Raw genomic sequence first — 55,030 nt, forward strand, 5'->3', positions numbered from 1 at the left:
TTTGTCGAGCACAAAAAGTTTGATCGATGATGGCTCGTATTCGGAGGGCGTTCGGGTTATCAAACCGTACCTGCTGGAGTCCAAATGGAACTTGTAACAGGCGAAAAAGCCACTGTCGTACTCCAGCTGTTGTACAAATTCGCTTGGAAATAGCCTGATGTCATCGCGGTCCAGAAGCCTGCCTCTGAACGGATAGGATTCTGATCCCAGATCGTCGCCTGAGTACACTTTCAGCGTATCGAAGGTGGCATCCTCATACTTTTTCAGCAAGTGAGCGTATTTGTCGGTTTTGAGAGGTTTCGCCAAGCGCTTGCCGGCAGGCTCGTTACACGCAGTGAAAAACAACAGGATGGAACAGTAAAGAAGCTTGTACATAGACACGGTAAGTCTGGTGATAATGGCCAGGGCTTTGAGCTGCGGCCGGGGATTAAATTACTGGCGGAAACGATCGATCGCGGGGCATATCTCCACCGCCTTACGGTGCGCAGCCAAAAAAGCCGGTCGCCGCTCTAAAATCGACGATGCGAAGGGAAGTCTTGTCGCGGAGGTCCGCCTTTTCGAAATACGATCATCAGAAAGCCTGAGATCGCTACTATGATCAAAGAATACCGGAGCCAGCCCGGAATTTCGGTTCCGTTACTGCCGGCTGAGGCCGCCTTCGCGGATGCCGGACGATTCCGTTGCTTCTTTTGGCTCATGGGAATTGTCGTAATGGATAAGTCGAATGGCGCGCTGCGGAGCTATTGCGGGAGTTGCTGACCAGGTGCTTCGGCGCGACGGGTAAAACCGACCTTCGAACGATCGGGCAGGTAAATATTGGGATACAGATCATCTGCCGTTCCGAGTACTTTGTCCACTCCTTTAGAACACAAGTGATAGCCGTCGCCCACTCTTTTGTAATAGAAAGTTTGCATGGGCTCATCGATATTGGCCTGGGTTGGATCGTGTATGGGAGCGAGCTGGTCTTTGGGCACTTCCTGCAAGCTGTCGGGATACTGGCCGTACTGCAGTTTATAGAACTCCACATCCTTTACCAGGCTGTTTAGATGCATTTGCGACAAGCTGGCAAAGAGGCTTCTCGACTTACTCATAGTCGTTCCAATCGCAAACAGTGTAGTGTACACGCCAACGGTGAACAGGATTCCGAAGGCGCCGATCAGTACCAGCCATTTGTCCTTATAGCGAAATATGCCGTAAAGAATAAGTCCGAGGCCAACGAAGGCGCCCACCAAAGGTATTAATCCAAGCAGGCCAAGCAAGTACGGCGGCCTGGAGTTGTCTGATGATCTGGTTACTTGCATGGATGTTTCTTCGAAAAAGTGAGGTAGGTCCGTTTCACGGTGGCACTTGAGTAGGGGCCAACGGCCGTGGCTTTGCGCGTTGGCCGGGGATGAAGTTAAGTATAACTACAGCTCGTAAGCCAGGGTGCCACACCCTGGTTGGCGGCAGGCAGGCCAATCTAGGAAGTCACTTCACCTGAAAGAACGCTCAAAGTCGATCGTAAATCGGTTGGGGTTTTTCGGATCATACACCACGATCACCGGAACCGGCGGACTGAGTTTGTAGAGCGTAACAAAACCGACGATTGGCTTACCGGTTATTTCTCTTCCGTCGTTGGTGATAAAGGTGACGGTGGGCTCATTTAAATTTCCTGCCATCCGGTACCGGTCGTTGCCCGCACTGGTGCTCACATAATTCGCTACGATCGTTCCCGGTACCGAAACACCTCTCCGCTTCAGGCGATCCGGCTTCGACCGCTCAAAAAGCGCATAGCCGATCAATACTCCGATAAGTGAAAAAATGACGATGAATTCGATCATTGAAATCTCCGGGTTTAGGAAAGCAGGCGTGTCGCCAACCACCTGGGCGATGCACGGTGTCCGCGAATGAATTTACGCACGTTCCCTGTGCCCGGAGGCCATGGTGCAACCGCCCGGGTCAACGGCAATTATTTTTTCTTCTCTTTTTTGGCTTTAGGCTCTGGAAGCTCCTCCACGGTCAGCCTGACCAACTCACTGAGCCATTGTCTGTCTTCAATGCGGTCTTCAATCAGGAAACTCGGTTTCGCTCCTTCGTATGGCGGTGCTTCAACTACCTCACCGATAAATGCCCGTCCTGCGCTTGTCGGCTTTATGAATAGCTTGTTGTCGCAAACGAGACCAAATAGTTTCCCGTTTGCATACACCCCGTACTCGCCGAACATTTTCTTGGCACTTACGTCCCCAACCAATTTGAGTTGGCTTAAAATAAAATCTACAAACGTCTGATCAGTCGCCATGTGGTTTTTAGTGCTAAAGTAGGAGAGTTGGCGATGACTCCGATACCGTTTCGAGACGGTCTTGAACAAAGACTACTCAACCACTCTCTTAAATCTGGAAACAAGTCCTGAATCACCATAAAGTACCAGGCTATTTCCTGAATCCAGGTGAAAGCGCAGTTTTGTCGGGGCAACGATGTCGGCGTCTATCAGGAGCGTATCGTATAAAACAGTGTACGATCCAGGCAGCTTGTAGGCACGCCCCTCTGCTACCCATGAATGGACATATGCGCCACTTTTTTCAAACACTGTGGTAGCAGATTTAATGCCACCGGCAGTGGTCGAAATGAGTTGCCAATTCCCTACCAGGTCGGTCCGTTGAGTGTTTCGGACATAGCTTCTTGGTTTGGATGATCTGGGTTGGTCATCGCCTTCAGCGGGATCGAGTATGTTGCAGGAAGTGGTTGCAAGCGCAAGTATGATAAGCAATATTCTCATTCCAGTATAAAGTCTCATAATAATACTCCGCACAATTTTCAGTGACGACATCTACTAAGGCTTCATTTTCGCCTTTCGGAAAAGGTATACATTTGAAGTCGCCTGGTTCCCGCGTTTATTTCTCATTTCAAGACGGAGACTGCCATTTCTTAGAATTCGCCCGCGAACAACGAACGCCGCTTCGGTTGACTTTGCGGTAAAGAAGATAGAATCCTTTTTGATCGTGTAGCGTCCCCAGAAGGTGTAATGTTGTCCGTATTCCTCGCCAGCATCTGCACCACCCCGCTTTAGCCAATATTGAATATCAGGGACAACACCTGCGCTAAAGCCTTGGGTAATGGAGTGATCGCTGAAAAATCTAAGGTAGGTCCAGCACGTGTCATTTGTTTCCGTTAAGATCTCCGGAGTCGCGCTTTGATAGTACCCGTCGAAGCGAACATTCCGCTCCTGCCCATGAGCCGAAAGCCCGGGCAAGACAAGTGTTACAGAGAAAATTAGCGCGATACGCATCGGATGTTTTGGATAGCGGCTAACGGCCAGGGGGCGCCTGTGCCGGCGTGCTTTAGTGAAGATACGGTATAGAAGACCCTGGCTGGCTCACCTGCCTGGTGGCCGCCGTACGGTGAAGCAGGTGTAACGATCATCAGTACAGGAAGCCCATTTACAAAAGCAGTACTTCTAAACCCGTCTGGCAAAAAGGTTTCATCTACCTTCAGCAATGTTTACAAAAAGACTGCTGCTTCTTTTCACCGCATATGCCGCTCTTATCCTTTGTAGCGCTTGTAAAAGTTCAAGATCCGCTGCCGCTCTGGTAAACGATACCAGCCAGGCTCTCTTTTTTAATCAAATGAAATCTTATTGCGGTCAGTCATTCAAAGGGACCGTGGTGGAAGCACCGGACACGGATACTACGTTCCGAGGTAAAGAGTTAACTATCCATATACGTAGTTGCGAGGAAAACAGGTTAAGAATCCCTTTTATAGTGGGTGCGAACAGGTCCAGGACATTCATTCTAAGCCGTTTCCCGGATAAGCTGGAATGGAAGCATGATCACCGGCATGCAGACGGGAAACCCGATGAGGTAACCATGTACGGGGGCAGCACCAGTAATACCGGATCTCCCAACATGCAGGTTTTTCCTGCCGATCAGCAATCGGTACAAATGCGCGCCGGCATGATCGGGAATGTGTGGTGGGTAGAGATCGAACCCGGCAAATCATTGACCTACAATTTTAGAAGAGTCGGCACAAAGGCAGCTCTAACCGTAAGGTTTGACCTTACCAGGCCGGTCGAAACGCCACTCGCGCCGTGGGGTTGGACTGATTGACATCAGGGCATCGATGTACATGCCGCTTACAAGGCCTTTTTGGTCTCGGGGATACGTTTCAGGGAATATGTGCACGTTTGTCTGAAGGGCCGCAATACGTTTTCGTGGTGCGTATGACATCGAGTTCGGTACTATGGTATAGCGCCTAACGAATGCAGGTTTATAGTGTGGCCGGGAATGAAATTCAGAATTTTAACGACTGCCGGCAGGCCATAGCCCTATAGGCCATGTGTACAGAAATTTAAGAGGCGCCGGCCAAATCAGTCAATATTTCCTCGATTCTCAGGTTCATCTTCCCAAGAATCATAGGTATTCATTTCATTGTTGTCACATGGATCAATTAATGAAGTTTCTTTAAACCAATCTTCGTAATCATCCTCCAAGTCTACTCGTGGTATTTTGTCATTCTTTAGCTCTGCTTCATTTTCAGCCTGTAAACTAGGGCTAGGAATATCAATGCTTCCCCTCTGTGGCTTGAGATCGACACGCGCAGTACTTGCGTCAATATCATGGTGATTTTTATCGTTCTGAGCGTCAACACCTTGTAGCTGGTTCCAACCACTTTTGGGATCAAGTTTTAAAAAATCGTAAACATCCATTCCTTCTGTCCAGCCAATTTGTCGGACATGTTCGATATTCTTATTATAATCTCCAAACTTGATTGTAGCCCCCTTCGCCGAGGTTGACCAAATATATTTCAAACCATAATCGCGAAGAATGTATGCCATCAAGTAGACGTCTGAGAAGCAGCAGTCCTCACTGTAGATTAGGTCCATTCGATATTCGTCAGCCTCAGGTTTAAAGGGCTCGAAGTCTAGACCGTAGTTTTTCAATAGCAACTTCAAATCCGAAAAATCTGGTATAAGCCTATTAATCGACAAATGGAATCTTGAGCTGTCTAAAAACTTAAATGCAAGATTGATCATCGTCTACCTTTTACGAATGAGGGTGCTCGATTACGCAAAACGACTACGGCTTTGCGATGTGAATGACCCTAAGGTACAGATTATAGGAAAAGCTAGCAGGCCATTGTGCACGCGCTCATGTCGGGCGCTGCCGGGCGGTCTTTTCGTGGAGGGGGAACGAGGGCGGGGCAACTTCTAGTCCTCGCCCATGGCATACCTTATGCGCTGCTCCGCCTGTGCTTTAGAAATACCATTGAAATAGTCATGAAGAAAAGGATGCTCGCCTTGGCCGTGATGTGGAACAACTTCGGGACGGCTTCCGCCCGCTGAGAGGACGACTTTAGTTTTAATTGAATTGGTGTCGTCATATTCCGGGATCAGCGTACAGAGATATCCGAAATAGGTCGCCTCGTAATTCTGATCATCGAAGTGGTCATAGTAATCATCGAAGCTTTTTTCGCTCAACGACACCCACACACCGTATTCCAGATCGTCGCAGTGATCGTTGACCGTCTGACGCAATACAGCCCGAGCAAATCGGTCGGTTTGCTCTTCATGTCTTATGACACAGAAGTCGCTGCTTAACTCAGCGATGTTCTTTTGGTCCATCTCGGACAAGCAGGTATATGGATACGGCGCATTGAAGGAAATGGCTGGCCATTCCTCATGTTCTTTTCCGCAGGTCAAACAAGTGTATCGCATTTCTTTAGGAATGTAGGTAACGCAACCGCCCAAGTTCGGCGCTGCTCATCGCGCGGCGTGTAGCACATGAAGCATCTTCTGCAGCTTCATTTCTCGATTGGGGCCATGCTCACCCCAAAGTTCAATAAGCTCTTTGTATGATTGACGGTTGATCACGGTTTCAGCAAAGGCACTGAGGTCCTCATCGATCTTTCCTTCCAGGTAGAGCTGTCCGAAAGCCGTCGCGATTATGGCCTGATCAATGCCCATCAAAAGCCGGAGCCCGATTTCACTGCTTCTGACGAATGCTTTTGCGTCTTCAATGTCGGTAGTCAAATAGTTGAAAGCCGGATAGTCCCATTCCGACAACTTGGAATCAATGAACTCCTTCTTGCTTGTTCCCTCATTATCTGGTAACCATTCTTTCAGCGAGTAGAGCACATCCCAGCCGTCGTCGTTACCGAAAGGCGCGCTGTCATCGACTACACTGTAGAAAAACTCGTCCTTCATCAGCTTTTGGGCTGTAGGGTGTGCGTTTGCTAAGGCAATTTCATCGATGTCGTCATCTTCGAACATAGTTAGTTGAGGTTTAGGTATGAGAAATGTTGCGCGTAGTGACCAACGGTGAGGCCTTTCGCTGTGGCCGGGAATGAATTTACGAACGATAATGACTGCTCCTAGACGATACTTGATCAGGTGGCACACTTTTCCCTCAGCTGATTGCCCTCAGCTTATATACTAAAAGATTGTCACCATCATTACGATTCTGCTTGAAATTGAATTTCTCCAAAATCCTCAGGGAGCCCAGGTTTTCGCAGTGGGTATATGCTTCGATCGATTTCAGGCCGATCGATGCTAATCCGAATTCAATTACCGTGGCAACAGCTTCCTGCATGATTCCATTCCCATGGTAGTGGGGTAATAACTCAAATCCTATTTCCGCCGTCGAACAATCGCCGGAAAAGCCGTATAGACAGATGGTCCCGATCAATTTGTCAGCTCCGGTAAGCGTAATTGCCCAATAGATTGACTCTTTCTTTTCAATGCTGTTACCTATTACTCCGATAAAGTCCCTGGCATCATCGATCGACTTGCAAGGTTTCCTGTCCAGGTACTTATTGACGATCGCGTCCGAACGCAGGGCGAATATTTCCTTGTCATCACTATGTAGCAGCTGTCGCAACGTCAGCCTTTCTGTCCGCAGAACCGGAAACGGGGTAAAGCTATCTCTAATCGTTGTTGGATACACTTGGTGGATATTATAGGAGGTGACGATGGCGGCCAGCGACCAGGGTCTTGTGCTGTGGCCGAGGATGAATGTACGAACTATAATGAGGTTGAGAGGCCATAGCGCCATAGCCCATCTGATACGCAGTGGTCAAGGGTGCCCAAGGCCTTGGTGCCAAAGGCTTTTGGTTTGCTCATAGGTAATCTTATAGAAGGGTACATCTGCCTCATTGAACAAGTTGATTATACTTCGGTAGGTACAACTCGATTCTTTCTCTCTGGCTAACAATTTATCAGCAAAAACATTGATAAAGTCTCCTCTACGAATTGGCCCAGACAGGCATGCTGTGACCAAATAAACATATGCATGGGGATAGCCTTTGACGGTGGTCGAGAGTCTGACTTTAACAACGACGCCGCTACAGGAATAGCCGCAGCCGCGATTCAGAAGAACTGTGTCAACCAACTCGCCTATGATATGCAGCTTCGCAGGCAAAGTAGAGGTATCGGTATGGCGGATTACTTTATAGGGTATGATCGTGATGGTATCTAGGTAAGATGCTTTCCTCTGCAAAACAACAATCAGCGTGTCGGTTTTCTGAGCGTTGGACAGAAAAGAAGAAAGCGAGAAAAAAAGACTCCATATGATTACTCTGAATGCCTCCATTGAGTTGCGTATAACGGACAGGGCGTTGCGCTGTGGCCGAGAATGAAGATACAAAGTTTCTGAGTGCGCGCAGGCCAGAGCGCAACAGCCTCTGTTGGCCGCTGTGCTTTGAGTTGTTTCGTTGTCACCAAAGCTCTTTGTTGAACCAATAGTTCATTCCGATTATGTTCTGAGCAAAGCCTGCAAATCCAGACTTCCCGAACTTGAAATTGTATCCATAATAGAGCCTGAACGATCCGCCCCCAAATCCAACATCGGGCCTTACTACGAATCTGCCGTTGGAAAAGTCGGTGTAATAAAGTGCTGCAGCACCGAATCCCATACCGCCAGCCCCGCCCAAGATGAAAACACCGACCTTCGGAGCGATAAATATCCGTTTGCCGAAATAGACTTCACTAGCGAAGTAGCTGCCTTTCTGTAACGGATGAATCCCTGCTGTAGTGAACTTTACGTTTGCAACGCCAACTTCTGCAAACAACTTTCTACTCAGCCCTGCTCCCGCTTGGAAACTGGTGCCTCCTTTCCATCTCCTGGCGCTTGATGTGTCTGTCTGCCCGATAGCAGTCACTGATAGAATAAGGAAAGGAAGTGCTATAAGCTTGAGCATATAGAAAAGTTGCAACAAATAGCGGCTAACGATCAGTCTTTGCGCTGTGGTCGGGAATGAATGTACGAACAATAATGACTGCTCGGAGGCCATAGCGCAATAGGCCATGTTAGCCGCCGTTTAAGAAGTAAAGCGCTGACCTGGCACAGTATCCGAGCAGAATCAAGAAGCCCAAGATAAGAGGCCAAGAGTTCGCCGCTGCCGCCGTGGCTGGCCGCGAAGCGGAGCTGCAGGCCGAACTCGAAGCCCTGTTCACAGCATAGAACCAAAGCGCCGATCCCAATGCGATCGTCATTCCCGCAACCTTCCTGCGGGTGACGGTGTCGCGATGAACGGGTTTGTCGTTTTTTGTTTGTAGGGCAGCCGCCTGTTCATCCGACGGCTCGCCATATTAAGACCAGTCCGGGCGGGGGCGTGCGGCTCCGCGCCCGGGTTTCTGCAGGTGGAGGCCGCTGCGCCCGGAGCCCCGGCTATGGACTGACCTTCCTTCGTTGCCTTACGGCCGGATCATCTGGTTCATGCCGTTGCTGCCGCTGCTGGCCAGGAATTCCGTCGTCACGTTCTTAAAGGTGATGTTCTTCAATTGTTGCTCGCCCTCCAGGCGCAGCACTTTCAGCGCAGGGAATTGCGCTAGGTCAAGCTCGGTGATACCGGTCTGGCTGAGCGTCAGTTTTTCGACCAGAGGGAAGGTGCCGGCGGGCAGCTGCGCAATCGGGTTCGTGTTGATATCCAGGATGCGCAGGTGACGGAGGCTGAAAATAGTGTCCGGCAACTGTTCGAGACCGGAGCGCTGGAGCAGCAGCTTTTCGAGCCTCGGGAGCTTCGCGAGCTGTCCGATCGCCTGTCGCACATCGAGCTCCGTCTGCATCGAGAAGTTGACCACCGTCACGTGCTGCAGCTTCAGGAAGGAGTCGGGCAACTGCGTGAGCGAGCATGCATAGCAATCGAACACCTGCTCGATCTCGGCATCGTTGTGCATGCTGGAATACCGGTCGCCCCAGGCCTTCGGCTTTTTCTGGTAATAATTGTTGCGCGTCACCTGCCCCAGCACCAGGTATTCGCCGTAATCGATGGCGGGGTGACCGGCCATTCTCGTGTAATAGTATTGCTCCTTGAGGTACTTCGGCTCCCAGTGCTCCGCGATGTGTGCCAGCAGGCCGTCGGGAGCGATGTTGCCCAGCAGCTTTTTCGCTTCTTTTTTGACTTGTGTATCGCGGTGGAAATAAGCCACGTTGAGCAGGTACGACAGGGCCTTGCGGTCGGGAGCATGTTGCCGGATGATGTCGATGGCCTTCAGGGCATCCGCGTCGTCGGTGCTCATGAGCAGGTCGAGTACCTGGCCGGTGTCGGCGAGCGCCGGCAGCTGCGGACGCGCTGCCTCCTGCTTGGCTTCCGCAGGCTCTTCCCGGGCGGCGATCTGCGCGCTCAGCTCAAGATAAGCGGGATGGCTGCGCAGGTCGTCCGGGCCAGGCACGAAGCGGTGCAGGCGGGTGCCATCGCCAAGGCTCCAGAAAGAGGTACCACTCGTTTTTTCGATCAACTGCATCGAGAGGTCGAGCCCGTCCTTGAATTGGTAGCCGTCCGTAACGGATTGCTGCACCTGCCCGTCGAGCGCCGAATAGCTCAGCGCCGGTTGCCCGTCCTTGAACTGCTGCAGCGTGAACAGCATGCTGGTCTCGTCAACCGTGAAAGAGGCCACTGAGTGCCCGAACGAAGCGCGCTCCAGGTCGAGGTCTTCAACAAGCAGGGGCGAGGCGCAAAAAGCGATCGTGCCGGTGGCGCCGATGTAGAAGTCAATGTATTCCTCGTCGAAATTGAAGTCGAGCGCTTTGCGCATCGGAACGGTCTCCTTGAAGACGAGGGTCTTGCACCCGAAGCGCACAGAGAATGCCGTGAGGTCGCTGGGGTCGAAGGCCCTGTCGATAGCGATGCCGGAAAATCTGAATCCCATATATGGTTTTTAGCGGGCCCAAGGTACAGCGGTTCGGGCGGCCATCCGAAAGCATTCCGGCGGCGCGCCTGGGCACGGCATCGGGGTTTGGCGGCTTCATCGTAGTTTGCTTCTGCAAATCCTCAGTATGCACAAACCTTCCATTCTCTTCGCCTGCACCCTGCTTACCTCCATTGCCCTGGCGCAGGCACCGCAGCAACGTGATCCCGCCGGGAAGCCGGCACCGGCGCGGCCGGCCGCGCCGGTAGGACAGTCGGTCCCCTGCAGCTTCGGCGAAGTACTGCTGACGTCTTATGGTACCGATGTGTTCAAGATCACGGTGAAGGCCACCGGCGACCGCCTCGCCGACAAGCTCTCCGACGCCGTCGTCGCGAAGCCGGTCGCCACGAGGGCCTTTTCGATCCGCAGTACCGGTCAGGACTCGTTTACCGTGCAGGGGCTCCGGTACACCGACCGCGACCGCCGCAGCTTTTCGTTTTCCCTCGCTTTCGGCGGCGACCATAAAGGTTTCCGCGTGCCGCTCGCGAACGGCGAGCGGGTATACGGTGCCGGCGAGCGCGCCCTGCCGCTGAACCGCCGCGGCTACCGCCTTGCCCTCAACAACAACCCCTGGTACGGCTACCGCGAGGGCGCCGACAACCTCAATTACTCCGTTCCGTTCGTGACCTCCTCGGCCGGCTACGGGCTTTTCTTCGACAACCCCGCGCGCAGTTATCTCGACCTCGGCAAGACCGACTCCTCCGTGCTCGAGTGGGGCACGCCGGCAGGGGAGTGGAGCATGTACGTGATCCTGGGCAACCCGAAGGAAGTGCTCGCTTCCTACCACCAGCTTACCGGGACCCAGCCCCTGCCGCCGCGCTGGGCCTTCGGCAACCTCATGAGCCGCTTCGGCTATACCAGCGAGGCACAGACGCGCGATATCTTGGGTAAGATGAAGGCCGAGGGGATCCCGGTGGAGGCCGTCATCTTCGACCTCTTCTGGTTCGGCGATTCCATCAAGGGCACAATGGGGAACCTCGATTGGGTGAACAAGACGAAATGGCCCGCGCCGGCGAAGATGATCGCCGACTTCAAGAAAGAAGGCGTTCATACGATCCTGATCACTGAGCCCTTCGTGGTGGAGACGTCGAAGAACTACGCCGCGGCACGGCCCTTCTTTGCGGTGGACACGGCGCGCAAGCCTTATGTGCTGGAGAAATTCTACTTCGGCCGCGGCGGCCTCCTCGACCTCTTCCGCACCGACGCGCAGGCCTGGTTCTGGAGCCATTACCGCAAGCAGATGGCACTCGGCGTGGAAGGCTGGTGGGGCGACCTCGGCGAGCCCGAGCAGCATCCTTCGGACCTGTACCACAACCTGAAAGACCTCGGCTTCGCCGGCCGCCTCTACGGCGCCGACGAAGTGCACAACCTCTATGGCCACCAGTGGACGAAGATGCTGTATAACTACTATGCGAAGGAGCATCCCACAAAACGCCTGTTCTCCCTAAACCGCAGCGGCTTCGCCGGTACCCAGCGTTACGGCATCTTTCCGTGGACGGGCGACGTAAGCCGCAGCTGGAGCGGCTTCCGCGCGCAGCTGCCCACGCTGCTCGGCATGACGATGAGCGGCGTACCCTACGTGCATTCCGACGCCGGCGGCTTTGCCGGGGGCGAAGGCGACGCGGAGCTCTATGTGCGCTGGCTGCAGTTCGCCGCGTTCACGCCCATCTTCCGCCCGCACGGCACCGCCCTCTACGAGGTCGAGAAGAATGCGTTCTCCTTCCCCAGCGAGGCCGCCCTCATCGATACGCCGTACCGCCGGCATGCCAAGGCGGCCATCGACCTGCGCTACCGCCTGCTTCCGTATAACTACAGTCTTGCCTACAGGCATGCCGTTGACGGCAGCCCGCTGATGGCGCCGCTCTATTACCACTTCCCCGGCGATACGATTGCCGCGCGCCTGCACGACGAATACCTCTGGGGCGGGAACATCCTCGTGGCGCCGGTAATTGAAAAGGGTGCCACGTCGCGCACGCTCTACCTCCCCGAGGGCCGCTGGGTGGATCCTGCCGGCAAGCTGTACGAAGGCCGCCGCTGGATCACGATGCCGGTGACGCTGGGAACGATCCCTTTCTTCTTCCGTGCCGGCACCTTTACGCCAGGGCAGCACCCGACACCCGGCGCCAACACGAGCACCGAGAAGAAGGCAACGCCCTTTCTCGTATATGTGCCCTCGGATACGCCGGCCGCCTTCGACTGGTACCTCGACGACGGGGTGACGAAGGGTGCGGTCGCGAGTGGCAAGCACACCCTGCTGCGCTGCCGCGGCCGGCAGGAGGGGAGCACGGTGCGCCTGCAGCTGACCCCGACCAATACGCTTTTTGCCACCGACAAACTGTTGGTGCAGCTCCAGGGCCTCGACGAGCAACCGAAGCGCGTGGCCGTGAACGGTAAAACGTTTCCCGTCATCCATGAGAACGACACGTCCGCGCGCAACGCGCCGGTGCTCTGGGATTCCGGCCACGGTTCGCTGATGATCCTGCTGCCCAAAGGCATGAAAGAGGCGGTGACGATCGAGGTGCAGCGCTGACCGGCCCCCTTGGCCCCCAAGGGGGAACTTAGGTCCTGCTTTTCCTACGGTAGCTGCCCGTCTCAAAGAAGTACGTTGCTCCAATGCGTTTACGCCACCGTATTCTCCCATCACCCCATCACCCCATCACCCAATTAGCACATTAGCATATTAACCCATTCGCACATTATCTTTCTCCCTTCAAACCCGAACCGTATATGCGCATTGTCTTGCTCCTGAGTTTCCTTTGTTCCGTACTTGTGGCTGATGCCCAGAAGAAAAAGGGCGCGGCGCCGCCCGATACCGACTCGGCGCTCTTTTCCAAATTGAAGTACCGCCTCGTAGGGCCCTTCCGCGGCGGGCGCGTGGCGGCCGTGAGCGGCAGCATGCGGCAACGCAACACCTTCTACTTCGGCGCCACGGGCGGCGGCGTGTGGAAGACCACCGACGGTGGCTCCAACTGGAAGAACGTGTCCGACGGATCCTTCGGCGGCTCCATCGGCGCGGTGGCTGTGGCCCCTTCCGACGACAACATCGTATATGTGGGCGAGGGCGAGAACACGCTCCGTGGCAACGAAAGCGAAGGCCTTCGCGGCTTCTGGCGCTCCGACGACGCCGGCCGCACCTGGCGCAACCTCGGGCTCCAAGACGCGCGCCACGTGAGCCGCATCCTGGTGCACCCGCGCGATCCCAACACGGCCTGGGCGGCCGTCATCGGCCACTCCTTCGGGCCTAACGAAACGCGTGGCGTCTACAAAACCACCGACGGCGGCAAGACCTGGCAGCGCACCCTCTTCGTGAACAACCAGACCGGCGCCGCCGAGCTCGCCATGGAGCCAGGTAATCCTTCGGTACTTTATGCCGGCACCTGGCGCGTACTCCGCACGCCCTGGAGCATGGAGAGCGGCGGCCCCGGCAGCGGCCTTTGGAAAAGCACCGACGGCGGCGTCTCCTGGACCGACCTTTCCGCCCGCAAAGGATTGCCGAAGGGCGTCTGGGGCATCGTGGGCGTAGCGGTTGCGGCCACCAACCCCGACAAGGTGTACGCCATCATCGAGAACGCGGCCGGCGGACTCTTCGCCTCCGAAGACGGCGGGCAGACCTGGAGCCTCACCAGCAACGACAACAACATCCGCCAGCGCGCCTGGTATTACAGCAAGCTGTTCGTGGACCCGAAGAACGAGAACACCGTATACGCCCCCAACGTCGGCTTCATGCGCTCGCGCGACGGCGGCAAGACCTTCCAGTCGGTGCCGGTGCAGCACGGCGACAACCACGACATCTGGATCGACCCCGAAGATGGTAACCGTATGATCGTGGGCAACGACGGCGGCGCGCAGATCACCTTCGACGGCGGGCAGAACTGGAGCACGCAGCGCAATCAGCCCACGGCGCAGATCTACCGGCTTTCTACGGATAACGCTTTTCCTTACCGCATCCTCGGCGCCCAGCAGGATAACTCCACTTTCCGCATCCGCAGCCGCAGCGCCGGGCAAGCCATCACCGAGAGCGACTGGGAGCGCACCGCCGGCGCCGAGAGCGGCTACGTGGTAGCCGATCCGCTCAACCCCGACATCGTATACGGCGGCAACTACGGCGGCTACCTCTCGCGCCTCGACCACCGCACCGGCGAGAACCGCGCCGTATCGCCCTGGCCCGACAACCCGATGGGCGCCGGCGCCGACGTGCTCCGCTACCGCTTCCAGTGGAACTTCCCGATCTTCTTCTCGCCCCACAACCCGAAGCGCCTCTATGCCGCGGGCAACGTCCTGTTCGTGACCGAGAACGAAGGCGCGAGCTGGGAGCAGCTTTCTCCCGATCTCACCACCAACGACAAAAGCAAGCAGGGCCCCTCGGGCGGCCCCATCACCAAGGACAACACCTCGGTGGAATACTATTGCACCATCTTCACCGCCACCGAGTCGCCCCTTGAGAAGGACCTCTTCTGGACCGGCTCCGACGACGGCATCATTTCGGTGAGCCGCGACGGCGGCAAGAACTGGCAGAACGTGACGCCGGCCGGCGCGCCGAAGTGGATCATGTGGAACTCCGTGGAGGTGGATCCCTTCGAAAAGGGCACGGCCTATTTCGTGGGCACGCGCTACAAGAGCGACGACTTTGCTCCGTATATCTACAAGACGACGGATTACGGCAGGAGCTGGACGAAGATCACGGCCGGCATCGACGGGCAGCACTTCACCCGCGCCCTACGCGCCGACCCGAAGCGGCCGGGCCTGCTCTATGCCGGCACCGAGTACGGCATGTACGTGTCGTACGACGGCGGCGCACGCTGGAAGCCCTTCCAGCTCAACCTGCCCATCGTACCCATCACCGACCTTACCATCAAAGACAACGACCTCATTGTGGCCACGCAGGGCCGCTCGTTCTGGGTGCTCGACGACCTGACGCCGCTGCAGCAGTGGAACGCCGACGTAGCCGCGAAGCGCCTCCATGTGTTCACGCCCGCCCCGGCCTGGCGCCTGCCCGGCAGGGGTAACCCGACGCCCGGCGGCGCCCCGCGTAATGCCGGCACCAACCCGCCCGGCGGCTCGGGCTTCCACTTCTGGGCCTCCGGCCTAAGCGACTCGGTCAAGGGACGCGTGGTGATCCTCGACGCCCAGCGCAACCAGATCCGGAGCTTCAGCACGGGAGCGAAGGAAGCAAGGGACCGCTTCGAGCCGGTGAACGGGATGAACCGCTTTGCCTGGAACAACCTGTATGCGGAGTCGGAGCGCATCGACGGCATGATCCTTTGGAACGGCGTGCCCTCGGGGATCCTGGCGCCTCCCGGCAATTACTTCGCACGCTTCGTGGTCGGTACCGACTCGGCGGAGGTGCCCTTTACCATCAACCCCGACCCCAACTACAAGACCACCCCGGCCGAATATGCCGAGCAGTTCGCCTTCCTGAAGAGCGTGCAGGACAAGTTCAACGAGATGCAGGGCGCCATCAAGGACATCCGCGCACTGCGGAGCCGCATCGACGGCTTCATGGCCCTGCAGGGCAAGGACGTGCCGAAGGAGGTGAAAGTGCTGGCCGACAGCATGCAGCTGCGCCTGACGCGGATCGAGGAGACGCTCTACCAGACGAAAGCCCGCAGCGGGCAGGACGTGCTCAACTACCCGATCCGCCTCAACGACAAGATTTCCGGCGTGTTCGACGTAGCCAACAGCGGCAACTTTGCCCCGAGCCGGCAGGCACAGGCCGTGTACGCCGAACTGGCCCAACAGGCCGATGCCCAGCTCGCCGCCCTGCGCCGTCTGAAGGAGGTGGACGTGCCCGCGCTGAACGAGCTGATCCGGCAAAAAGCCCTGCCGGTAATTGGCGTGCGGTAACGGGAAATCGCTATCTTTCGGGCGATCGAACCAAGAGTAAAAACACATAAGCGCAACCCCGACCATGAAATGTTTAATCGTTGACGATAATAAGATGGCCCGCATGGCGATGAAGCAGCTCGTGGGCCAGGTGAAGGACCTGGAGCTCGTGCAGGAATGCGAGGACGCCATGGAGGCCTACAACGTGCTCAACAAGCAGTCCATCGACCTGCTGTTCCTCGATATCGAGATGCCCGGCATGACCGGCCTGGAACTGACCAAGAACCTCGGCCACCGCTCGCCGCTCATCATCTTCACCACCGCCAAGACCGACTATGCCGTGGAGGCCTTCGAGCTCAACGTGGTGGACTATCTCGTGAAGCCCATCTCGCCGGCGCGCTTCCTGCAGGCCGTGGAGCGGGCCCAGGAAACCGTGGCCGCCGACAAGGAAGAAGTGAAGGTGGAAGACCAGGAATTCGTGTTCGTGAAGGACAACGGCATCCTGAAGCGCATCAACGTGGACGAGATCCTTTACCTCGAGGCCATGGGCGACTACGTAAAGGTGCATACGCCTACGAAGTTCCATGTGCTTCACGCCACACTGAAGTCGATCGAGGAGAAGCTTTCCCCCACGAAATTCATCCGCGTGCACCGCAGCTACATCGTATCCATGAGCAAGATCGACTTTATCCAGGAAGGGGTGATCTCGATCGGAAAAGCCTCCGTGCCGGTGGCCGATACCTACCGCACCGCGCTTAACAAGCGGCTGAATCTGCTCTGACAGCGGGTTTCGGAAAATATCCCGTTCACCGACCAAATGAGGGCGGTGGTCTAAATCAGGGGGGCGCAAGGCCCCCCTGATGCTATTTTTGGGGCCTGCTGACGAAAATAGGTTCCCATCTTCTTCCGGGCTTTGCTGCTTCCGCAGCCGGTCCGTCGGCGGTTTCGGGGCACCGCCACCAAATTTATGACAACACGATTCCTCATCGGCTTTCTCTCCTGCATCGCGGGGCTCATCGGTTCGGAGTACTTTCTCCTGAACGAGCTCTTCAGCGGCAAACGCCCGCCTGTATTGGCTGTGGCGGCCGGCGCCCTGCTGGGAAGCGTCCTGTTTTTGGGGTATTGCTACCGGAAATTCCGTAAATCCGGCATCACCCTCGCCTAAAGGCCCGATTTTCGTATTTTAGACCCCTTGATGAAGGAAGGTCGAATGAAATACCTGGCCCTGTGGTTCTTTATTATCGGCGTGGTGCTGATCGTATTCATTCAATTCATTACGAGCCAGAATGTAAAGCGCCTCACGGAGGGCAACAAGCGCCTGCTCGCCGAAGTGGCGATCCAAAACCGCCTGCGCCTGCTCCAGAACGACGTGCTTACCGTGGAAAGCGATATCCGCGGCGTCGTCATTACCGATGACCGTACCCACCTCAGCAATGTCAACGACAAGATCGAAAGCATCCGCCGCGAGGTGAGCGCCCTGCGCACCGACCTCCGGGGCGAGCACGCCGAGACCTATATCACCGAGCTCGATACCCAGGTGGGGCGGAAGATCGTCTTCAGCCAGGCGATCCTGAACGCCTACGACAGCAAGGGCAAGGAGGCCGGCGAGGCCGTCATCAACACGGGCCGCGGCAAGGTGCTCCGCGACTCCATCGTACAAGCCGTGCACCAGCTCGACAGCATCCGTCAGTACCGCCTCAACGGCATCATCTCCAATATCGAGAACAACGGCGCGCGGGCCCGCTTCATGGGCGTCGGCCTCGCCATCATCGCCTGCCTCGCCTGTGTGCTCGCTTTTCTTTACGTGGTCAACAAGGGCCGCCAGCAGGAGCGGATGATCCAGATGCTCAACGAGTCGGAAAAGCGCATCAAGGAAGGGGCCTTTATCAAGGAGCAGTTCCTGGCCAATATGAGCCACGAGATCCGCACGCCGATGAATGCCATCCTCGGCTTCACGAACCTCCTGCGCCGCTCCTCGCTCACGCAGCAGCAGCAGCAGTACGTCGACTACATCTACTCCTCGAGCCAGAACCTGCTGACCCTCATCAACGACATCCTCGACCTCTCCAAGATCGAAGCCGGCATGATGCATATCGAGCAAACGCCCTTCAGCCTCAACGGCCTCGTCAGCTCGGTGCAGGTCATGTTCGCCGACAAGGCGCAGCAGAAAGGGCTTCAGCTCACCATCAACGTAGATCCCTCCACCCACGATACCCTCAGCGGCGACCCCGTGCGCCTCACCCAGGTGCTCATCAACCTCCTGAGCAATGCCATCAAGTTCACCGAGCGCGGCTTCGTGCATTTCGAGGTGCGCTGCCTCAGCCAGACTGATGACGAAGTGGTGCTCCAGTTCCGGATCAAGGACTCGGGCGTGGGCATCGCACCGGAAAAGCGGAAGGCCATCTTCGAGCGCTTCCAGCAGGCGGAGGCCGAAACGACGCGCAAGTTCGGCGGCACGGGCCTCGGCCTTGCCATCGTAAAGCAGCTGGTGGACCTGCAGGGGGGCACCATCCATGTGGAGAGCGAGGTCGGCAAGGGTTCCGAGTTCATCGTGCGCCTGCCCTTCCGCCCGATCCAAAACCACACGGAAGCCTTCGCCGCGCCTGCCGAAGCGGTGCTTAACCCGGTGAGAGGCATGCGCATCCTCGTAGCGGAAGACAACCAGATGAACCAGCAGCTGATCCGCCACCTGATGCGCCAGTGGCAGATGGACCACGTGATGGTGAGTACCGGCCGCGAGGCTGTTGAAGCGTTGCGCCGGGAGCCCTTCACGGCGGTGCTGATGGACATCCAGATGCCCGAGATGGACGGCTATGACGCCACGCAGGCCATCCGCGGCGAGCTCCGCTCCGACGTGCCCATCATCGCCATGACGGCTCATGCCATGACGGGGGAGAAGGAGCGCTGCCTGTCGTTCGGGATGAATGACTATATCTCCAAGCCGCTGAAGGAGGCCGAGCTCTATGCCATCCTGCAGGCCTACTTCCGTACGGCCGATGCGCAACCGGCGCCGGCGGTGGTGAACCTGCAATACCTGCGCGAGCTGTCGCTGGGCGATACCGAGTTCGAGAATGCCATCGTGCGCCAGTTCATCGTGCAGGTGCCGGAGGAGCTCGGGCTGCTGCAGGAAGCGGTGCAGGCGGGCAACAAAGGGCAGATCAAGAGCATCGCCCACGGCATGAAAAGCTCTGTGGCTTACCTGGGGCTCACGGAGCGGCTTTCACCCTTCCTGCACCGGATGGAGGTGGAGGCGGTGAGCGGAACTGACGAAAATCATTTCCAGGAAGACTACGAGGAGGTGCGCCGGGTATGCGAGCAGGCGGTAATAGAGGCCCGTGCGCTGCTCAGTACTTCAGCCTAAACGGCTTACATATATTACTAAAAAAGTATGTGGCTTCCGCCGCGCGGTTTGAGGGTAAACCACGGGCCCGGGGCTAAGGAAATAGGCCTATCGGCCTCGAAGTGCAATTGTTGAACTTGACCGTCAAAAAGGCCGGTTTGGACGATAGAAATTTGCTAGATGCGTATTTGCCTTGTACTTTTACATTGTAATCGGAACACAGAAACATTCTCTACTGAATATAAGATCTTGGTTTCGTATGGTTAAGGGTGAAGCCCTGTCATTCCTGGCGGGGCATTTTTTTTCTTCTACTTCTGAAATGCTCAACTAGCCATAACAAAGGGATACCTATCCTAATGAAAAGCCTCTCGTGTCTACGAAGGGCTTTTATAATGCCGGAAAAACACCGGTTGTCCGGTACCGATAGACCGCATCTCCACTTCTTTTCCTGATCAATACCTCCGGCGCCCGCGGCCACGGAACTTGTTGGCGATCCATAGGATAATGCCGACCACCAGTACGACCAGGATGATCCCGATCCACATGCCCGCTTTAAAGATGCTCCCGATGACGTCGCAGGAGGAAAGGGTGATCATCATTGCCAGTGCTGCCAGCAGGAGGGTGTTCGTCTGTTTCATGAGTTCCGTTTTGGGGAATGCTGCAAATGCCATACCTCTCCCCTGACCCCTTCCCGAAGGGAATGGGCGTTTGGTGTCCCGATGGCTGCCAGGAACCTACCAAACCGAAGCGCACTAAGGTTAGGGCAGCCCGCTTGCGGGCTTACACTTTGCGTCCTTGAAAAAAGCTTGTGACTGCCGGAGACGTCGCTACCTGCATTCGGAGGGCCTGTAAATACAAACGACCGAAAACACTGCCCTTTGCGTCTTAAAGGCTGTTTCAATTAAATGATCATCATGAAAAGGTGAAAAGGTCGGCCGCAAGCGGCCTCGATGCACGACGGCGCGACGGCGCGACGTAGGAAAACAATCTGTTCTTTCCACTTTTCGTCGTGCCTTTGCGCCGTCGTGCCGTCGTGACAGGGGCGTCAGCCCCGCTCCCCGCGCTTGCGCGGTCCGATGAGCAGTGATCAAATAAGTCAAACAGCGTCTTAGCGTTAAAAAGGAGATCCACCGGCTACAAAAATCCTGAAGTAAAGTACGGCTGCTTCGGTAGCACGAAGAATCGGACGTTTTCTGCCTATCGGGACGGTTCCCGCAGCTAACGTCTATTAACCTTATTTAACCGCAGCCCGTTTAAACTTGAGGAGCCTTGCCGCGTCTGAATAGGGACAACTCCATAAAAAAACACAGTAACGCATATGAAAAAGATCCTCTCCGCCGCTCTGGCCCTCCTGCTCTTCGCCGGTGCCGCCCAGGCCCAGTCTGCCGAAAAGAAAGATAAAGGCGCCCGCAAGGGACACCGCAACGGCAAGGCCGCCCTCAACCTGAGCGAGGCTCAGAAAACACAACTCAAAGACATCCACCAGCGCCAGAAGGCCGAAATGGAAGCCGTCAAGGCCAACAAGGCCCTCAGCAACGAGCAGCGTATGACGCAGCGCAAGGCCATCCATGAAAAATACAAGGCCGAGCGCAAGGCCCTCCTCACCCCCGAGCAACAGCAGCAGGCTGCCCAGTACCGCGACGGCATGCGGGGCGACCGCGACGGCGCCCGCCGCGACACCATCGGTCGCCGGGGTGGGCCGCGCGGCGAAAAGGGCCCCCGTGGTGAGCGGGGTGCCGACTTCGGCAGGATGCAGCAGGAGCTCAACCTGAGCGCCGAGCAGCAGCAGCGCGTCAAGACCATCAACACCGACTTTCGCTCCAAAATGGAAGCCCTCCGCAACGATCAGGGCATCAGCCAGGAGCAGCGTCGCAGCAAGCACCAGGAGCTCGCCCATGCCCACCGCGAGCAGCTGAAAGCCGTGCTTACGCCCGAGCAGCAGGAGAAGGCCAACTCGCTCCGTAAGGGTAAGGGCAAAGGCCGCAAAGGCGGTAATGTAAAGTAACCCGGACCACCGGAAAACGCCTTCCCGGCAGCCGCCGGAAACCGCATCGCAAGAAAAGACCGTGCAGGGGCACGGTCTTTTCTATTTTTGCGGGATGAAGAAGAAGTCGGGATTCGAGAAATTCCACAAATCCAGCGAGAAAAAAGGCGCCGCGCTGAAAGAGCAGCTACGCCAGGAAAAGAAGCAGCAGACGCGCGAGCGCAAGGCCTTCTTTGAACAGCAGCGCAAGGAAAAGGCAGAAGCCTGGAAGGCGGCCAACGAAACGCGCGTGCCCGGCGGCAAAGGCGACCGCATGCCTCCTGACGGCCGCTCCGGCGAGGTGAAGCCGAAGGGCATTGCACCCGGCAAGCCCCTCTCCAACGAAGCGAAGGAGGAGCAAATGCCCCTCAACAAGTTCCTCGCCCATGGCGGCGTCTGCTCGCGCCGCGAGGCGGCCGATGTGGTCAAGGGCGGCAAGGTGACGGTCAACGGCACCGTGGTGACCGAGCCCGGCTTCAAGGTGCAGCCCGGCTCCGACGTGCGCGTCGACGGCAAGCGCATCACCCGCAGCAAGAACCTCGTATACATCCTCATGAATAAGCCGAAGGGCTACCTCACCACCACCGACGATCCGCAGGAGCGCAAGACGGTGCTGGATCTTCTTCACCACGCCACCGAGGAACGGATCTACCCCGTAGGCCGCCTCGACCGGAATACTTCGGGCGTGCTGCTCCTCACCAACGACGGTGAACTCGCGCAGAAGCTCACCCACCCGAGCAACGAGGTGAAAAAGGTATACGCCGTTACCCTCGACAAGCCACTCACCAAGAATCACTTCGACGACATCCTGAAAGGCGTGCCCCTCGAGGACGGCCCCGCACATGTAGACGTGCTGGCCTTTACCGACAATGCCGACAAAACACAGATCGGAGTGGAGATCCACAGTGGCCGCAACCGCATCGTGCGCCGCATCTTCGAGCACTTCGGCTACGACGTCAAGAACCTCGACCGCGTCATGTTCGCCGGCCTTACGAAGAAGAACGTGCCCCGCGGCAAGTGGCGCTTCCTTGCCGAGAAAGAAGTGCGCGACCTCAAATTTTTCAAGAAAGGGAAGAAGTGAATAATGTGCTGATGGGGTAATGGGGTAATGTGCTAATAGCCCCTGGAGTCCGGCCTGCCTGACCGGTATCGCAAGATCCTATTATCGCAGTCTGGCCTATAAACAATAAAGCCTCATCGTATTACCCCATCACCCCATTCTCCCATTATCCTATTCGCAACTATGGCTATCCGGATCGAAGACCTGATCATTTATGAAGACGAGCAGTTTGTGGCGGTGAACAAGCCCTCGGGCCTGCTCACGATCCCCGACCGCGAGGGCGTGCCCGGCGTGCGCAACCTGCTGCAGGAGCGCTACGGCGCCATCTTCACCGTGCACCGTCTCGACCGCGATACCAGCGGACTCGTGGTGTTTGCCCGCAACGAGGAGGCGCACCGCCACCTGTCGATGCAGTTCGAGAGCCGCGCCACCAACAAGACCTACTACGGCCTCGTGCTCGGTACCCCCTACAATGCTGAGGGCATCATCAACGAGCCCATCGCGGAGCACCCTACGAAAAAGGGAACCATGACCGTATGGCGCAAGGGCAAGGAAAGCATCACCGAGTACGTGGTGGAAGAGCGCTTTCGCCTCTTCTCCTGGATGCGCTACCGTATTCTTACGGGCCGCACCCACCAGATCCGTGTGCACATGAAGCACATCGGCCACCCCATCGTATGCGACCCCCTGTACGGCGACGGCAAGCCGGTGTTCCTCTCGCAGTTCCGCGCCAGGTTCAAGATCGGTAAGTTCGAAGAGGAGCGTCCGCTCCTCAACCGCCTTGCCCTCCACGCCGGAGCCCTCACGTTCCAGGGCCTCGACGGAACGGACATCACCATCGAAGCGCCGATCTCCAAAGACATGAAAGCGACGCTGCAGCAATTACGAAAATAGCCCCCTGTCCCCCCAAGGGGGCACTTAGGTCGGACACGCTTTTCTTGATCGGGCCTGTTCTCAAAGCACCTTTATACTAAAGCCCCGATGCCGTTGGGGCTTTTTATTCAAATTGTTCGGCGCTCGATGCTCAATGCTAAGGGAGAACTGATTGAACATAGCGTATTAAGTATTTCCTGCTTTCAGATTAACAGTAACGTAAGAACAGCCTTGGCCTAAGTACCCCCTTGGGGGGACAGGGGGCTATTTTGTTCTCGTGGCCTTCCGGATCTTCCCGGGCAGGTCCTCCTGCCCGCTCTTGAGGTCGGCGATGGTCTTGTTTTCGAGGATCTGCAGGGTGGCGTCGCGCACCTGCTCCATGATGTTGTGAAGGCCGCAGTTCTGCTCGTCGCAGTTGGCGCAGCGCTGGTAGAAATACAGGCTTACGCAGGGCAGCATGGCGATGGGTCCGTCCACCGTGCGGATGATGGCCGCGATGGAGGTCTCGGAGGGATGCTGCCGGATGAAGTAGCCGCCGCCCTTGCCCTTTTTCGAGTCGAGGATCTGCGCCTTCTTGAGCTGCAACAGGATGCTCTCGAGGAACTTGATGGGGATGCGCTTTTTCTCGGCGATGTCGGCGATGAGCACCGGGCCCTCGTCGTAGTGGTCGGCGAGGTAGGTGAGGGCGCGGAAGGCATATTGGGCTTTCTGCGACAGCATCAGCCTTCGGGGTTTTGGAGGTGAAGCGTATAGCGGATCTCCGAGTTCTTCCGCAGCATGGCCGCCACGCCGCAGTATTTCTCCAGGGAGAGCTCGATGGCCTTGATGACCTTGTCGCGGTGCTCTTCGGCCGTAGCCAGGCGGTAGGTGATCTCGATACCGGTGAACACCCGCGGGTGCTCGGTGGTCTGATCGGCATCCACCTCGATCTCGAGCCCGGCAACCGGCACGCGCATCTTTTCCAGTATGTCTACGATGTCGACGCCGGAGCAACCGGCGAGGCCGCTGAGCAGGAGCGCCTTCGGGCTGAAGCCCGCCGTGGCATTGATATCGATGGTGGCACCGTTTGGCTGCCGGCTTTCGTAGGCCGATCCGCCTTTCCAGGTGGTGATGGTCTTCATGAGAGGAATCCGTTTGGCGTAAAGGTAAACGGGATTTCAGATGTGAGATTTCAGATTTCAGATTTGTGGGGCGACCCGAAAGCTTATGCTTTTCTCCAGCTCGGTATAACGCCGAACCTTTAAGAACCGACCAAACAGGAACAAATCTGAAATCACAAATCTGAAATCACAAATCCTCCGGACCGTGCTTTTTGTTCTGAAGGATGTTGTCGACCGTCCATTCGATCTCCTGCCGGAAAGGGTGCTGGCGCACGGGACAGGCTTTCTTGTCGCAGATGGGGCACTGGAAATAAAGGCAGCCGTCGGAGTGTACGAAGAGCTCCAGCGACTCCCCGAATTCGGCGCGGATACCGGCGCCGAGGTGCTCGATCTCGTCGTGGGCCTGGTGCACGTTGAAGTACCAGGGCACGGTAAGGTGGCAGTCGACGTGCAGCGTGTTGCCGTATTTGATGACGCGGAGGTTGTGCAGGTCTACCCAGCCGTCGCGGCGGTCGCGGTTCAGCACCTGCACCATCTGGCCAAGCAGCTGCATGTCGGCCTCGTCCATGATGCCGGCCAGCGACGCGCGCAGGATGTGGTAGCCGGTCCAGATGATGATGCCGCCCATGATAACGGCCACTACCGGGTCGAGCCAGTACCAGCCGGTGAAGCGCATCAGCAGCAGGGCCCCGATCACGCCGAGCGTGGAGAGGGTGTCGGTCTGCAGGTGCCGGCCGCTCGCGATGAGGGCGAGCGAGTTGTTGCGGTGGCCCTGGCGCAGGGAAATGGCACCTAGGATCCAGTTGATGCCGGCCGTGGCGCCGATGATGAGGAGCCCGGTGTCGAGTTGCAGGAGCCGCTCCGGTTGCAGGAAGCCCTTCACGGACTTGTAAATGATGATAGCCCCCGCGGTGAGCACCAACGTGCCCTCTACGGCCGCGGAGATGAATTCGGCCTTGCCGTGCCCGTAGGGGTGATCGGTGTCGCGGGGCTTCGCCGACACATAGAGGCTATAGAGACCGATGAAGGCCGCCGCCACGTTCACGATGCTCTCGAGGGCATCGGTGAGCACGGCCACGGAGCGGGTGAGCAGGAACGCCCCGAACTTGGCGCCCAGCAGCACACAAGACGCCACGGCGATCCAGAATTGCAGGCGCAGGTTGCTTTGCTGGGGTGTGTTTTGGGTAGACAGGCTGCTTGTTTTTGGAGCGTGTTTCTTGTAAGTCAAAATTCAAAAGTCAAAATTCAAAAAAAGGACTTCGCTGAGCGCAGGTCGCCTCCTGTAGGAAAGCTTGCAGTTCAGCTTTGACTTTTGAATTTTGACTTTTGAATTCCGGTGCAGTGTTCAGGCTGCAACATTAAGAAACTCCCGCGTATAACGTCTGCACATAATCCCAGTTCACCACCTTCCACCAGTTGGCGATATAGTCGGCGCGCTTATTCTGGTAGCGGAGGTAGTAGGCGTGCTCCCATACGTCGAGGGCAAGCAGAGGATAGCCTTTGATGTCGGAGACGTCCATCAGCGGGTTGTCCTGGTTGGGGGTGGAGCCGATGCGCAGCTTCTTGTCGCCGTCGAGGTAGAGCCAGGCCCAGCCCGATCCGAAGCGGCCGGTGCCCGCATCGCCGAATTGCTTTTTGAACGCCTCCATCGATCCGAACGAATTACTGATCGCGGTAGCGAGCGTGCCCGAAGGCTGGCCGCCATTGGGGCTCATCAGCTTCCAGAACAGCTCGTGGTTGAAGTGGCCGCCGGCGTTGTTGCGCATCTTGGCCGAATACTTCGAGATGCGGGCCAGGAGTTCTTCCACCGACTTCGTGGTGTCGGCGCCCTCGGCTTTGGCCGCGTCGTTGAGGTTCGTGGCATAGCCTGCGGCGTGCTTGCTGTAGTGGAGCTCCATCGTGCGGGCATCAATGGCGGTTTCGAGCGCGCCATAAGCGTAGGGGAGGGGCGCCTGCGCGAAGCCGGTGCGCAGCGGGCCGCTTACCGCCATCGCCTTGGTGCTGCTGCAGGAGGCCAGCCCGGAAGCGCCGAGCGCCAGCCCAAGCCCGGCCACCGAGGTATTGATGAGGAAGTCGCGTCGTGTTGGTGCCATGGTAAAGGGTTTTTGCGAAGGTAGGCACGAACAGAAGTTTTTAAGGTTCTTAAGGTTTTGGTGGTTTTGAAGGTTCCGGAGGGTAAGCACCAGACGAAATAGGCTTGACCCCAAGAACCATCAGCACCTTAAGAACCCTTTTTCTTCCGTAGTCTCCGGAACAGGCGGTGGTAATACTCGCGGTTGAAGAGGGTGGAATCGCGCACGGCCTTGTAGGTGAGGAAGAGCCCGATGGGCGTGAGCACGAAGGTGGCGAGCCACATACCGGCGAACACCGACCACTCGCCTTCCTTGGCGAACTTCTCGCCTGTGTTGGCGATGAAGTAAAAGAGCATGAAGAACGCGATGGAGGCAATGAGCGAGTTGCCGAGGCCGCCCTTGCGGATGATGGCGCCGAGAGGCGCGCCGATCATGAACAGCACGAGGCAGGCGAGCGACAGCGAGAGCTTGCGGTGCCATTCGATGGCATAGCGGCGCTGCTCCTTGCGGTCTTCCTCCACGTTCTTGATCAGCGCATCCATGCTGCTGCGCAGGGAGGTAAGGCGGTTTACGAGGCGCTGCTCGATCATCGGGCGGTCGGCGTCGGTGATGCGGCTGCGGAAGGCGGTGCTGTCGGGCGCACCGCCGTATTTGCTCCAGTTGGAGTCGAGGTACTGGGAGATATTGGCCGGCGCCAGCACCTCGGCGCGTACCCGCTTTCCGATCTGCTGGTCCTTCAGCTTCATGGTGTCGATGGCCTTTTGCAGCTGGCCCATGCTCATGACCCGGAAGTTGCCCTTGTTGGTACTGTCTTCGGTGCGCTTGAACTCGAAGGCCGACAGGTCGATGCTCTTGGTATATTGCTTGAAGCCGAGGCGGATGAACTCGGTGGCCGGGGCGCCCATCGAGCCGCGCTCTTCGTAGCGCCATCCGTTGCGCAGGTGAAACTCGAGGTACTTCTTGTCGGGCGAGGAGCGCATGATGCCGTCGGAAGCGACGATGAACCGGTCCTGCGTGTTGCCGCCCTGCTCGTAGATGATGATGTCGTAGATGAGGGAATCGCGCTCCTTACGGCCCACCTTCATGGCCACGCCCTGGATCTTGTCGTAGAACACGCCTTCCTTCAGGTCGAAGGCCGGCTTCGCCCACACGATGTCGGAGAGGAGCGTGCGGCTTTTGAGTACGGCCACGGGAATGACGGCGTTGGCAAAGTAGAAGGCGATGCCGCAGATGGCTGTTACCAGGAAAATGAGCGGGCGCATGAAGCGGAGCAGGGAGATGCCCGATGATTTCACCGCCACGAGCTCGTAGGTCTCGCCGAGGTTACCGAAGGTCATGAGCGAGGAGAGCAGCACCGCCAGCGGCAGGGCGAGGGGCACGAGCGCCGCGCCCTGGTACATGATGAATTCGAGGATGACGCCTACCGACAGGCCCTTGCCCACGAAGTCGTCGATCCAGAGCCAGAAGAACTGCAGCACCAGCACCACGAGCGTGATGAAGAAGGTGGCGGCGAAAGGGCCGAGAAAGGTCTTGATGACGAGCTTGTCTAATTTCTTGATCACGGGGGCTCTTTCGGTGCGTAATTTTGATCGTGGAAGAAGCAAAAATACAGTTTTCGCCCGCGGAGATCGAGCTCATGTGCGATGCCGGTGTGCTTTTAACAAAAAACAGGATCCTCTTCGGCATCCGCCGCCTGCTCGAAGTGCTCGAGGCCCGGCAGCAGCAGGAAGCCTACCTGGCCGACCCCGGCGACCTGGGTCCGGCGCTCCGCCCGATGCCCAAGATCTCAAAGGGCGAGAATTACCTGGGCTTGCCTTATCTCGTGCTCGACTTCCCGCGCCAGTTCGACAGCCGTAACATCTTTGCCGTGCGCACCATGTTCTGGTGGGGCAATGCCTTCAGCTCTACCCTCCACCTTGCCGGCGACTACAAAGACGACCATCTCGAGGCCATCGTCGCGGCCTACCCGCAGCTGAAGAAGCGCGGCTACTTCATCGGCATTTCCGAAGACCCGTGGCAGCATCACTTCGGGGAGGAGAACTACCGGCCCGTATTCGAGTTCACCGAAGATGAATTTGCGGAGCAGTGCACGATGTATGATCACCTCAAGATCGCCACCGAGTTCCCGCTCCGCGACGTGCACTTCGTCGGCGAGGACCTCATGGCGAGTTGGCGGTTCTTACTGGGCATTTGCGGGATGGAGTTCCGGGATCCGGAGGGGTTTTAAATATTTTGAGATCGACGTTTTGCTCCCTTTCTCCGGGTGGTGGTAGTCGCCGGAAGGAATCCGTTTTAACGCGAAGGCGCAAAGGGGGACATTTTGAGTCGCTTTTATCTACAGGCCCTCCGAACACAGGTAGCGACGGGCACTCCAGTTACAATCTTTTTTCAAGACGCAAAGGGGAAGCCCGCAGGCGGGCTGCACTCAATTTAGCTTACGTCAAAGATTGAGGTGCTGGTCTGTGGATAGTGGGGCTCCCCATTTTTTGTTAGGGTTCTTCGAGAATTGCTAATACGATATCGAAGTAAAAAGTCTGGCGGCAAAATGAGATGAATGCTGCACAGAGTCACCCCTTTCCTCAGGAAAGGGGCCGGGGGATAGGCCCAAAAAAGCCACCCGTGGGCAGCTTCATATCGTATCGCGGGCCTCCGCCCACTTCAAACGTTCAACGATAAACTTCGAACGCCTTAGTTACCCAGGCGGTGAAACAGGTCCTTCACCTGGTGGTTCCAGAGCTGGCTCTGGTCCTTGATCTCGTTCTTGGCGGCAAAGTCCTTGATCACGAGTACCGTCTGGTTGCTCACCTCCGACTTCTCGATGCGAAACTCGAAGTACTCGTCTTTGGGTGCATGGCTCCAGTGAAAGCGGATGAACTTGTCTTCTTCCTTCTCGAGCACTTCAGCCGTGTCTTCCGAGCCGTTCCAGCCAAAGGTGAACACATTGTCCTGGTCGTCGACCTTATCGGCGAACCACTCCTGCAGGCCCGAGGAAGTAGACAGGAACTCGTAAAGGATCGTAGGGGAACACCGAACCGGGAACTCAAGGGTATACAGCTGTTTTTTACTCATCGTCTCTTTTTAAAGCCTCGGGCAAGTGTGCAATTATAGAAAAATAATCGAACGGTCAAAATTTTTTTTAAGCATGCAGGAACAGCTACTGAAGAGCAAAATATTTTTTTGAGATTTATGATTTTCCTAACTTGGAAAGGAGTTATGCCGACTGCTGCTATGTGATCCGGACCCGTGAAGCGAATTTTCTGGACATAACCACCGCCACACACTGCCACCAACCAAATCCAGAATACCTCCTATGAGTATGCGTCAGATCAAGATCACGAAGTCGATTACGAATCGTGAATCTCCCTCCCTCGAGAAGTATCTCCAGGAAATCGGGAAGGTCGAGCTCGTTACCCCCGAAGAAGAAGTGCGCCTGGCCGGCCTCATCCGCTCCGGCGACGCCCGCGCCCTCGAGCGCCTCACCAAGGCCAACCTCCGTTTCGTGGTGTCTGTCGCCAAGCAGTACCAGAACCAGGGCCTTTCCCTCCCCGATCTCATCAACGAAGGCAACCTCGGCCTCATCAAGGCTGCCCAGCGCTTCGATGAAACGAAGGGCTTCAAGTTCATCTCCTATGCCGTGTGGTGGATCCGCCAATCGATCCTGCAGGCCCTTGCCGAGCAGGCCCGCATCGTGCGCCTGCCGCTCAACAAGGTAGGCCTCTCGGCCCGCGTGCAGCGCGTGCAGACCCAGCTGGAGCAGGAGTTCGAGCGCGAGCCCACGGCCGAGGAGCTCGCCGAGGCCCTCGATATGGAGCTCGAAGAGGTGCGCGCCACCCTCAACATGAATGCCCGCCACGTAAGCATGGATACGCCCCTTTCCGAAGGCGAGGACGGCACCCTGCTCGACATGCTGGTGAACCCCAACGCCGAAGGCACCGACGTGCGCGTGGCCTACCACGAGTCGCTCTGCACCGAGGTGAAGCGCACCCTGCAAACGCTCACCGAGCGCCAGAAAGAGGTACTGTGCTACTTCTTCGGCATCGGCGTGGACCAGGCGCTTTCGCTCGACGACATCGGCGGCAAGTTCAACCTCACCCGCGAGCGCGTGCGCCAGATCAAGGACAAGGCCATCGCCAAGCTGCAGTCGACGCACAAGACGCAGCTGCTGCGGGGATACCTCGGCGCTTAGGAGCGGAGAACAGGAGAACAAGGAACAAGGAATATCGAATATCGAAGGAGGGACGCAGGTTCCTCCTTTTTTGTGGGATCCTTTGCTGCGTGGGATAAGAGAGAAGGAACGCAGATGTTACGGATTGGATACGATGAGCGCGGATGTTGGTCAGCGATGCCTCCTGTTCCGGTTCAGCAAGCCGCTTCAGATATGATCTTGCGGTACGATAACGTATGCTGCACAGAAACGATCCATTACCAATCGACAAATAGACCCATAGACCCGCTCCCTTAGCGCTTCTTGTCACCCTGAGCTTGCCGAAGGGCCTCAGCCTCTTCTTTTCTTAGCGGTAAGAATCCCATCTTCTCCTTATCCCGCCTTAACTTCTGCATTCTGCTGTTCCTTGTTCCTTGTTCTTCCGTTCCCGCCGGTTCGCTATCTTTGGCCCCGATTTGAAAAGTGGACCCTGCGTCCGCTTTTTTATCCTAAAATCCCCGTCAATTATGTTCGAATCATTACAGGACCGGCTGGAAGGTGCGTTCAAGAATCTAAAAGGTGAGGGCCGGATCACCGATCTGAACATCGCCTCCACCATCAAGGAGATCCGCCGCGCCCTCGTGGATGCCGACGTAAACTATAAGATCGCCAAGGAGTTTACCGACGTGGTGCGCGAAAAGGCGCAGGGCGAAAAGGTGATCAACGCCATCTCTCCCGGCCAGCTCATGGTCAAGATCGTGAAAGACGAGCTCGTGAGCCTCATGGGCGGCGAGGTGGCCGAGTTCAATTCGAAAGGCGCGCCTGCCGTGATCCTCATCGCCGGCCTCCAGGGCTCCGGTAAAACAACCTTCTCGGGCAAGCTTGCCTCCTTCCTCAAGAATCAGAAGAAGCTGAGCCCGCTGCTGGTGGCGGCCGACGTCTACCGCCCCGCGGCCATGGAGCAGCTCCGCGTGCTCGGCGGCCAGATCGGCGTCGACGTGCACATCGAGGAGGAAAACAAGAATCCCGTGGAGATCGCGCAAAACGCCATCCGCGAGGCCCGCAGCAAGAATAAGAACGTCGTGATCATCGATACCGCCGGCCGCCTGGCCGTGGACGAGGCGATGATGACCGAGGTCGCCAACATCAAGAGCGCCGTCAACCCCAACGAGATCCTCTTCGTGGTGGACTCGATGACCGGCCAGGACGCCGTCAACACCGCCAAGGCCTTCAACGACCGCCTCGACTTCTCGGGCGTGGTGCTCACGAAGCTCGACGGCGACACGCGCGGCGGTGCGGCCCTCTCCATCAAATACACCGTCAACAAGCCGATCAAGTTCATCTCCTCCGGTGAGAAGCTCGACACCATCGACATCTTCTACCCCGAGCGGATGGCCCAGCGGATACTCGGGATGGGCGACATCACCACCCTCGTGGAAAAGGCCCAGGCCCAGTTCGACGAGGAGGAAGCCAAGCGCCTCGAGAAGAAGATCCGCAAGAACCAGTTCGACTTCGACGACTTCCGCACGCAGCTCGAGCAGATCAAGCGCATGGGTAACCTGAAGGACCTCATCGGGATGATCCCCGGCGTGGGCAAGGCCATCAAGGACATCAACATCTCCGACGACGCCTTCAAGGGCATCGAGGCCATGATCGGCTCCATGACGCCCGCCGAGCGCGCCAACCCCGACCTTATCGACACAAGCCGCCGCAACCGCATCGCCAAAGGCTCCGGCAAGACCATCGCCGACGTCAACGCCTTCATGAAGCAGTTCGAGCAGATGCGCGAGCTGATGAAGATGATGAACAAGATGCCCATGGGCAAGATGATGCCCGGCGGGTTCGGGAAGAAGTAATGTGCTGATGTGCTAATGAGTTAATGTGCTAATGAGCGCCCACGGCACTGGAATAAAAGCGACGGCTGGTCTTCGGACCGGCCGTTGTTTTTTTGGGCGTTCCTGCCTGATCACATTACTGTGGTGAACAACCCGGGAGCGGGTCGCTGCGATACCTACCGATACATCCGTGGGGGAAATCGAAAACCCATGGCTGAAGCCATGGGCTGGTAATAATCGAAAACCCACTGCTAAAGCCGTGGGCTGGTAGGTCCCAACCTTCCTGAACTTTTTGAACCCTGATTATCCCATCACCCCATTACCCCATCAGCAAATTATTTCCTCTGGCATAGCTTTTATGCATCTTTGCCTGTGCTTCATCGCTCCACCATACAATTGCTTCGCTTCCCGTTTTCGCTCTTTTTGCTGCCGGTGTACCTTTTTGCCCTGAGCCAGCTGCCCGCGGTAGATGGGGCAAAGGCCGCGTGGATCTTCGCCATCCTGCACTTCCTGGTCTACCCCGCCTCCAACGGCTACAACTCGTACATGGACCGCGACGAGACGCCCATCGGCGGGCTTGCGCGCCCGATGCAGCCGACGCGACAACTCTTTCACACGACCATCGTCATGGACGCCGTGGCGGTGCTCGCATCGCTGCTTTTCGTGAACGCCCTGTTTGCCGGCGGCATCGCGGCCTATATCCTCGCCTCGCGGGCTTACAGCTACCGCGGCATCCGGCTGAAGCGCTTCCCGTTCACGGGCTTCCTTACCGTGTTCGTGTTCCAGGGCGCCTGGATCTATATCTTCACCCAACTGGGCGCCGCGCCCGAAGCGAGCATCGACCCGCTGCCCGCCCTCGTGGCCTCCTGCCTTATCGGCGCCCTTTACCCGCTTACGCAGGTATACCAGCATGCGGCCGACAAGGCAGACGGCGTTACCACGCTCTCCATCCGCCTCGGGAAGCGCGGATCCTTTATCTTCAGCGCCCTGCTCTTCCTCGTTGCGTCTGCCGGGCTCTATTATCATTTTCACACGCTCGGCCGTGTGAACCATTTCGGCTGGTTCTTGTTGGAAGGGTTGCCGGTGGTAGGCTTCTTCGGCTACTGGATGCTCCGCGTCTGGAAGAACGAGGCGGCGGCCGACTTCCGCCACAGCTTCCTCATGAACGCCGTGGCCACCGTTTGCACCACGGCCTATTTTCTCACCCTTATCCTCCTGAAGCCTTGAGCAAGATCCTCTCCATAGGCACCGCGGTGCCGGCCCACTGTCACCCACAGCCCGACATCATGCGGTTCACGCAGCTCGCGTATGCCACCAACGAAGCCGACCGCCGGAAAATGCGCTTTATGTACAACCAAAGCGGCATCGATCAGCGCTATTCCGTTTTGCCGGATTACAGCCGCCCCGCTTCCGAGTGGACCTTCTACCCGGCCACTGAAGGGCTCGATCCCTTTCCCTCCCTCGAGCAGCGTATGGCCGTGTACAACAAGCAGGCGCCGGCGCTTTCGGTGGATGCGATCCGCGACTGCCTGAAGCACGACTATCCGCCCGAGAGCGTCACTCACCTCATCACCGTGAGCTGCACCGGCATGAGCGCCCCCGGCCTCGACCTGCAGATCGTGGAGCTCCTCGACCTCCCGCGCGACATCTTCCGCACCTCCGTCAACTTCATGGGCTGCTACGCCGCGCTGCATGCCCTCCGCCTCGGCGACGCGCTCTGCCGCGGACAAAAGGACGCACGTGTGTTGATCGTGTGCACCGAACTCTGTACCCTCCACTTCCAGCGCGGGGGCACCATGGACAATATCGCCTCGGCGCTGCTCTTCGGCGACGGCTCGGCAGCCGTGCTGCTGGCGCACGACGATGCGCCCGGCGAAGGCCTGCACCTGACCGGCTTCCGGAGCGAGGTAGTGCCGCAGGGCAAGCGCGATATGGCTTGGGAGCTGTCGTCCACAGGCTTCCAGATGACGCTGAGCAACTATATCCCGGAGCTTATCGAAGAAGACTTCGGCGCCATCATGGACCGTGCCCTGGCCGACCAGCAGCTGCAGCGCAGCGACGTGACGCACTGGTGCATCCACCCCGGTGGCCGCCGCATCCTCGAGGCGATCCAGAAAAGCATCGGCATGGCGAAGGAGCAGCTCGCCGACTCCTACGAGGTGCTGCGCCAGTACGGTAACCTGTCGTCGGCCACGGTGCTCTTTGTGCTGAAGCGCATGCTCGACCAGCGCGTGCCCATCGGCCGCATGGCCGGCGCCGCCTTCGGCCCCGGGCTCACCGTAGAAACCTTTACTGCTCATACCCGATGAACCGATTCCGCCACCGGTGCTACGACAAGGAGCTCCTCGACGCGCCCGGCATCCCCTTCGATGCCATTGCCCGGAACATGCAGGAGCTCGACGTGATCAACACGCGGCTGGGTGGCCATGGCATCACCACGCGGGGTGTAGAAATACTGGTCGGCCGCGAGCGCCGGCAGGAGCCCTGGCGCATCACTGAGATCGGCTGCGGCGGCGGCGACAACCTGCGTGCCATCGCGCGCTGGGCCCGTGCCCGCGGCATTGCCGTGCAACTCTCCGGCATCGACTGGAACGCCGCATGCATTCACTACGCCATGGAGCGCAAAGGCAACGAAGCCATCAACTTTACCTGCTCCGATTACCGGGCCGCGCGCTTCGAACAGGCACCCGATATCATCTTCTCCTCGCTGTTCTGCCATCACTTCACCGACGCCGAGCTCGTGGGCCAGCTGCAGTGGATGGCGCAGCACACGCGGCGCGGGTTCTTTATCAACGACCTGCACCGGCACCCCCTTGCTTACCACTCCATCAAATGGCTCACGAAGCTGTTCTCGCGCAGCGCCCTCGTGAAGAACGATGCGCCGCTGTCGGTACGCCGCGGCTTCCGGAAAGAAGAGTGGATAGGCCTGATGGAGGCGGCCCGTATTTCTACTTACCGCATTCACTGGAAGTGGGCCTTTCGCTGGCTCATCACCGCTACGCACCATGGATAATACCCGTACATACGATGTGGCCGTTATCGGTGGCGGCCTCGCCGGCTTGTCGGCGGCCCTGCTGCTGGCGCGTGCCGGCTGGCGCACCGTGCTGTTCGAGAAGGGCCATTACCCCGCCCATAAGGTCTGCGGCGAGTACGTGAGCCACGAGAGCTGGAGCTTCCTGCAGCACCTCGGCATACCCCTCCACGAGCTGGACCTCCCCTCGATCGACCGGCTCGTGCTGACCGCCCCCAATGGCAGTACTTTCCGCACGGGCCTCACGATGGGCGGGTTCGGTATCAGCCGCTACCGCCTCGATGCGCTGCTGGCCGATGCGGCGCGCGCCGCCGGCGTAACGCTGCTCGAAGGAACGCGGGTCGAAGACGTCACGCAATCCGACGGCTTTACCCTGCAGGTACGGAGCAAGGATGGTGTGCGGGAAACCTTCCGGACGAAGGCCTGCTGCGGCGCCTGGGGCAAAAAGAGCAACCTCGATGTACAGGGAGGGCGGGCCTTCCTGGCCGCGCAGGACCGTCGCCTCAACAACTTTATCGGCGTCAAGTACCACGTGGAAACGGAGTGGCCGCAGAACGCCATCGGGCTGCACAATTTTCCCGGTGGCTACTGCGGCATCTCGCGGGTGGAAGACGATCGCTACTGCCTCTGCTACCTGGCGCGTGCTGCGGCGCTCCGCGCACACGGCGGATCGCTGCCGCGGCTGGAGCAGGAAGTGCTGTCGGTGAACCCGCACCTTAAAAAGATCTTCGCGGGAAGCACCGTGCTGACGCCTTTCCCGGTCACCATTGCGCAGGTGAGCTTTGCGTCGAAGGCGCGGGTCGAAAGCGGTGTGCTGATGCTGGGCGATGCGGCAGGCATGATCTCGCCGCTATGCGGCAACGGCATGAGCATCGCGCTGCATACGGGCAAGATCGCCGCTGAGGGCATTACCGCATTTCTACGGGGGAGCTGCACCCGCGCCGCAATGGAATCGGAGTACGACCGGGCCTGGCGGCGGCAATTTGGTCCGCGGCTCCGGCGCGGCCGCCTGCTCCAGCGCTTCTTCGGCGGCAGTGCCGTGAGCAACGCCTTCGTGGGCCTGTTCCGCACGGTACCGGCGCTTGCGGGGCCAGTGATCCGCAGCACGCATGGCGAGGTGTTTTAGGGGCAGCAATCGGCAATCGGGAATCGGCAATCGTAAATGGAGCTCCCTCCGGATCCGGCGGGCTACTCATCTTCACGTTTGCTCGTTCCATTCTCCCATCCCCCATCACCCCATTCTCCCATTACCCCATTCTCCCATTACCCCATTCTGAGCCTCCGGCATATCCTTTGTATTTTCAGGGCACAAAGAAGTTGGTCATGTCGAAAAAAACGGTCGTACTCGGCGCCTCAGACAATCCTTCGCGGTACAGCTACCTCGCAATCCGCCGCCTGACGTCGCACCAGCACGAGGTGGTGGCCATCGGGCGCAAGAAAGGGGAGGTGTCGGGCATCCCCATCCTTACCGATCACGTGCCCCAGACCGGCGTCGACACCGTGACGCTCTACCTCAACCCGAAGAACCAGGTGGAGTATTACGATTATATTTTCGACCTGCAGCCGAAGCGCATCATCTTCAACCCGGGTACCGAGAACGACGAGCTCATCAAGAAGGCCAAAGAGCAGGGCATCGAGCCCGTACTTGGGTGTACGCTCGTAATGTTGAGCACGGGGCAGTACTAGGGTTTTGGAGGTTTTAGGGGTTTTGGAGGTTGAGCCCCCTCACCTCTGGTCGCGGTGTCGGAGTCGGGGATTCCGCGGATCTCGCACTGCTGAAGGTAAGCAATCAGCGCATCGATGGCTTTTCCCGTGCGCGCGTTCAGTAGCAACAGGCCTTCGAGGCATTCCTCAGTAATATATTGCCGGTCAACGATCCGGTAGATCTGTGATTTGGTTCCGGCACAGGAGCCATGTGCCACCTCGAGAAATTGAATGAACTCCCTGTTTCCTCCGCGGCCGAACCCCTCTGCGATATTGTCTGTAATCGATCCTGCGGCAGCACGCACTTGGTCATGCAATTTGAACTCGCGCCCCAAGCCTGTTTCTGCAATGATCACGTCGATTTCCTGGCAAAGCCGGCGCGCCAACTATCAGGCAATTAGGTCCTCAATACGTTTGAATGTGGCCATAGTCAAAAGTATTCCGGCTGTTGCAGCCAGGGATGTGTTCTTTCCCCTTATTGGCTGTTTCTTTTCTGCCCCTTGCTGGCTTTGTCACCAGAGCCTTCCGGTACTGAGGAGCACCGACCCCTAAAACCCCCAAAACCTTTCGGAAGCTCTTCCGCAGCGGCATCTGGGTTCTTCCCCTTTAGCTTTTCTTTTCGCCGGTTCACCGAAAGGGAGCCGGTAACCGCCTCATATAGTCGGAAATTCGAAGGTGTAAGAGACAGAGTCTCATCAACCTCAACCGTAAAACACCTCCGATGCCCCACGTCAAGACCTTCCTGTGTGCCCTGCTGCTCCTGGGAGCCTCCGTTGGTGCCCGGGCGCAAAAGGAAGCCCCGCTCCGCGAGCCCGACCTCAATAAGCCTAAGCTCTTCGCCGACCTGCCGGCGGCCCTGCCGGTTTCCGAAAGCCTCCTCGCCGCACTCCTCGACCTGCCGGTCGGTAAGGCGATCACCGTTCCGGTTTCCGACCGGTTCCGCCTCGAGGGAACCGTCGTTTCCCGCTCCGATGCGGCCGATACCTGTGTGCGCAGCGTGGTGCTGCGCTCCTCCGTGCGCGGGGGCGCCGCCTTTTCGCTGTCGCGTGTATGCCGGCCCGGCGGTGGCTACGACTGGAACGCCCGCATGCTGGGCTACAACGGCGGCGATGCCCTCGAGCTGGTGTCCGAGAACGGACGCTACCTGCTCGTGAAGCGCGGCCTGTACGACCTGCTCAGTGAATAACCCTTCCAACGCCAACCGATGAAAAGACACACTACCCTCATCCTCCTGCTGCTGCTGGCCCTCTGCGGCATCTCCCACGCCCAGTCTGCCAGCGGGAGCTCCCACCCGGCCGCTGCCGCGGTGCTGTTCCTCGACTTCGACGGGCATACCGTGAACGGCACGCAGTGGAATACGGCGGGTCCCATCGCCTGTGGCCCTTCTAACCTCAGCGCCGCCCAGCAGCTGGAGATCTTTCACCGCATCGCGGAGGACTACCGTCCCTTCAACATCAACGTCACCACGGATTCCACGCGGTACTGGGCCGCACCCAACAAGCAGCGGATGCGCGTCATCTTTACGGGCACCCATGGCTGGTACGGAAACAGCGTGGGCGGCGTGGCCTACATCGGCTCCTGGACCTGGGGCGACAATACGCCCTGCTTCATCTTCACAACGCTGCTCCAGAACAAGACGAAGTGGATCGCCGAGGCCGGGGCACATGAGGCCGGGCATACGATGGGCCTCCGCCACCAGGCATCGTACAGCGCCACCTGCTCCAAGCTTACCGACTATCATTCCGGCACCGGTACCGGCGAGATCAGCTGGGCACCCATCATGGGGGTGGGCTACTACCGCAACCAGACCACCTGGAACCTGGGTCCCACCAACCAGGGCTGCACTACCTCCCAGAGCGATCTCGACGTCATTGCCAAAACAGCAAACGGCTTCGGCTTCCGGGCCGATGACGTGGCCGATCACTTCGATGCGGCGTCCCTCGCCACGTTCGTGGGCGACAGCTTCCGCATCGACGGCGTGATCGGGCGCACGGCCGACCGCGACCTGTTCCGCTTCCGGATGCCGGCCGCGGGCCGCTTCCGGCTCGACGCCCTGCCCTTCAGCGCCGCCGCCGGCAACGAGGGCGCCGATCTCGACATCCTGGTGCAGCTGTTCGACGCCGAAGGCAGGGCCGTGGGGGCCTGGAACCCGGCACCGCTCCTCAATTCGGTGGTGGATACCGCGCTTGCCGCCGGCACCTATTTCCTGCAGGTAGACGGGAAAGGCAACCAGTTTGCACCCGAGTACGGCTCGCTTGGCTCCTACGCCCTGCAAGCCAGCACAACCCCCTTCCAGGTGCTGCCCCTGCACCGCCTGCAGCTCCGTGCCCGCGCGAATGGCGCCGCGCATCTCCTCGAGTGGGAGATCGTGGCCGACGAGGTGCTGACCGCGCAGGAGCTGGAAGTGAGCACCAACGGCCGCGACTTCCGCCCGCTGGCGGCTCCGGCCACCACGGGTCGCCGCTTCGAGCACCGGCCTGAAGGTGCGGGAACGCAGTTCTACCGGCTCAAGGTGACCTTCAACAATGGCCGGTCCTACACGTCCAATACGGTGGCGGTGCAGGCGCGCGCTACTGCTGCCACGCGTCTCGTTTCCACGGTTGCCCAGGGCGGCACGCTGCGCGTCAGCTGTCCGCAGGGCGCGCGCTACGCGGTGTATGATGCCGCTGGTGCCGTGCTCACGTCGGGCGCGCTGCCCCCCGGCGCGGCCTTCCTGCAACTGCCGCTCCTGCCCGCAGGCACCTATTGGGTGCGGTTCTCCGGCAATGGTGGAAATGCGGTGGAGAAGTTTTTCTATCCCGGGCGGTGAGGACGTGAATCGTGAAGCGTGAGTCGTGAATCCTTGTTGGTTCGGAAGTCTTTCCTCTTACTGCTGGCCGGTTCTAAGACAATGACTTACACAAGCATAACGAAGGCCGTGAAGATCTGTTCTTTGCGGCCTTTTGTGTGTACGTTCATTGCATGCGCCGCCTGGGATCGAGAGGGATGGCGCTAACTGTGGGGTTCCCATTCACGATTCACGATTGACGATTCACGCGTCCGGTCCGGTTTTTTACGTATATTAGGGAAACCCTATATTATGCGCTGGAGACGATTCAACGGTGCCCCGATCGAGCTGCCCATCTACCAGGCAGTGGAAGAGACCATTCGCCGGGAGACGGAAAAGGGCGCCCGCCTCAAGGTGTGCATCGGTACCGACTCCCAGGTGAAAGGAAAAGAGACCGAGTTTGCCACGGTCATCGTATTTCTCCGGGAAGGCCACGGCGGCTTTATGTTCATCCACAACGACCGCACCGACCATTCGTACAGCATCAAGGAGCGGATGCTGGTGGAAGTTGCGAAAAGTATAGAGGTTGCCTACGAGTTGTGCAACCTTTTTACTTTATACAACGTGGACATGGAGGTGCATGCCGACATCAACACCAACCCTTCGTTCAAGAGCAACGACGCGCTGCGGGAGGCGATGGGCTACATCCTCGGCATGGGCTTCGCCTTCAAGGCCAAGCCGGAGGCTTTTGCCTCCTCGTGCTGTGCGGATAAGATGGTGAATTAACGATGCGTGCGGGCGGCCAGGGAAGGCCGCTCTTTTGTTGTGTCGATCGGGGTCTTCCGGGCCGTCGGCTTCGCATCCTCCGGAATGTCGCGCACCGGGGCGCTCGCCCGCTCCGCCCACAGGAACGCCGCAAACACGAGCACATACAGTGCCCGCAGGATGCTGCGCTCGGAAGGGGGAAGGAGCTTCATGAGGATAAAGTTATCGCAAAGCGGGCTCAGGAGGCGCGCCCGCCCTCCTTCGCTATGTTTTTATTGAGGTCGCCGATATAGGTGAGCAGCTGCTTGATGCCGGTGCGCTTTTCGGCCGACGTCACGAAGTTGGGCGGCAGGAATTCCCACTGCTCCCGCATCGTATCCAGGAAGCGGCGCACGTTGGCAGCCGTTTCGCGCTGGGTGGTCTTGTCGGCTTTCGTGAATACGAGCGCGAAGGGCACCTGCCATTCCCCGAGCTGGTTCACGAACTCGAGGTCGTTCTCCTGCGGCTCATGGCGGGAGTCGATGAGCACGAACAGGGTCACGAGGTTCTCGCGTTTGCGGATGTAGTTCTCGATCATCTTGGCCCATTGCTTCCGGAGCGACTGCGCCCGTTTGGCGAAGCCGTAGCCGGGAAGATCCACCAGGTGCCATTTGCTGTAGTCCTTGTTGGTGACCGTGAAATGGTTGATCAGCTGCGTTTTGCCGGGTGTGCGCGACACCTTGGCGAGCTCTTTTTTCCCCGTCAGCGCGTTGATGAGCGAGGACTTGCCCACGTTCGAGCGGCCAATGAAGGCGTATTCCGGGATGTCGGCCTTCGGGCACTGCTCCACCGACGGGCTGCTGATCAGGTATTCCGCTTTGATGATCTCCATGCGGCAAATATCGGGTATTCATGCCGAGGGGTGTTCGCTTCGCTCTCTTGTTCGCGTGGCGATCGCTGAGTCGGTTCTTTTATTCCCGGCGCAGGCGCCTGGCAATTCCTAAAGAAGAACGCGGGTTTCACGCAAAGGCGCGGAGGCGCCAAGACGCAAACACAGGATCCTGCCTGTGTTCAGCCGTTGCCCGCAGGGTGGTAGGATTGAGCGGTACGAAACCGTTACTTTTTGCGCACTCCGCGTCTTGGCGCCTTTGCGTGAAACCCGCTTGCCGCTTTGAGAAAAGGCAGCCGCTTGCGGCGATTGAAAAGTTGCACTCGTTCAGCCTGCGGGTGTTTTTGGCCTACCTTTGCGGCCCATGGCCCGATATGCCCACGACGAGATAAAGCCCTTCTCGGAGGACGCCTCCAAGAAGGAGCAGGTGCGCGAGATGTTCGACCGCATCGCCGGACGCTACGACTTCATGAACCGCATCCTCAGCGCCCGCATCGACGTACTCTGGCGCCGGAAGGCGATCCGGATGCTGGCGCCCGATAAGCCCCAGCTGCTGCTCGACATGGCCACCGGCACCGGCGACATGGCGCTGATGGCTGCCCGGATGCTGCAGCCGGCCCGCATCGTGGGCGTGGACCTCTCCGAAGGCATGCTGGCCGTAGGCCGGAAGAAAGTAGACGCGGCAAAACTTGGAACGCAAATTGAGCTGGTGGCCGGCGACAGTGAAACAATAAATTTTGCCGACAATACGTTTGATGCGGGTATGGTGGCCTTCGGAGTGCGGAATTTTGAGAACCTGGAAAAAGGCCTGAGCGAGCTGCTCCGGGTATTGAAGCCCGGCGCGCGCCTGCTGGTGCTCGAATTTAGCCGCCCGCAGCTGCCGGTGGTGAAGCAGTTCTACGGCTGGTATATGGGCTGGCTCGCGCCGCAGATGGCCAAATGGTTCAATCAAAACAAGAAAGCTTACCAATATTTGAACGCCTCCGCAAACGCCTTTCCCGACCGGCAACATTTTGTCGACATTCTGAACAACGTGGGTTATATCGATACCTCGTTCAAACCGCTAAGCTTAGGAATATGCTGTATCTACGCCGGACGCAAAAGGCAGGACTGATCTTACTGACGCTTCTTTTCTCGACGCTCGGGGTGCAGGCACAATTCGGCAAGGAGCTGAACCTGCCCGAGCACGACGCCAAGCCGTATTATTTCGGCATCACCCTCGCCGGCAACATGGCGCGCTTTCATACCGAGCAGCATCCCTACTTCCTCAGCCAGGATACGGTATATACCGCCGAGCCCATCAACTCCGGCGGCTTCGGCCTCGGCCTCCTCGCCACGGCCCGCCTCAACCACCGCTTCGAGGTCCGCTTCAACCCCACACTCATCTTCATGGAGCGCAGCATCCAGTACCGCCTCAAGTACGCCGACCCCTTCGAGGACGATCCCAACAGCACGCTCGTGACCAAGAAGGTGGAGTCGGTAATGACCTCGTTCCCGCTGCAGCTCAAGTTCCGCTCCGACCGCATCCACAACTTCCGCGTATATATGCTCGGCGGCGTCAAGCTCGATTACGACCTTGCCTCCAATGCGAAGGCCCGCCAGGCCGACAACATGATCCGCATCGGCAAGATCGACTACGGCATCGAGGCCGGGCTCGGGTTCAACTTCTACTTCCAGAGCTTCATCTTCTCACCGGAGATCAAGATCTCCAACGGCCAACGCAATATGCACGACCGCAACGCCAACCTCAAATACTCCAACGTCATCGACCGCATCCAGAGCCGCATGATCGTGTTTTCGATCCACCTCGAAGGATGAGGATTATCGAACAGGAGAAAAAGGAATACGGAATGTCGAAGTAAAAACCCCGCCACGTCGGGGTTGTCTTTGATTTTGAGCAGCGTAGTGACGATAGTCAGAAAGGAGAGAAATGACGCAGCCCCGAAGCTTCGGGGTTTAGGATCTATATGATCAGCGCCGATAGTTGCTTTCCGGGCACTGGTTTCCAGGTCCGCAAACTACTTCCGCACGTATAGACCAATAGACGCTCTTCACGCCTCCGTACCGCCGTTTTCAAGCAGGTGCTGCTCCAACTCCTGGGCGGTGCGGGGAGCAAGTGCGCGCAGGCCATCTTCCACGGCGCCTGCCAGCGGGATCATCTTCGTATCCATCAGTACGATGATGCCGATGGGATTGCGGGCGTCGTTGAACAGCGGGAAGCCGATATAGGAATCGATGTTGAGGTCGCGCAGCTCCTTGTCGGAGGGAAACATCTGCTGGATGCCGGTGGGGTAATAGCAGCAGTTGCGGCCGATGACGTTTTCGCAGGGCGTGCCGCTGAGGGGGTAGGAGATATTGCTCGCCACTTCACCACCGGCGTAGAGCACCACCGTACGCACCTGGTTATGCTGCTTCTTGTCGGGGTAACCGATGAGTACGTAGCTGATGCCTACCTCCTCGGCCAGGAAGCGGGCGAGGTCGGTGAAGTACTGGCTGCCCCGGTAGCGGTCGGCAAAGTCCTGGCAGCGGCTCGGGAAGGTGCTGCGGGATTGCAGCACGTCGGGAACGGGGGTAGCGGTTTCAGGCATAGAGCTGGTCGATTAAAAGGTTATCGGTTAGGTATTTCAGTTTATCGGGCGCGGAGGCAAGGGCCACGAGCTGCGCCTCCCAGTCATCGCCAAACAGGGCGCGGGCAAACGGAACATCGAAGAAGAGCAGGTAGATGCTGTCGTAAACAACCCGGAGCTGGTCGGCATTGCGGAGCACGAAGGCCATGCGGCCCGTCACGGGGTCGAAGGAGGTGATGGTGAACGAGTCGTAGTCGTCGAGGAAGTTCTTGAACAGGAAGCCGCTGCGCTTTGCCTTCAGGATGATGAGGTAAAGCAGTTCTTTTGGATGCTCGCGCAGTTCAAATGAGGTCTTACGTTTTGCATCTGCCATGGGGCACCGTTCTTAGGTAGCCTGGATTGCAAAAATCATACCCCCAGGACCTTCCGCAGGCACACGCTTCCATCCACGCCGGTGTAGGGCGGATAGTTGGGGATGATCGTGTAGCCGGTTTTCTGGTAAAGGGCGATCGCCTCTTCGTGCCGGACGCCGGTTTCCAGCACGCAGGCCGTATAGCCGAGCTCGCAGCACCAGGTTTCCAGCTCGGCAAGCACCGCGGCTGCAAGGCCCCGCCTTCGCCCGTCGGGGTGGGTGAACATCCGCTTGATCTCGGCTACACCGGGCCCGAACTCCTTGAAGGCACCGCAGGCCAGCGCGCGCCCATCCAATACCGCCAGCACAACGTGCCGGATCGGCGCCAGGCCGTTGAACTGCCCGTAGAATTGCTGTTCGGCGCCGTTGCGCACCGCCAGGTCGGCATCGAGCAGCGCTACGAGTGCACGGAAGTCGGTGTTGCCCGCGTCGGTACGGATGAGTGCCGGCAGGAGAGAAGCGGTCGTTTGCATGTCGGTAGTAGATAAATCACAATTAGTCATTCGGCCCAGGTATGCCGGATGAGCGTTTCCCAACAAAGTATGGGTTGCGCTAGGCATCAATCACCCATCACCCCATCACCTCATTACCCCATCAGCACATTAGCACATTATCCCTTAGCGGAATATTCCTTCAGCAGCTGCCGCTCCCGCGCCGTGAGGCCGCCCATGCCCTTGCGGTGGATCTTGTCGAGGATGCGGTCGATCTCTTCCTGGCGGATCTTCTTGTCGGAGTTGTAGCGGTCTTCCAAATTGAGCACGCGCGCCGGCTGCCTGCCCGAGGAGGGAAAAAGGTCGACGTGGAGGAGCTGGGGCTTGCGGGCGGCGATATAGAGAAAGACGAGCGCCGGCACCGTCACCGCCGTGATGTAGATCCAGTTGGCAGTCAGCGCTTGCGGTTGCAGCAGCAGCCCGATCATCATACCGGCGAGGGCGCCTCCGAGATGCGCTTCATAGGCCACGCCGCCCCGCCCCGAGCGGATGCCCCAGATGGTGAGGATCATGAACGCAAGTCCGAAGAACCAGGCTTTCATGGGGATGAAGACGAGCATCATGGTGGATTGCGGGAACAGGGCCACCGCCGCAAAGAGCACCCCGCTGATGGCGCCCGTGGCACCCATCGTGGTGTAGCCGGGCTCGTAGCGCTTCAGCCAGAGCAGCAGCGCATTGCCGCCAACCCCGCTTGCCAGGTAGAGCAACGCGAACGCGACGGGACCGAGCGTGGCTTCCATCATGCCCCCGATAAAGAAGATGCCGAGCACGTTGAGCACGAAGTGCCCCCAGCTCATATGCAGGAAGATCGACGTGAAGAGGCGCTTATAATCGCGGTGCACCCGCACGCCGTCGACCCAGAACTGGTAACGTTCCATCAGCAGCGTGTGGCGCAGGCCCTGGTAGGTTACGATGAAAGTGGCGATCAGGAGCCCAAGTCCGATGTATCCTGGCATGGGAGGTGGTGGCTTTAGGTCAGTGAATAGGGGCTGTTTCCCTGAAATAAAGGTAATGCCTTTTTTGAGGCCGCGCTTCCCGGGAAATGGGTACTACCGAAGCCGCTCGCAGGTGCATCGGGGCATCTATACCGGCTGAACCGTCGCAAAAGGCAGCAGGGTGATGCCCCCGCCGGGCAGCTCGGCCAGGTAGCCCTTGTCGGTCAGGGCGAGCGCGGGCAGCACCGACTGCGCCGGCACCGTGGTGCCGCTTTCGGTACGCTGGGTCTTCCGGAGCTTCAGCGCAAGGGGCAGCGAACGCTTCGCAAGGGCCGGCGCCTGCCGCTCGGTCTTGTCGATAAAGGGGTAGGGGTCTACGGCGCCCTCATAGGTGTAGATGCCGAAGTGCAGGTGCGCGGGCGTGGTGCGCGCATTGCCGGTGTTGCCGACGAGGCCGATCGTTTCGCCCGCGGCCACGCGCTGCCCCGGGCGCACGAGTTGCTCGTCGAGGTGGGCATAGTAGAGGTTGTAGTTCTTGCCGTCGGGGCGCAGGAACACGTATTTCCCGCCGAGGGGGCTTTCGCTGACGCTCGTGACCGTGCCCGCGGCACCGGCCACGGCGGGGGTGCCCTTGGGGGCAAAGATGTCGACGCCCTCGTGGCGGCGGGCGCCCCCGTCGCGGTCGGCGCCCCAGAAGGAGCCGGCCTTTGCCTTAGGGCCCGCTACCGGGAAGCCGAGCGTGGGGCCGGTGCCCACCGACAGGCTGTAGGTCCCTCCCTGCCGCAGGGCCGGCTGCAGGCGCAGGATATAGGTGCCGCTGTGCTCCACATCGAAGCGCAGGCTTTCGGCGCCGGGCTCCGCGGAAAGCTGCAGCGCGGTGGTGCCGCCGTCTTCGCGGAATACCTCGGCATAGAGGGGTAGGGTGGTGGCGTCGCGTTCGCTGATGGCGATCCGGAGGCTCTGGCCCTGCTTCGCGGTGAAGCGCAGACCGAGGGCGCGCGGCTTATCGGTGCCGAAGCGGCCGCTGTGGCGATAGGGGAGCGTGATGCCGACGGGCGCCGCAAGTGCGCTTGCTCCGGCAGCGCGCCAGGCGCGCCCTTCGGGCGTCTCGTCGATATCGGCCTTATCGAGCCTGCGCTCGTAGGCTTCACGCGGCGTGTCTTTTTTGAATACGGAGCGGGCCGGACCGCAACTTACAAGGGCGGCACCGAGCAGGAGGGGTAAAACAGTTTTCATAGGCAGGGCTGCCCGTGCAAATACAGCTCCGGAAACGGTTAAGGAAGATTGAATATCGGATAGCGAATCTCGGAAGACGAATCTCGGAACGGGAGGTGGTTCAGGGTTGTTTCAGCAGGAACGAAGCGGCGATGAGCTCCATGCCGGGGGCAACGCGGGCGCTGTCGGAATCGAAGTACTGCTCCACGTTGATGAAGGAGCTTTCGGCACCGCTGTGCGCGAAGATCCGTACGCGGCCCGGAAAGACGCCCATTATCCTGCCCTTTAGCTCAACACCGGTGCCCCGGTAGCGGCCCCATTCCCGGAAGCGCGTGAGCGTGCTTTTCTTAAGCAATTGGTTGCGGAACTCTTTGACCTGCTCGTTCACGAACAAGTCCTCGTCGATATCGGTGTCGAATACAAAGAACATCGACATCGCGTTGTCGTTGGACACATCGATCGAGAACAAGGCATCGGGATCGTAGTCGTCATCGGCGGTGTCGATCGTCCAGGCGGCAGGGTAGTAGAGGCGGAAGGCGGCACGGTCGATGATGCGCGATGCGTGCCCGAGCTGCTGCTGCGGAGGAGAGGTAGCCGCTTTCTTCCGGGCGCCGCCGGGCGACCCGCTGCAGGCAGCGAGGACGAGAAGGCAAAAGAGGTAGGGCGTGCGCATCCGGACAGAAAGATAGTGCACCGATACGGAATCTCCGACCCCTTATAGCCAATCTGCCTGCCCGATCTGCCTCCACATCCGCTACGGGGCACCAGGGTAAAAGCCCCGGCTGAAGCGCCGGGGCTTTTCACGCCTTAGGCTTCATGCACGAGCTCGCGCACTTCGGCAGTCGTTGGATCGATGATCGTAGAAATACGGTTGATGCGGTTGGCCGGGAAGCCGCCTTTTTCGGCATGGGCGCGCACGGTAGCCTCGTCGGGGGCAATGTAGACGCAATAGATCTTGTCGTCGGTGACGTAGCTCTGGATCCACTGGATGCGCGGGCCGAGCTCCCTGAGTACGCCGCAGGAGGTCTGCGAGATGGCCTGCAGCTGCTCGCCGGAGAGCTGTCCGGCACCGGGGAGTTCGCGCTCGATCAGGAACTTGGGCATATCGTTGGGTTTTTGATGACGGGGGAGGGCGGGTGCGGCACTCCTAAGCTACGCCGGCTTTCGCCCGTTTCCCTGCATGGGCTTCGCCTTTTTTTCGCCCTTGCGCGTCCCGGTCCGGCGGTGTCTATGGGTTCTCTTTGCCGGTGTTCGGATCGTAAGCCGTCATCCAGCGCACGCCGTAGCGGTCGGTGAAGGTGCCCATGAAGGCGCCCCAGAATTTGGGGCCCAGCGGGTCGTGGATGGTAGCGCCCGCGGAGAGCTTTGCATAGTAGTCGCGGCATTCCGCTTCGGAGCTGCAGTGGATCATAACGCCGAAGTTGTTGCCCTGGGTATAGGCGCCGGGTGTGAGGTCGGAGGCCATCAGCAGCAGGCCCCCGGTACGGAGTTCGCTGTGCAGCACCTGATGCTTCATGTGGGGCGGGCAATGCGCCTCGATGGGCGATCCTTCGATGGCCCGGATGGCAAGATCGCCGCCGAGGCATTGCTGGTAGTGGGTCATCACTTCGCGGCAGTTGCCGTTGAAGGCGAGATAAGCGGTTAGTGCGGTGGGCATACGTGTTGGTTGAGGCTACAAACATAACCTGCGCATCCCGGATCGGGAAGGGGCAAAGCCGACATTTCACGGGGGCTTCCGGCAGGCGCCGTGTATGAAAAAGCCCCGGGCTGCAACCGGGGCTCTGCGTCATTTTGTAGAAATACGGTCAGCGTATTTTTCTTCCGAGCAGTTCCTGTGCCTTTTCGAGCACCGGGTCCCGCTTCGTCAGGTAGTCGTTGATGCTGCGGCTCACGGCTACATGCGGCTGGATGCCATAGCCCACGAACGCGCGGCCGTCGGGATAGGTATCCTGCTTCGTGCATACCCGCGCCGACCCGCCACCCGGCAGGTCGAACTGGTAGGGCTGACCCGTGGAGCCGAAGGTGGGCGCGCCGATGCGCACCATGTGCTTCTGGTTGTCGGCGTGAATGAGAAAGTCTTCGGCTGCCGACGCCGTCTGGTGACCCGTCAGCAGCATCGTGGGCACTACGAGGCGCTTTGCCTGGAGGCGGATGGGCGTTGGCTCGTAGTCGAAGTGGTGCCAGTAGTTGTCCTGGTAGGAAAGCAGGGCCCGTCGGTTCCAGCTATTACCGGCGGTGTCTGCCGGCTTTGTGTATTTGCCCCAGGCCTTGAAGGCAGGCACGTGCAGGCGGCTGGCGTAGCGGGCTCCGTAGAGCACGCTGTCGGGCGTCAGGTAGCGCAGGATGTCGGTGCCGATGCCGGTGGAGCCGCCTCCGTTGTAGCGCAGGTCGATGATGAGGCCCTTGGCGCTATAGAGTTCCGGCAGCAGGGCTTCGAACAGCGAGTCGATCTTCGGGTCGCTGAAGGAGTTGAGGCTCACGTAGGGCACTTTGTTGGGCAGCCAGCGGAAGTCGAGGAGGGCGCGATCCGCATCGAACGCGGGGAACACGGCCGTCTCCGTGCTGCGCGCATGTGTGAGGTCGAGGCGGAGCATCGATCCGTCGGGGCGGCGGAAGGTCACCTTATATTGGTCGCCCGCGTAGCCGGCAAGCAGGCCCGCCGTGGCCCAGTCTTCGAGCACATAATCGGTAGACGAGGAGATGTAGGGTTTTACAAACCGGTCCTTGTATTCCTGTGTGGGCAGCCCATTGACCTCGACAAGCTCGGAGCCTACCGGCAGCTCGTCTTTCTTGCTCAGGGCCGTACGGACCACGATGGCCTTGCCACCGATGTTCTCGAGAAAGAAGCGCCAGGCCCCGAACATGGAGGTGAAGTTCTCCGGCCCGCTCATTGGCGGCATATATACGTTGGTATGCCCGTCTTTGAGCAGGGCGCAAAATCGCTGCAGCTCGCGATAATAATCGTAGTCGTTCTTCGTGCCGGGGATCGAAACGAGGAGGGCCTTATAGGCGCTGTCCCAGGCGTTGCGGTCCACCTTGTTGAGGTATGCGAAATTGTAATTTACCTCCTGCCAGAATTTGGAGAGGCCGTACAGCTTGTCGGCAGGAGAGAGGGTGTTGGGCCATTGCGCGCGGGCGGTGAGCGATGCCAGGACGAGCAGGAGGAAGCACAGGTGTTTCATCGGCAGTTGGGAGTTTGGTCGGGTATTTTCGCAAAGTTACCGGTGCCGGTGCAATCGGGCAAGGAGCGATCAGGGTCCGGCTGCTAATGCTTTGCCCGTTGCTGCAGCACTTCGCGCAGCGGTGTCCAGGTCAGCTCCGGGTAGCGGGCGTTGTCGAGCGGGAAAAGCTTGGGCTTGCCGGTGAACATATTATGGAGGTACTGCATGCCCTGCCAGGGCGGGAACACTTCCTTCTTCTTCGGAAAGAGGACGCGCGTGATGCGGATCATGCGGCCGAAGGCTTTGAGGGAGCCGGCGCGCAGGGGGCGGAAGTTGGTGCCGGTGGCGTCCTCGGCGGCACGCACGAGGCCGTGCACGTCGGCTGCTTCGCCGGCGATGCGCAGCCAGCGGGGCGTGGAGGGATCCAGGGCGGCTGCGGCGGTAAAGGCCGCGGTGTCTTCCATCGTGGTAAAGTCCATCGGCACGTCGGGGCGGCCCCAGTACAGCACGCGGTGCGGGCCGAAAAGCACCACGGGTGCCTGGCCGGTGAGCAGGTCGGCGAACATGCCGTTGAGGATGGAGGTGGCCCCGATGCGCGCCGCGTCGAGGCGGTCCGCGAACTCCCGCCGCAGGTCGAGGTTGCGGTTGGAGCCGGCGGGCAGCTTCGTGAAGTCGATGCAGAAGTCGGAGGGGATGAAGCGGGCCACGCCGCCGCCGACGGCCGCCTCGAGCAGGCGCGACTGTATTTCTACGATGGTGTCGCGCAGTCCCGACAGTGCCGACACAACGCAGGTGGCGCCGCGGCAGGCTTCGGTGAGGCCATTGCGGTCGGCATAGTCGACCGGCACGATGCGGGCGCCGCTTTTGCCCAGGTCGGCGAGGGCGTCGTTGGCGGCGCCGGCACGAACGAGCGCGCGCACTTCCGCGCCGCGGAGGCGCAGGTGGTGTACGATGCGGCGGCCGAGGGCGCCGGTGGCGCCGGCCACCACGATGATACCGGGAGGCAGTTGGTTGTTATCCATAGAAGAATGTGGGCGTTGATGCGCCTGTTCCCTCACCATACAATTTTGCGACCCGAAAGTTTGCCGGGCCACTCTTCCTGTTCGTAAATCAGACCTTTCTTGTTCCGGCGGCCGGGATGCGGCGTCGTTCGATCCACAGCACGGCCGCCGCGCCAAGGGTATACATGAGCAGGTCGATGACCTCGAAGCTGCGGCCGATGAGGGTGGTAAAGAAGTCGCTGCCGCGCAGGCCGAGCCGCTCCACGATGTGCAGGTATTGCAGGCCTTCCACAAGGTAGCAGAAGAGCAGTACACCGGTCACCGCCGGCCCCACCGGCACGCGCCGCACGCTTTGTACGGCGCAGTACACGAGCGGCATCACGAGGAAGTCGCCGACATAGGGGCGGATGATGCGGTCGCGCACGAAGAGCGCAATGAGGACCTCGGTGACGAGCAGGACCAGGAAGGCGATGCGGTAGGGGCGGCGGGGCATGCACGGTGAAGATAGCCGTTTGGCGCGTCGCCTCCCGGCTACGGTCAGTCGTTATAGGTCGGGATGGGCCATAGTCGGAGACTACGGCCAACTTCGCGTTGGAAATATTCATGCTGGCGCAGTGGGCGTATAAGGACGACCGACTAAAGAAATGCGATTTCGATCGGGCCGGTTTGGGTGCGATTTAAGTAGGCGCGTGCGCTGCTGTACCGGTAATGTTCCGGCCGTTCGACTACGCCAGATTTAACCGGGTTGAAGTGAATATAGTTCAGCTTCTGCACGGTAAATGCAGGGGCAAAGCATTCTTGGGGACAGTTGTTTTGAATCCAGAATTGAAAGCCGCTGTTCCGTGTATTGTCAGCCGCCGCATCACGAAAATGCCTGAGCAGCCAGGCTCTCCGGCTCTCGCACTGGTTCGCTCCGATTGCTGCTACGATTCGTTTGGCACTTACCTTCTTGAAATCCCGTACCAATGCGCTAAGGTCGCCGGTGGCCGACGAAGCCAGCAGGTGCAAGTGGTTGCTCATAAGGCACCAGGCATGCAGGTTAAGCCCTTTGTATTGTTGACAATATTTGAGGTCCCTGATCAGCAGCTCGCAATAGTCGGCGCGGGTGAAGACGTCGGCCCATTCGACCACGGTGAACGTCAGGAAATGCACTTCCGCCTGGTTGCGAATCTTGTACCCGCCGATGCTCATACTTCGTATTTTTTCCTCGAAGCTGCTTTCCTGCGCTGAACCAGGCAAAAGAGGAAAAACACTTTTTACGCTGTTTTTCCCAACCGGCTACCCCAGTAAAACGCTCCCCATGCAGTTGGCCCTAGTCTCCGACTACGGCCCGTCCGACCTTTCGGAAATCTGCCAACGCGAAAGCCATCCGCCCGCAGTCTACCTTCACGCTATGCACGTTTTCTTCCGCACGCTCATGGCCCTGCTATACATCGCCGCCGGCGTCAACCACTTCGTGCACCCGGCATTTTACCTGGCCATCATGCCGCCCTGGCTGCCGGCGCACGGAGCGCTGGTAGCCGCCAGCGGCGTGGCCGAGATCGTGCTGGGCATCTTACTGCTGGTGCCGCGCACGCGCCGCTTCGCCGCGTGGGGTATCATCGTGCTGCTGGTTGCGGTATTCCCGGCCAACGTGCAGATGGCCGTCAATTACGTAGAACTACAGCACCCGAAGCTATGGCTCGCGCTGCTGCGCTTGCCGGTGCAGGGGCTGCTGATCTGGTGGGCGTGGTTGTATACACGAAGAAAGCGCCCCGAAGGGCGCTTTGAAGATCTCGGATCTCAGATGTAAGATCTCAGATCCGAGATTCCAGATCTGAGATCCCCTAGTAGGCCCACTTGATCAGCGTGGCGCCCCACGTAAACCCGCCGCCGAAGGCCGCGAGCACGATGTTGTCGCCCTTGTTGAGCTCGTGCTTCCACTCCCAGAGGCAGAGGGGGATGGTGCCGGCCGTAGTGTTGCCGTATTTCTGGATGTTGAGCATCACCTTTTCCTTCGGCAGGCCGATGCGCTCCGCAGTGGCGTCGATGATGCGCTTGTTGGCCTGGTGGGGCACGAGCCAGGCGATGTCGTCGCCGGTCATGCCGTTGCGCTCGAGGAGCTCGGCGCTCACGTCGGCCATGCCCTTGACGGCGAACTTGAACACGGTCTGGCCTTCCTGGTACACGAAGTGCTCCTTGTTGGCCACCGTTTCGGCGGAGGCGGGCTTCAGGGAGCCGCCGGCCTTCTGGTGGAGGTAGTGACGGCCGTTGCCGTCGGCCCGCAGGATGGAGTCCTGCACGCCGTAGCCGTCGTGGTTGGGCTCGAGCAGCACGCCCGCGGCGCCGTCGCCGAAGATGATGCAGGTCTGGCGGTCGCTATAGTCGATGATGGAGCTCATTTTGTCGGCGCCGATCACCACCACTTTCTTGTAGCGGCGGCTTTCAATGAGGGCGGCGCCGGTGGTGAGGCCGTAGAGGAAGCCCGAGCAGGCGGCCTCGAGGTCGAAGCCCCAGGCATTTTTGGCGCCGGCCTTGTCGGCGGCAATGTTGGCCGTGGCGGGGAACACCATGTCGGGCGTTACGGTGGCCACGATGATGCAGTCGATCTCTTCGGGGGAGATGCCGCGCTTTTCGCAGATCTGTTTGATCACCGGCACGCACATGTCGGAGGTGCCGAGGCCGTCCCCTTTCAGGATGCGGCGCTCGTTGATGCCGGTGCGGCTGCGGATCCACTCGTCGGTGGTCTCCACCATCTTTTCGAGGTCGGCGTTCGTAAGGCGGTCTTCGGGAACATAGCCGCCGACGGCGGTGATGGCAGCGTTGATTTTTTGGATCATGGGGGCAAAGGTAGCAGCAAAAAGGTTTAGGGGTTTAGGGGGTTTAGAAGGTTTAGGGGTTGGGATGGGAAAAACATCAGGCGCAAGAAAATTCTCAGCGGCTTATGTTGAATTACCCTTGGAGCGGCGTATTGAGCTTAGGACATTTGTATCATGGCTACGTTCAAGCGATTCGAGGAGATCATTGCCTGGCAACTGGCGCACCAGCTTTGCCGCGAAATCGGGCGCATCGCCCGGGAAACCGGGCTCGCGAAGGACTATAAGCTGCGCGAACAGGTATGTGACTCCTCAAACTCGATCATGAACAATATCGCCGAGGGGTTTGGCCGTACCGGGAACCGAGAGTTTATAGGCTTTCTTCATATTGCGCACGCATCCTGCTCGGAAACGCAATCGCAACTCTACACCCTCCATGACCGCAAGTACATCACGCCTGAGGAGTTTGATGTGCTCAATTTGCTTGCTCACCGGACGTCCAAGGCAATCTACAGTCTAATCGGTTACCTGGAGCGCAGCGAAATACGTGGGCTACGATACCGCAGCCGTGGCTGACCCACCTGCCTGATAATGCGCAGAAACAGCCATGGGTTCCCAACCTCCTAAACCTTCTAAACCCCCTAAACCTCTAAACCTTCCCCTGCCCGCCCGGTTTCCGTATTTTCGCGCCTATGATCGCATTCCTGAAGGGCGACTTTGTGCACAAAACCCCCACAGTCGTCTACGTGGACGTCAACGGCGTCGGCTACGAGGTCCACATCTCCGGCAACACCTATAACCAGATCGAACACCTCGAAAAGGGCACCCTTTTCACCCACCTCCTGGTGCGCGAAGACGCCCATATCCTCTACGGGTTCGGCGACGAGTC

General features: G+C 58.8%; 58 protein-coding genes (2 of these 58 only partly in view). 24 read left to right on the plus strand and 34 right to left on the minus strand.

Translation table 11 applies throughout. The features are described 5' to 3' along the window. From ABD937_RS01920 to ABD937_RS01970, 11 genes are all read right to left on the minus strand, one after another. A protein-coding gene (locus ABD937_RS01920) for a hypothetical protein (RefSeq protein WP_345252948.1) crosses the window boundary here: on the minus strand, positions 1-375 show its 5' portion. It extends 282 nt beyond the left edge of the window; the window shows 375 of its 657 coding nt (coding positions 1-375); its start codon is at positions 373-375; its stop codon lies beyond the left edge, outside the window. 365 nt (positions 376-740) lie between these two features. After that, a complete protein-coding gene (locus ABD937_RS01925; protein WP_345252950.1) occupies positions 741-1,301 on the minus strand; it encodes a hypothetical protein in 561 nt (186 codons plus the stop codon). Between the two features lie 171 nt (positions 1,302-1,472). Continuing rightward, the gene (locus tag ABD937_RS01930) at positions 1,473-1,820 is read right to left on the minus strand and encodes a DUF3592 domain-containing protein (RefSeq protein ID WP_345252952.1); all 348 of its coding nucleotides are present in this window, start codon (positions 1,818-1,820) and stop codon (positions 1,473-1,475) included. Positions 1,821-1,948: 128 nt separating this feature from the next. Beyond that, positions 1,949-2,278: a TfoX/Sxy family protein gene (locus ABD937_RS01935; RefSeq protein WP_345252954.1), complete on the minus strand. Its 330-nt coding sequence runs from the start codon at positions 2,276-2,278 to the stop codon at positions 1,949-1,951. A gap of 531 nt (positions 2,279-2,809) precedes the next feature. Further along, positions 2,810-3,265, minus strand: a complete 456-nt coding sequence (locus ABD937_RS01940) for a hypothetical protein (RefSeq protein ID WP_345252956.1) — start codon at positions 3,263-3,265, stop codon at positions 2,810-2,812. A 1,077-nt stretch (positions 3,266-4,342) separates the two neighbouring features. After that, positions 4,343-5,008 (minus strand): hypothetical protein, encoded by a 666-nt coding sequence (locus ABD937_RS01945; RefSeq protein WP_345252958.1) that lies wholly within the window; start codon positions 5,006-5,008, stop codon positions 4,343-4,345. A gap of 174 nt (positions 5,009-5,182) precedes the next feature. Beyond that, a complete protein-coding gene (locus ABD937_RS01950) occupies positions 5,183-5,689 on the minus strand; it encodes a DUF2199 domain-containing protein (RefSeq protein WP_345252960.1) in 507 nt (168 codons plus the stop codon). A gap of 45 nt (positions 5,690-5,734) precedes the next feature. Continuing rightward, a complete protein-coding gene (locus tag ABD937_RS01955) occupies positions 5,735-6,244 on the minus strand; it encodes a hypothetical protein (protein WP_345252962.1) in 510 nt (169 codons plus the stop codon). Between the two features lie 136 nt (positions 6,245-6,380). Further along, entirely contained in the window at positions 6,381-7,025 is a 645-nt protein-coding gene (locus ABD937_RS01960; RefSeq protein ID WP_345252963.1) for a GNAT family N-acetyltransferase, read from the minus strand. Positions 7,026-7,686: 661 nt separating this feature from the next. Further along, positions 7,687-8,169, minus strand: a complete 483-nt coding sequence (locus ABD937_RS01965; RefSeq protein WP_345252964.1) for a hypothetical protein — start codon at positions 8,167-8,169, stop codon at positions 7,687-7,689. A 496-nt stretch (positions 8,170-8,665) separates the two neighbouring features. Continuing rightward, complete coding sequence (locus ABD937_RS01970) at positions 8,666-10,120, minus strand: leucine-rich repeat domain-containing protein (protein WP_345252965.1); 1,455 nt, start codon at positions 10,118-10,120, stop codon at positions 8,666-8,668. 127 nt (positions 10,121-10,247) lie between these two features. Here ABD937_RS01970 and ABD937_RS01975 point away from each other — a divergent pair, with 127 nt between their 5' ends. From ABD937_RS01975 to ABD937_RS01995, 5 genes are all read left to right on the plus strand, one after another. Beyond that, positions 10,248-12,689: a TIM-barrel domain-containing protein gene (locus ABD937_RS01975; protein ID WP_345252966.1), complete on the plus strand. Its 2,442-nt coding sequence runs from the start codon at positions 10,248-10,250 to the stop codon at positions 12,687-12,689. A gap of 197 nt (positions 12,690-12,886) precedes the next feature. After that, positions 12,887-16,003, plus strand: coding sequence for a WD40/YVTN/BNR-like repeat-containing protein (locus ABD937_RS01980; RefSeq protein WP_345252967.1), 3,117 nt, complete (start codon positions 12,887-12,889; stop codon positions 16,001-16,003). A 64-nt stretch (positions 16,004-16,067) separates the two neighbouring features. Then, entirely contained in the window at positions 16,068-16,763 is a 696-nt protein-coding gene (locus tag ABD937_RS01985) for a LytR/AlgR family response regulator transcription factor (RefSeq protein ID WP_345252968.1), read from the plus strand. Positions 16,764-16,949: 186 nt separating this feature from the next. Then, positions 16,950-17,147: a hypothetical protein gene (locus ABD937_RS01990; protein WP_345252970.1), complete on the plus strand. Its 198-nt coding sequence runs from the start codon at positions 16,950-16,952 to the stop codon at positions 17,145-17,147. A 45-nt stretch (positions 17,148-17,192) separates the two neighbouring features. Then, complete coding sequence (locus tag ABD937_RS01995) at positions 17,193-19,343, plus strand: ATP-binding protein (protein ID WP_345252972.1); 2,151 nt, start codon at positions 17,193-17,195, stop codon at positions 19,341-19,343. Between the two features lie 431 nt (positions 19,344-19,774). On the opposite strand, the gene ABD937_RS02000 is transcribed toward ABD937_RS01995, so the two are convergent. Beyond that, on the minus strand, positions 19,775-19,960 hold the full coding sequence (locus ABD937_RS02000) for a phosphatidate cytidylyltransferase (RefSeq protein WP_345252973.1): 186 nt from the start codon (positions 19,958-19,960) through the stop codon (positions 19,775-19,777). A 680-nt stretch (positions 19,961-20,640) separates the two neighbouring features. On the opposite strand from ABD937_RS02000, the gene ABD937_RS02005 reads away from it, so the two are divergent. The 3 genes from ABD937_RS02005 (at position 20,641) to ABD937_RS02015 (ending at position 23,299) form a co-directional block, all read left to right on the plus strand. Further along, positions 20,641-21,327, plus strand: a complete 687-nt coding sequence (locus ABD937_RS02005) for a collagen-like protein (RefSeq protein ID WP_345252974.1) — start codon at positions 20,641-20,643, stop codon at positions 21,325-21,327. Between the two features lie 94 nt (positions 21,328-21,421). Further along, positions 21,422-22,426 (plus strand): pseudouridine synthase, encoded by a 1,005-nt coding sequence (locus ABD937_RS02010; protein WP_345252975.1) that lies wholly within the window; start codon positions 21,422-21,424, stop codon positions 22,424-22,426. Between the two features lie 162 nt (positions 22,427-22,588). Beyond that, a complete protein-coding gene (locus ABD937_RS02015) occupies positions 22,589-23,299 on the plus strand; it encodes an RluA family pseudouridine synthase (RefSeq protein ID WP_345252977.1) in 711 nt (236 codons plus the stop codon). A 243-nt stretch (positions 23,300-23,542) separates the two neighbouring features. Here the strand turns inward: ABD937_RS02015 and ABD937_RS02020 are convergent, their stop codons facing one another. The 5 genes from ABD937_RS02020 to ABD937_RS02040 form a co-directional block, all read right to left on the minus strand. Next, positions 23,543-23,998 (minus strand): RrF2 family transcriptional regulator, encoded by a 456-nt coding sequence (locus ABD937_RS02020; RefSeq protein ID WP_345252978.1) that lies wholly within the window; start codon positions 23,996-23,998, stop codon positions 23,543-23,545. After that, entirely contained in the window at positions 23,998-24,399 is a 402-nt protein-coding gene (locus ABD937_RS02025; RefSeq protein WP_345252979.1) for an OsmC family protein, read from the minus strand. The genes ABD937_RS02020 and ABD937_RS02025 overlap by 1 nt, the downstream gene beginning before the upstream one ends. Before the next feature lie 166 nt (positions 24,400-24,565). Then, positions 24,566-25,606: a cation diffusion facilitator family transporter gene (locus tag ABD937_RS02030; RefSeq protein WP_345252980.1), complete on the minus strand. Its 1,041-nt coding sequence runs from the start codon at positions 25,604-25,606 to the stop codon at positions 24,566-24,568. A 130-nt stretch (positions 25,607-25,736) separates the two neighbouring features. After that, complete coding sequence (locus tag ABD937_RS02035; RefSeq protein ID WP_425475026.1) at positions 25,737-26,471, minus strand: superoxide dismutase; 735 nt, start codon at positions 26,469-26,471, stop codon at positions 25,737-25,739. Between the two features lie 128 nt (positions 26,472-26,599). Then, positions 26,600-28,012, minus strand: a complete 1,413-nt coding sequence (locus tag ABD937_RS02040) for an LptF/LptG family permease (RefSeq protein ID WP_345252981.1) — start codon at positions 28,010-28,012, stop codon at positions 26,600-26,602. A 29-nt stretch (positions 28,013-28,041) separates the two neighbouring features. Between ABD937_RS02040 and ABD937_RS02045 the strand changes: the two genes are divergently transcribed. After that, a complete protein-coding gene (locus ABD937_RS02045) occupies positions 28,042-28,677 on the plus strand; it encodes a hypothetical protein (protein ID WP_345252982.1) in 636 nt (211 codons plus the stop codon). A 461-nt stretch (positions 28,678-29,138) separates the two neighbouring features. Here ABD937_RS02045 and ABD937_RS02050 read toward each other — a convergent pair whose 3' ends face one another. Further along, the gene (locus tag ABD937_RS02050) at positions 29,139-29,519 is read right to left on the minus strand and encodes an START-like domain-containing protein (protein WP_345252983.1); all 381 of its coding nucleotides are present in this window, start codon (positions 29,517-29,519) and stop codon (positions 29,139-29,141) included. 247 nt (positions 29,520-29,766) lie between these two features. Between ABD937_RS02050 and ABD937_RS02055 the strand changes: the two genes are divergently transcribed. The 7 genes from ABD937_RS02055 to ABD937_RS02085 all read left to right on the plus strand — a co-directional run bounded on the left by ABD937_RS02055 (position 29,767) and on the right by ABD937_RS02085 (position 37,146). Continuing rightward, positions 29,767-30,636: a sigma-70 family RNA polymerase sigma factor gene (locus tag ABD937_RS02055; RefSeq protein ID WP_345252984.1), complete on the plus strand. Its 870-nt coding sequence runs from the start codon at positions 29,767-29,769 to the stop codon at positions 30,634-30,636. A gap of 485 nt (positions 30,637-31,121) precedes the next feature. After that, complete coding sequence (ffh, locus tag ABD937_RS02060; RefSeq protein WP_345252986.1) at positions 31,122-32,450, plus strand: signal recognition particle protein; 1,329 nt, start codon at positions 31,122-31,124, stop codon at positions 32,448-32,450. Between the two features lie 351 nt (positions 32,451-32,801). Next, positions 32,802-33,656 carry a UbiA family prenyltransferase gene (locus ABD937_RS02065; protein WP_345252987.1) on the plus strand — a complete coding sequence of 285 codons (855 nt, stop codon included), beginning with the start codon at positions 32,802-32,804 and terminating at the stop codon, positions 33,654-33,656. Beyond that, positions 33,653-34,738: a type III polyketide synthase gene (locus tag ABD937_RS02070; RefSeq protein WP_345252988.1), complete on the plus strand. Its 1,086-nt coding sequence runs from the start codon at positions 33,653-33,655 to the stop codon at positions 34,736-34,738. Before ABD937_RS02065 ends, ABD937_RS02070 begins: the two co-directional genes overlap by 4 nt. Continuing rightward, positions 34,735-35,442, plus strand: coding sequence for a methyltransferase domain-containing protein (locus tag ABD937_RS02075; RefSeq protein WP_345252989.1), 708 nt, complete (start codon positions 34,735-34,737; stop codon positions 35,440-35,442). Before ABD937_RS02070 ends, ABD937_RS02075 begins: the two co-directional genes overlap by 4 nt. Then, a complete protein-coding gene (locus ABD937_RS02080) occupies positions 35,435-36,586 on the plus strand; it encodes an FAD-dependent oxidoreductase (RefSeq protein ID WP_345252990.1) in 1,152 nt (383 codons plus the stop codon). Before ABD937_RS02075 ends, ABD937_RS02080 begins: the two co-directional genes overlap by 8 nt. A 197-nt stretch (positions 36,587-36,783) precedes the next feature. Next, a complete protein-coding gene (locus ABD937_RS02085) occupies positions 36,784-37,146 on the plus strand; it encodes a CoA-binding protein (RefSeq protein WP_345252991.1) in 363 nt (120 codons plus the stop codon). Here the strand turns inward: ABD937_RS02085 and ABD937_RS02090 are convergent. Next, complete coding sequence (locus tag ABD937_RS02090) at positions 37,143-37,550, minus strand: four helix bundle protein (RefSeq protein ID WP_345252993.1); 408 nt, start codon at positions 37,548-37,550, stop codon at positions 37,143-37,145. The genes ABD937_RS02085 and ABD937_RS02090 overlap by 4 nt on opposite strands. Before the next feature lie 335 nt (positions 37,551-37,885). On the opposite strand from ABD937_RS02090, the gene ABD937_RS02095 reads away from it, so the two are divergent. The 3 genes from ABD937_RS02095 (at position 37,886) to ABD937_RS02105 (ending at position 40,717) form a co-directional block, all read left to right on the plus strand. Further along, positions 37,886-38,350 carry a hypothetical protein gene (locus tag ABD937_RS02095; protein ID WP_345252994.1) on the plus strand — a complete coding sequence of 155 codons (465 nt, stop codon included), beginning with the start codon at positions 37,886-37,888 and terminating at the stop codon, positions 38,348-38,350. A gap of 18 nt (positions 38,351-38,368) precedes the next feature. Beyond that, complete coding sequence (locus ABD937_RS02100; protein ID WP_345252995.1) at positions 38,369-39,973, plus strand: zinc-dependent metalloprotease; 1,605 nt, start codon at positions 38,369-38,371, stop codon at positions 39,971-39,973. Positions 39,974-40,243: 270 nt separating this feature from the next. Then, positions 40,244-40,717: a ribonuclease H-like YkuK family protein gene (locus ABD937_RS02105; protein ID WP_345252996.1), complete on the plus strand. Its 474-nt coding sequence runs from the start codon at positions 40,244-40,246 to the stop codon at positions 40,715-40,717. On the opposite strand, the gene ABD937_RS02110 is transcribed toward ABD937_RS02105, so the two are convergent. Both ABD937_RS02110 and yihA read right to left on the minus strand, forming a co-directional pair. Further along, a complete protein-coding gene (locus ABD937_RS02110; RefSeq protein WP_345252997.1) occupies positions 40,714-40,908 on the minus strand; it encodes a hypothetical protein in 195 nt (64 codons plus the stop codon). The genes ABD937_RS02105 and ABD937_RS02110 overlap by 4 nt on opposite strands. A gap of 26 nt (positions 40,909-40,934) precedes the next feature. After that, a complete protein-coding gene (gene yihA / locus ABD937_RS02115; protein WP_345252998.1) occupies positions 40,935-41,567 on the minus strand; it encodes a ribosome biogenesis GTP-binding protein YihA/YsxC in 633 nt (210 codons plus the stop codon). 361 nt (positions 41,568-41,928) lie between these two features. Between yihA and ubiE the strand changes: the two genes are divergently transcribed. Further along, the gene (gene ubiE, locus ABD937_RS02120; protein ID WP_345252999.1) at positions 41,929-42,678 is read left to right on the plus strand and encodes a bifunctional demethylmenaquinone methyltransferase/2-methoxy-6-polyprenyl-1,4-benzoquinol methylase UbiE; all 750 of its coding nucleotides are present in this window, start codon (positions 41,929-41,931) and stop codon (positions 42,676-42,678) included. Further along, a complete protein-coding gene (gene porT, locus ABD937_RS02125) occupies positions 42,642-43,382 on the plus strand; it encodes a type IX secretion/gliding motility protein PorT/SprT (protein ID WP_345253000.1) in 741 nt (246 codons plus the stop codon). The genes ubiE and porT overlap by 37 nt, the downstream gene beginning before the upstream one ends. Positions 43,383-43,615: 233 nt before the next feature. Here porT and ABD937_RS02130 read toward each other — a convergent pair whose 3' ends face one another. The 12 genes from ABD937_RS02130 to ABD937_RS02185 form a co-directional block, all read right to left on the minus strand. Next, a complete protein-coding gene (locus ABD937_RS02130; protein WP_345253001.1) occupies positions 43,616-44,152 on the minus strand; it encodes a GAF domain-containing protein in 537 nt (178 codons plus the stop codon). Continuing rightward, positions 44,145-44,504, minus strand: coding sequence for a hypothetical protein (locus tag ABD937_RS02135; protein WP_345253002.1), 360 nt, complete (start codon positions 44,502-44,504; stop codon positions 44,145-44,147). The genes ABD937_RS02130 and ABD937_RS02135 overlap by 8 nt, the downstream gene beginning before the upstream one ends. Positions 44,505-44,539: 35 nt before the next feature. After that, the gene (locus ABD937_RS02140; protein WP_345253003.1) at positions 44,540-45,016 is read right to left on the minus strand and encodes a GNAT family N-acetyltransferase; all 477 of its coding nucleotides are present in this window, start codon (positions 45,014-45,016) and stop codon (positions 44,540-44,542) included. Positions 45,017-45,153: 137 nt separating this feature from the next. Next, the gene (locus ABD937_RS02145; protein WP_345253004.1) at positions 45,154-45,990 is read right to left on the minus strand and encodes a rhomboid family intramembrane serine protease; all 837 of its coding nucleotides are present in this window, start codon (positions 45,988-45,990) and stop codon (positions 45,154-45,156) included. Between the two features lie 126 nt (positions 45,991-46,116). Further along, positions 46,117-47,205 (minus strand): M23 family metallopeptidase, encoded by a 1,089-nt coding sequence (locus tag ABD937_RS02150; protein ID WP_345253005.1) that lies wholly within the window; start codon positions 47,203-47,205, stop codon positions 46,117-46,119. Positions 47,206-47,305: 100 nt separating this feature from the next. Continuing rightward, the gene (locus tag ABD937_RS02155; protein WP_345253007.1) at positions 47,306-47,857 is read right to left on the minus strand and encodes a hypothetical protein; all 552 of its coding nucleotides are present in this window, start codon (positions 47,855-47,857) and stop codon (positions 47,306-47,308) included. A 134-nt stretch (positions 47,858-47,991) separates the two neighbouring features. Continuing rightward, positions 47,992-48,288: a DUF4242 domain-containing protein gene (locus ABD937_RS02160; RefSeq protein ID WP_345253008.1), complete on the minus strand. Its 297-nt coding sequence runs from the start codon at positions 48,286-48,288 to the stop codon at positions 47,992-47,994. Between the two features lie 124 nt (positions 48,289-48,412). Beyond that, positions 48,413-48,841: a VOC family protein gene (locus ABD937_RS02165; RefSeq protein WP_345253010.1), complete on the minus strand. Its 429-nt coding sequence runs from the start codon at positions 48,839-48,841 to the stop codon at positions 48,413-48,415. A gap of 148 nt (positions 48,842-48,989) precedes the next feature. Beyond that, positions 48,990-50,366: a S41 family peptidase gene (locus tag ABD937_RS02170; RefSeq protein ID WP_345253011.1), complete on the minus strand. Its 1,377-nt coding sequence runs from the start codon at positions 50,364-50,366 to the stop codon at positions 48,990-48,992. An 83-nt stretch (positions 50,367-50,449) separates the two neighbouring features. Then, a complete protein-coding gene (locus ABD937_RS02175; protein WP_345253012.1) occupies positions 50,450-51,367 on the minus strand; it encodes an NmrA family NAD(P)-binding protein in 918 nt (305 codons plus the stop codon). Positions 51,368-51,455: 88 nt separating this feature from the next. Further along, positions 51,456-51,839 carry a ribosomal maturation YjgA family protein gene (locus tag ABD937_RS02180; protein WP_345253014.1) on the minus strand — a complete coding sequence of 128 codons (384 nt, stop codon included), beginning with the start codon at positions 51,837-51,839 and terminating at the stop codon, positions 51,456-51,458. Between the two features lie 143 nt (positions 51,840-51,982). Further along, positions 51,983-52,537, minus strand: a complete 555-nt coding sequence (locus ABD937_RS02185; protein ID WP_345253015.1) for an REP-associated tyrosine transposase — start codon at positions 52,535-52,537, stop codon at positions 51,983-51,985. Positions 52,538-52,739: 202 nt separating this feature from the next. Between ABD937_RS02185 and ABD937_RS02190 the strand changes: the two genes are divergently transcribed. After that, entirely contained in the window at positions 52,740-53,138 is a 399-nt protein-coding gene (locus ABD937_RS02190) for a DoxX family protein (RefSeq protein WP_345253016.1), read from the plus strand. 34 nt (positions 53,139-53,172) lie between these two features. Here the strand turns inward: ABD937_RS02190 and ABD937_RS02195 are convergent, their stop codons facing one another. After that, positions 53,173-54,165: a beta-ketoacyl-ACP synthase III gene (locus tag ABD937_RS02195; protein WP_345253018.1), complete on the minus strand. Its 993-nt coding sequence runs from the start codon at positions 54,163-54,165 to the stop codon at positions 53,173-53,175. Between the two features lie 153 nt (positions 54,166-54,318). On the opposite strand from ABD937_RS02195, the gene ABD937_RS02200 reads away from it, so the two are divergent. Both ABD937_RS02200 and ruvA read left to right on the plus strand, forming a co-directional pair. Then, positions 54,319-54,717, plus strand: coding sequence for a four helix bundle protein (locus ABD937_RS02200; RefSeq protein ID WP_345253020.1), 399 nt, complete (start codon positions 54,319-54,321; stop codon positions 54,715-54,717). 116 nt (positions 54,718-54,833) lie between these two features. Continuing rightward, a protein-coding gene (gene ruvA / locus ABD937_RS02205) for a Holliday junction branch migration protein RuvA (protein WP_345253022.1) crosses the window boundary here: on the plus strand, positions 54,834-55,030 show its start. It continues 400 nt past the right edge of the window; only the first 197 of its 597 coding nucleotides appear in the window; the start codon lies at positions 54,834-54,836; its stop codon lies off the right edge, out of view.

The organism is Flaviaestuariibacter amylovorans, assembly GCF_039541815.1.
GTDB classification, from domain to species: Bacteria; Bacteroidota; Bacteroidia; order Chitinophagales; family Chitinophagaceae; genus Flavisolibacter; species Flavisolibacter amylovorans.

What these genes read in the sequence shown, in the direction of transcription:
- ABD937_RS02180 (WP_345253014.1), bottom strand. Translation starts at nt 51,839, where the DNA reads ATGCCCCGCCGCCCCTACCGCATCGCCTTCCTGGTCCTGCTCGTCACC.
- ABD937_RS02025 (WP_345252979.1), bottom strand. Translation starts at nt 24,399, where the DNA reads ATGAAGACCATCACCACCTGGAAAGGCGGATCGGCCTACGAAAGCCGG.
- ABD937_RS01960 (WP_345252963.1), bottom strand. Translation starts at nt 7,025, where the DNA reads ATGGCGCTATGGCCTCTCAACCTCATTATAGTTCGTACATTCATCCTC.
- ABD937_RS02105 (WP_345252996.1), top strand. Translation starts at nt 40,244, where the DNA reads ATGCGCTGGAGACGATTCAACGGTGCCCCGATCGAGCTGCCCATCTAC.
- ABD937_RS01980 (WP_345252967.1), top strand. Translation starts at nt 12,887, where the DNA reads ATGCGCATTGTCTTGCTCCTGAGTTTCCTTTGTTCCGTACTTGTGGCT.
- ABD937_RS02190 (WP_345253016.1), top strand. Translation starts at nt 52,740, where the DNA reads ATGCACGTTTTCTTCCGCACGCTCATGGCCCTGCTATACATCGCCGCC.
- ABD937_RS02015 (WP_345252977.1), top strand. Translation starts at nt 22,589, where the DNA reads ATGGCTATCCGGATCGAAGACCTGATCATTTATGAAGACGAGCAGTTT.
- ABD937_RS02085 (WP_345252991.1), top strand. Translation starts at nt 36,784, where the DNA reads ATGTCGAAAAAAACGGTCGTACTCGGCGCCTCAGACAATCCTTCGCGG.
- ffh (WP_345252986.1), top strand. Translation starts at nt 31,122, where the DNA reads ATGTTCGAATCATTACAGGACCGGCTGGAAGGTGCGTTCAAGAATCTA.
- ABD937_RS02055 (WP_345252984.1), top strand. Translation starts at nt 29,767, where the DNA reads ATGCGTCAGATCAAGATCACGAAGTCGATTACGAATCGTGAATCTCCC.
- ABD937_RS02155 (WP_345253007.1), bottom strand. Translation starts at nt 47,857, where the DNA reads ATGCGCACGCCCTACCTCTTTTGCCTTCTCGTCCTCGCTGCCTGCAGC.
- ABD937_RS01940 (WP_345252956.1), bottom strand. Translation starts at nt 3,265, where the DNA reads ATGCGTATCGCGCTAATTTTCTCTGTAACACTTGTCTTGCCCGGGCTT.
- ABD937_RS01985 (WP_345252968.1), top strand. Translation starts at nt 16,068, where the DNA reads ATGAAATGTTTAATCGTTGACGATAATAAGATGGCCCGCATGGCGATG.
- ABD937_RS02095 (WP_345252994.1), top strand. Translation starts at nt 37,886, where the DNA reads ATGCCCCACGTCAAGACCTTCCTGTGTGCCCTGCTGCTCCTGGGAGCC.
- ABD937_RS01925 (WP_345252950.1), bottom strand. Translation starts at nt 1,301, where the DNA reads ATGCAAGTAACCAGATCATCAGACAACTCCAGGCCGCCGTACTTGCTT.
- ABD937_RS01995 (WP_345252972.1), top strand. Translation starts at nt 17,193, where the DNA reads ATGAAATACCTGGCCCTGTGGTTCTTTATTATCGGCGTGGTGCTGATC.
- ABD937_RS02000 (WP_345252973.1), bottom strand. Translation starts at nt 19,960, where the DNA reads ATGAAACAGACGAACACCCTCCTGCTGGCAGCACTGGCAATGATGATC.
- ABD937_RS02200 (WP_345253020.1), top strand. Translation starts at nt 54,319, where the DNA reads ATGGCTACGTTCAAGCGATTCGAGGAGATCATTGCCTGGCAACTGGCG.
- ABD937_RS02175 (WP_345253012.1), bottom strand. Translation starts at nt 51,367, where the DNA reads ATGGATAACAACCAACTGCCTCCCGGTATCATCGTGGTGGCCGGCGCC.
- ABD937_RS02145 (WP_345253004.1), bottom strand. Translation starts at nt 45,990, where the DNA reads ATGCCAGGATACATCGGACTTGGGCTCCTGATCGCCACTTTCATCGTA.
- ABD937_RS02075 (WP_345252989.1), top strand. Translation starts at nt 34,735, where the DNA reads ATGAACCGATTCCGCCACCGGTGCTACGACAAGGAGCTCCTCGACGCG.
- ABD937_RS02135 (WP_345253002.1), bottom strand. Translation starts at nt 44,504, where the DNA reads ATGGCAGATGCAAAACGTAAGACCTCATTTGAACTGCGCGAGCATCCA.
- ABD937_RS02035 (WP_425475026.1), bottom strand. Translation starts at nt 26,471, where the DNA reads ATGGCACCAACACGACGCGACTTCCTCATCAATACCTCGGTGGCCGGG.
- ABD937_RS02130 (WP_345253001.1), bottom strand. Translation starts at nt 44,152, where the DNA reads ATGCCTGAAACCGCTACCCCCGTTCCCGACGTGCTGCAATCCCGCAGC.
- ABD937_RS02050 (WP_345252983.1), bottom strand. Translation starts at nt 29,519, where the DNA reads ATGAGTAAAAAACAGCTGTATACCCTTGAGTTCCCGGTTCGGTGTTCC.
- ABD937_RS01965 (WP_345252964.1), bottom strand. Translation starts at nt 8,169, where the DNA reads ATGCTCAAGCTTATAGCACTTCCTTTCCTTATTCTATCAGTGACTGCT.
- ABD937_RS02100 (WP_345252995.1), top strand. Translation starts at nt 38,369, where the DNA reads ATGAAAAGACACACTACCCTCATCCTCCTGCTGCTGCTGGCCCTCTGC.
- ubiE (WP_345252999.1), top strand. Translation starts at nt 41,929, where the DNA reads ATGGCCCGATATGCCCACGACGAGATAAAGCCCTTCTCGGAGGACGCC.
- ABD937_RS02005 (WP_345252974.1), top strand. Translation starts at nt 20,641, where the DNA reads ATGAAAAAGATCCTCTCCGCCGCTCTGGCCCTCCTGCTCTTCGCCGGT.
- ABD937_RS02185 (WP_345253015.1), bottom strand. Translation starts at nt 52,537, where the DNA reads ATGAGCATCGGCGGGTACAAGATTCGCAACCAGGCGGAAGTGCATTTC.
- ABD937_RS02140 (WP_345253003.1), bottom strand. Translation starts at nt 45,016, where the DNA reads ATGCAAACGACCGCTTCTCTCCTGCCGGCACTCATCCGTACCGACGCG.
- ABD937_RS02010 (WP_345252975.1), top strand. Translation starts at nt 21,422, where the DNA reads ATGAAGAAGAAGTCGGGATTCGAGAAATTCCACAAATCCAGCGAGAAA.
- ABD937_RS02160 (WP_345253008.1), bottom strand. Translation starts at nt 48,288, where the DNA reads ATGCCCAAGTTCCTGATCGAGCGCGAACTCCCCGGTGCCGGACAGCTC.
- ABD937_RS02170 (WP_345253011.1), bottom strand. Translation starts at nt 50,366, where the DNA reads ATGAAACACCTGTGCTTCCTCCTGCTCGTCCTGGCATCGCTCACCGCC.
- ABD937_RS01970 (WP_345252965.1), bottom strand. Translation starts at nt 10,120, where the DNA reads ATGGGATTCAGATTTTCCGGCATCGCTATCGACAGGGCCTTCGACCCC.
- porT (WP_345253000.1), top strand. Translation starts at nt 42,642, where the DNA reads ATGCTGTATCTACGCCGGACGCAAAAGGCAGGACTGATCTTACTGACG.
- yihA (WP_345252998.1), bottom strand. Translation starts at nt 41,567, where the DNA reads ATGGAGATCATCAAAGCGGAATACCTGATCAGCAGCCCGTCGGTGGAG.
- ABD937_RS02150 (WP_345253005.1), bottom strand. Translation starts at nt 47,205, where the DNA reads ATGAAAACTGTTTTACCCCTCCTGCTCGGTGCCGCCCTTGTAAGTTGC.
- ABD937_RS01990 (WP_345252970.1), top strand. Translation starts at nt 16,950, where the DNA reads ATGACAACACGATTCCTCATCGGCTTTCTCTCCTGCATCGCGGGGCTC.
- ABD937_RS01935 (WP_345252954.1), bottom strand. Translation starts at nt 2,278, where the DNA reads ATGGCGACTGATCAGACGTTTGTAGATTTTATTTTAAGCCAACTCAAA.
- ABD937_RS01930 (WP_345252952.1), bottom strand. Translation starts at nt 1,820, where the DNA reads ATGATCGAATTCATCGTCATTTTTTCACTTATCGGAGTATTGATCGGC.
- ABD937_RS02165 (WP_345253010.1), bottom strand. Translation starts at nt 48,841, where the DNA reads ATGCCCACCGCACTAACCGCTTATCTCGCCTTCAACGGCAACTGCCGC.
- ABD937_RS02110 (WP_345252997.1), bottom strand. Translation starts at nt 40,908, where the DNA reads ATGAAGCTCCTTCCCCCTTCCGAGCGCAGCATCCTGCGGGCACTGTAT.
- ABD937_RS02020 (WP_345252978.1), bottom strand. Translation starts at nt 23,998, where the DNA reads ATGCTGTCGCAGAAAGCCCAATATGCCTTCCGCGCCCTCACCTACCTC.
- ABD937_RS02195 (WP_345253018.1), bottom strand. Translation starts at nt 54,165, where the DNA reads ATGATCCAAAAAATCAACGCTGCCATCACCGCCGTCGGCGGCTATGTT.
- ABD937_RS01945 (WP_345252958.1), bottom strand. Translation starts at nt 5,008, where the DNA reads ATGATCAATCTTGCATTTAAGTTTTTAGACAGCTCAAGATTCCATTTG.
- ABD937_RS02080 (WP_345252990.1), top strand. Translation starts at nt 35,435, where the DNA reads ATGGATAATACCCGTACATACGATGTGGCCGTTATCGGTGGCGGCCTC.
- ABD937_RS01950 (WP_345252960.1), bottom strand. Translation starts at nt 5,689, where the DNA reads ATGCGATACACTTGTTTGACCTGCGGAAAAGAACATGAGGAATGGCCA.
- ABD937_RS01955 (WP_345252962.1), bottom strand. Translation starts at nt 6,244, where the DNA reads ATGTTCGAAGATGACGACATCGATGAAATTGCCTTAGCAAACGCACAC.
- ABD937_RS01975 (WP_345252966.1), top strand. Translation starts at nt 10,248, where the DNA reads ATGCACAAACCTTCCATTCTCTTCGCCTGCACCCTGCTTACCTCCATT.